Genomic DNA, 55464 nt, shown 5'->3' with positions numbered 1-55464 from the left:
GCGACGGCGGGGGATCGCTGCGCATCCCGGCCTCCGCGTGCGGCCTGGTCGGGCTCAAGCCCTCCCGCGGGCGCGTCTCGCCCGGACCGTACGGCGTCGACGGCGCCGCCCTGGCCACCAACGGCGTGGTCAGCCGCACCGTGCGGGACAACGCGGCGTTCCTCGACGTGCTCTCCGCGCACTGGCCGGGCGACGCGCACCTGCTGCCCGAGCCGCGCACGAGCTTCCTCGACGCCTGCGACCGGGCCCCGGGCCCGCTGCGGGTCGGCGTGCTCACCGCGCCGGTCAACGTCGCCGACGCGCCGGTGCACCCCGGGGCGCGCGCCGCCGTGGACCGGGCCGCCCGGCTGCTCGAGGGCCTGGGCCACCACCTCGACGAGGCGCCGGTGCCCTTCTCCCCCGAGCAGTGGGACGCCTTCATGCCGCTGTGGTCGGTCGCCGCGCTGGGGGCGCCGGTGCCGCCCGAGCGCGAGGAGCTGCTCGTCCCGCTGACGCGGTGGATGCGCGAGGTGGGCCGGGGCTTCAGCGCCGCCGACTACGCCCGGGCCGTCGGCGACGTCCAGCGCCTCACCCGGCAGACCGCGCTGGCGTGGTCGGCGTTCGACGTCATCCTCTCCCCGACGCTGGCCCAGCCGCCGGTGAAGATCGGCGCCATGCGCGACGACGCCGACCCTGCCGGGGACTTCCAGGCCCAGAAGGCGTTCACCCCGTGGACGTCGGCGTGGAACATCATCGGCGCGCCGGCGATCTCCCTGCCGCTGCACCGGGAGGTGGTCGACGACGGCGACGGGCCGCGCGAGCTGCCCTTCGGGGTGATGCTCGGCGCCCGGCTCGGCCAGGAGGAGGCGCTGCTGGGCCTGGCCGCGCAGCTCGAGGCCGCCGATCCGTGGCCCGCGCTCGCGCCGGACTACCGCTGAGCGCTGCTCGCTGGGCTCAGGGGCGGGGAGGCCGCCCGGCGGCGTCGGTGCCGATGCGCTCGTCCGCCGCGTGGCGGCCCCGCTCCACCTGCTCGGTGTAGCGCCCTCCGGTGAGGCGGTCGGCGAGCCCGGCTGCCCGGTCGAGGACGGCGTCGCTCACCTCCTCCGCCTGCTCGGTGCGCAGGGCCGCCTTCACCTTCTCGTTCTGGAACGCCTCCTTGGCCTTGCGGGCCAGGTCCTCGGTTGCCATGTCGGTCCTTCCGGTCGGGACCCTCACGCTAGGGCGGCCCCCGACCGCCCGCACCCGGGATGACGGACGCCCACGTCCGATGTGGGTGGCGTCGTCGACGATGGTCGACGACGCCGACCGCAGGGGGAACCACCATGATGAGCCACGCCCACGCCACCACCGGAGCCGCGGCCTGGCTCGCGGTGACCGCCACGGTGCCGTGGGCGTTGGGTCTGATGCCGCTGCCGCCGAGCGAGGTCCTCGCCGGGGCGGTGGTGACGGCGGGCGCCGCGCTGCTGCTGGACGCCGACCACCACGCCGGCACCATCGCCAGGTCGCTGCCGCCCGTGTCGCGGTGGGTCACCCGGGGCCTGGGCAAGCTCTCCGGCGGGCACCGCCACGCCACCCACTCCCTCGTCGGGGTGCTCGGCGCGGGAGTGCTGGCGCGGCTGCTGGCCGAGGTGCGCGTGCCGGTCGCGGGCGAGGAGTTCCAGCTGGGCGCCTGGTTCATCATCGTCCTGCTCGTCGCCTACGCGGCCAAGGCGCTGCGGCTGACGCGCGGCTGGCTCTCCTCGTGGGCCGTGTCCCTCACCGCGGGCTTCACCGCCACGTGGTTCGCCCCGGAGACGACGTGGTGGCTGCCCAGCGCGGTCGTCCTCGGGTGCCTGTGCCACCTGGCCGGCGACGCGCTGACCTCCGAGGGCGTGCCGCTGCTGTGGCCGCTGCGCCCGGACCCCCTGGTCGAGACGCCGCTGTGGCGCAAGAACGGCCACTTCGCGCTGCCCCTGCTCGGCAGCGCGGGCTCGAAGCGGGAGTGGGCGTTCGCCGCCGTCGTGGACCTCTACATCGTCTACGTCGTCGGCATGACGTCGATGCAGGGCGCGCACACCGTCATGGCGGCGCTCTAGCTTCTCCCGTCAACGGCGCGAGGAGGGGGCGGCGCAGGGGCAAGGGCGTGGTGCCCGATCGCGCCGCCGGTGCGGCTCCTCGGACGTCTCGCGCAGGCGTCGACCCCAGGGGTGCTCACATCGGTGCCGGCCCTGGGGTCAGGCCTGCCAGCAGCGGCAGCAGCGGCGGGTACAGCGCCACCACCACCCCGAGTGCGATCAGCGCCGTCCCGATGATCCGAGGAAGCGCCCAGCCGTGCCGCCAGACCTTCTCGGCGAGGAAGACCAGGCTCAGCGCGACCATCCAGACGAGGTTCATCAGTCCGACGACGAGCAGCACCGACATCAGCGCCCAGCAGCACCCGAGGCAGTAGGTGCCCTGAGCCAGTCCCGCGCGCCACGCGGCGCGGCTGCCACCACCGAAGTCGTGCTGGGCCAGGAAGGCGAAGGGGCTCCGGCACGTGCCCAGGCAGATGCTCTTCCACGAGGTGAACTGATAGGCCCCGGCGAGCACGAGCGTCGCGCCCGCCGTCACGGTCAGCCAGGGAGCGCCGCCCGCGGGGGCGGCGAGCTGCCGGAAGAGGGTGAGCGCGGCCAGAGGGAGGAGCCCGGCGGCCGTCCACACGAGCAGGTATCCGCCGACCAGCGCCAGGGTGGGCGCGGCGCCCTCACCGCGGCGGCGGACGACCAGGCGGTGGGCTGCGACCAGCGGGACCGCCGTCGGGAACATCATCGCGACCATCATCCCGACCCACATGCCCAGGAAGACCGGCCCCGAGAACGGCATCGCCATCGGGGCGGCGACCTGGGCCAGCCCGGCGGCCATGCCGGTCATCCCCGGCTGCTGGCGGACGACCAGGACCCAGGCGACGGCCGCGGCCCCGGCGAGCCAGACCGTGACGCCCAGCGTGATGCGCCGGGACAGGTCGGCGAGGGGATCGGCCCGGACCGCGGCCCGGGGAGCATCTTCGGCTCCCCGCCCCGTCACTGGTCCGGCCCGCTCCAGTCGAAGGGGATGTGCTTGCTCGAGCGGCCGCCCCAGCGGAAGGACATGGCAAAGGCAGGGGCGTCGACGGTCGCCGCGGTCGAGACGCCCCACGTCGCCACCTGCCCGGGACCCACCTCGGAGCCGGGCGGGTTGAGGAGCTGGACCCGCGCGCCGGGCGGCGTGGTCGGACCCGACAGCGCCTCGGCCGCGGCCGTCACGTGGCCGGGGACCTCGGCCCGCCAGCCGGCGAGGTCGTCGTCGACCTCGATGTGCACCGCGGCGTACTCCGTGCCGCGCAGGTCGTCCACCAGGGCGGCGAAGCCGGCGGGCCACCCGCCGGCCTGACCGCTGAAGATCGTCCACAGCGCGTCGCGCTGGGCCTGGTCCGCGTGCTCGTCGAGGTAGAAGCCCATGGCCGTCTTGGCCCCGGCCCAGAGGTTTCCGTCGAAGGAGCCCAGTCCGAGGACGTTCAGGCCGTCGAGCCTGACGTCCCCGAAGTGGCCCTCCCGGACGTGCCAGGCGAGCACGCCCTCGCAATGGTTGTTCGTGGGGGGTTGGGCGAACTCGCACGGGCAAGGGATGTCGCAGTTGCACACATCGAACCAGTCGCCCTCGAGAGCCCACTGAGGTGCCGTATTCATGGCAAGTCGCCTCGTCTCAGCGTCGTCGCTTTGGCTCGCATCCAGTACAGGCCCGGACTTCCCGCGGGGCAAGCCCCTCGTCCGGACCGCACATGCCGGCCGGTGGCGCCGCCTCCCTCGGCAGTGGCATGCCGCCCCACGGCCTGCCCCGCCCCGGCGGCCGGCCGATCTGCGCGGTCACTTCTCAGGTTGAGCGGAATAGACTCAAGTTTGGGAGAGTTGATCCAAGCAGTACTGCACCAACCCGACCGGAGGTCCCTTTGGACACCAAGCTCACCACCAAGTCGCAGGAGGCGATCGCGGAGGCCATCCGCACCGCCTCCGCCGCCGGCAACCCGCAGCTGGAGCCGGTCCACGTCCTCGCCGCGCTGCTCGAGCAGGAGGGCGGCGTCGCCGTCGCGCTCCTCGACGCCGTCGGCGCCGACCGTGGCGCCATCGCCCAGCGCGCCCGCGCGGCGCTCGCCACCCTGCCCGGCGCCAGCGGCGCCTCGGTCGCCCAGCCGCAGACCTCGCGCGCGACGATGACGATGATCACCGACGCCGGCAACGAGGCCAACGCCCTCGGCGACGAGTACGTCTCCACCGAGCACCTCCTCATCGCGCTGGCCTCCTCGACGAGCCCGGCCGGGGAGATCCTGCGCGCCGCGGGCGCGAACCGCGAAGGCCTGCTCGCCGCGCTCCCGAGCGTGCGCGGGTCCGCCAAGGTCACCTCACCCGACCCCGAGGGCACCTTCAAGGCCCTCGAGAAGTACGGCAACGACCTCACGGCGGCGGCGCGCGAGGGCAAGCTCGACCCGGTCATCGGCCGGGACAGCGAGATCCGCCGCGTCGTCCAGGTGCTCTCGCGCCGCACGAAGAACAACCCCGTCCTCATCGGCGAGCCCGGCGTGGGCAAGACCGCCGTCGTCGAGGGGCTGGCGCAGCGCATCGTCGCCGGCGACGTGCCCGAGTCCCTCCAGGGCAAACGCCTCATCGCCCTCGACCTGGCCGCCATGGTGGCCGGGGCGAAGTACCGCGGCGAGTTCGAGGAGCGCCTCAAGGCCGTCCTGCAGGAGATCAAGGACTCCGACGGCGAGATCGTCACCTTCATCGACGAGCTGCACACCGTCGTCGGGGCCGGCGCCTCCGAGGGGTCGATGGACGCCGGCAACATGCTCAAGCCCATGCTCGCCCGCGGCGAGCTCCGCCTCGTGGGCGCCACCACGCTGGACGAGTACCGCGAGCGTATCGAGAAGGACCCCGCGCTCGAGCGCCGCTTCCAGCAGGTGTACGTCGGCGAGCCGTCCGTGGAGGACACCGTCGCGATCCTGCGTGGCATCGCGCCCCGGTACGAGGCCCACCACAAGGTCACCATCTCCGACGGCGCCCTCGTCGCCGCCGCCACCCTGTCCGACCGGTACATCACCGGCCGCCAGCTGCCCGACAAGGCGATCGACCTCGTGGACGAGGCGGCCTCCCGGCTGCGGATGGAGCTCGACTCCTCCCCGGAGGAGATCGACGTCCTGCGCCGCCAGGTGGACCGGCTGAAGATGGAGGAGGCCTACCTCGAGGAGTCCGAGGACAGCGAGGACGACGCCGCCCGGGAGCGGCTGGAGCGGCTGCGGGCCGAGCTCGCGGACCGCGCCGAGCAGCTCGCCGCGCTGAACGCGCGCTGGGAGCAGGAGAAGGCCGGGCACAACCGGGTCGGCGAGCTCAAGCAGCGCCTGGACAGCCTGCGCACCGAGGCCGAGCGCGCCGAGCGCGAGGGCCGCTACGAGGACGCCGGGCGGCTGCGCTACGGCGAGATCCCCGCCGTCGAGCAGGAGATCGGCGCCGCCGAGGCGGCCGAGGCCGAGCGCGGGACCGAGAGCCAGGAGCCGATGATCGCCGACAAGGTCTCCGCCGACGAGGTGGCCGAGGTCGTGGCGTCCTGGACCGGCATCCCCGTCGGACGCCTGCTCCAGGGCGAGACCGAGAAGCTCCTGCACATGGAGGACCACATCGGCCAGCGCCTCATCGGCCAGCGCAGCGCCGTGCGCGCCGTCTCCGACGCCGTGCGCCGCTCGCGGGCGGGCGTGTCCGACCCCGACCGGCCGACCGGCTCCTTCCTGTTCCTCGGTCCCACCGGCGTCGGGAAGACGGAGCTGGCCAAGTCCCTCGCGGACTTCCTCTTCGACGACGAACGCGCCATGGTCCGCATCGACATGTCGGAGTACTCCGAGAAGCACTCGGTGGCCCGGCTCGTCGGGGCGCCCCCGGGGTACGTCGGCTACGAGGAGGGCGGCCAGCTGACCGAGGCCGTGCGCCGTCGGCCGTACTCCGTGGTGCTCCTGGACGAGGTCGAGAAGGCCCACCCCGAGGTCTTCGACATCCTGCTGCAGGTGCTCGACGACGGCCGCCTCACCGACGGCCAGGGCCGCACGGTGGACTTCCGCAACACGATCCTCGTGCTGACCTCGAACCTCGGCTCGCAGTTCCTCGTGGACCAGAGCCTGGACGACAGCGCCAAGCGCGAGGCCGTCATGGCGGCGGTGCGGGCGAGCTTCAAGCCCGAGTTCCTCAACCGGCTCGACGACGTCGTCGTCTTCGACGCGCTGAGCCTGGAGGAGCTCGGCTCGATCGTCGACCTGCAGGTCGACCGTCTCGCCCGGCGGCTGGCCGACCGGCGGCTGCGGCTGGAGGTCACCGACGGCGCCCGCGAGTGGCTGGCGCTGGAGGGGTACGACCCGGCCTACGGCGCCCGCCCGCTGCGCCGGCTGGTCCAGACCGAGATCGGCGACCAGCTCGCCAAGATGCTGCTCGCCGGCGAGGTCCACGACGGCGACACCGTGGTGGTCGACCGTCCCGAGCTCGACGCCGCGGCGGCCCTCGCCGAGACCGGCACGCTGCGCCCGGGCCAGCCACGGCTGGTCCTCAGCGTGGTGGCGGAGGAGCCCGCGCAGCACGTGGGGTGAGCCGACCCGCCGCTCATCGAGCGCGCCACGACCCGGCGACCGCGCCAGCTGCAGCTGGCGCGGTCGCCGGGTCCTGTAGCGGCCGGTCACGGCTGCAGCGGCCGGCGAGCGTGGCCTTGACGCCTGGCGCGGGGAGCGCGGCGTCGGCCGCGCCCGGCGCTCGTGGCAGGCTGGACCGGTGAGCAGCTTCGAGGCACTGCGTGACCTGGACTTTCCCGTCGGCGTGGTGGTGACGGACGCGGACGGCGTCGTCGCCACCTACGGCGAGCCGACCACCGAGTTCCGGTGGGCGTCGGTGACCAAGCTGGTCTCCGCCTACGCGACCCTCGTCGCGGTGCGCCGTGGCCTGGTCGACCTCGACGCCCCCGCGGGCCCGCCCGGGTCGACGCTGCGGCACCTGCTCGCCCACGCCTCCGGCGTGCCGTTCGACTCCGGGGCCGTCCTCGCCGCCCCCGGCAAGCGCCGCATCTACTCCAACCTCGGCATCGAGCTCGCCTCCGAGCACGTGGCCGAGCACGTCGGCACGGACTTCACCAGCTGGGCCGAGGAGACGGTCATCGACCCGCTCGGCATGTCCACCGTGCTCATCGAGGGCTCGGCCGCGCACGCCGCCACCGGCTCCGCCGAGGACCTCGCCCGCCTCGGCCGCGAGCTGCTCGCCCCCACGCTGCTCGACGGCGAGCTGTTCGCCGAGGCCACGACCGTCGTCTTCCCCGGCCTGTCCGGCGTGCTCCCGGGGTTCGGCCGCCAGGAGCACAACGACTGGGGCCTCGGGTTCGAGATCCGCGACCACAAGACTCCGCACTGGACCGGCGCGACGTCGTCGCCGCGCACCTTCGGCCACTTCGGCCAGTCCGGCAGCTTCCTGTGGGTCGACCCCGACGCCCACCTGGCCACGGCCTTCCTCGGCGCCAACCCCTTCGGGGAGTGGGCGGCGCACGCATGGCCGCGGCTCACCGACGACATCCTCGCCCAACACCGCCGGTAGGGCCGGCGTGGCCCCTCGGGTCCCAGAAGGTGTGGCCCCTCGGGCCGGGTCCCAGAAGGTGGCGCGGATCACCATTCGGCGAACGCCAGGTGTCCGGCGCGACCACCCGTGAGCCGCCCGGTGAAATCTTCAGGAACAGTCGGTAATACCGGTGGCTGAGGCCCTGACCTGCACTGATGCTGCCCCTAGCGTGACTTTCGCACTCCTTCGAGAACGGAAGCCCCGCCCCGATGACCACCCTCCTCACGCCGGCGCGCCGCCCATCGGTGGCGCCGCCGGGAGCCGCCGTCGAGGCGCCCCCGCCGGCGCGCCGACGCCCCCGCGGCCGGCGGCCGCTCGGCCGGCGTCGCTCCACGTGGCTGGCGTTCCTGCTGCTGGCCGGCCCCAACCTCCTCCTGCTCCTCGTCTTCACCTACCGGCCCCTGCTGCTGAGCTTCTACTACTCCACCCTCCAGTGGAACGTCGGCTCCCGGACCGCCCGGTCGGTGGGGCTGGGCAACTACGCCGAGTGGTGGCAGGACCCCGACACCCCGATGGTGCTGACCACCACGGCCGTGTTCACCCTCGCCACCGTGGGCGGCGCCCTGGTCCTCGGGCTGGGCCTGGCCCTGGTGCTCAACCGGCGCCTGGCAGGGCGGGGGTTTGCCCGCTCGGTGGCGTTCGCGCCGTACGTGCTGTCCGGCATCGCCGTCGGCATGCTCTGGCTGTACATCTTCGACCCGCGCTACGGGCTGCTGTCGGTCGTGCTCGGCTGGGTCGGCGTCGCCTCACCCGACTGGTACAACAGCTCGCCCTGGGCGCTGATCATGCTGATCGTCGTCTACCTGTGGAAGAACCTCGGGTACGTCGCCCTCATCTACCTCGCCGGGCTGCAGGCCGTCCCGCGGGACCTGCTCGACGCCGCGGCCCTCGACGGCGCCAGCCGGGCCCGCACGTTCCGCTCGATCGTGCTGCCGCTGCTCGGCCCGACGACGTTCTTCCTCGTCGTGACCCTGCTGCTGAGCTCGCTGCAGTCCTTCGACCTCGTCCAGGCCATGACCCAGGGCGGGCCCCTCGGCACGACGACCACGCTGATGTACCAGATCTACGAGGAGGGCTTCGTCGTCGGCCGGGCCGGTTACGCCTCCGCCGTCGCCACCGTGCTCTTCGTCATCCTCCTGGCCATCACCGCGCTGCAGCTGCGGGTCACGGAGCGGAAGGTGCACTACGCATGAGCCTCACCGCCACCCGCCGCGACGCCCGGCCCGCGCCGGCGCCGCCCGCTCCGGAGCGCCCCCGCCGGCCCCGGCGCGGTGACGCCGGCCCCGGCCGCTACGCCGTCATGGTCCTGTCCGTCCTCGTCCTCGGCGTGCCGCTGCTGTGGATGGTGCTGGCCGGCTTCAAGCAGCCCGACGAGCTGTACACCGTGCCGCTGCAGTGGCTGCCGCACAGCCTCGACCTGTCCAACTACGCCGAGGCGACGTCCCTGGTGCCGATGGGCACGATGTTCCTCAACTCCGTGGGGATCACCCTGGTCGGCGCGGCGGGGGAGATGCTCCTCGGGCTCGGCTGCGCCTACGCCCTGGTGTTCCTCGACATCCCGTTCCGGCGGGCGATCTTCGTGGCGGTGATCTTCACCCTGCTCATCCCGCAGCAGATCACGATCATCCCGAACTACACCCTCACTGCCGAGCTGGGGTGGATCAACACCTACCACGGGATCGTCGTGCCGGGCCTGGCCAGCGCGTTCGGCACCTTCCTCTTCCGCCAGCACTTCCTCACCCTGCCCGCGTCCATCCTCGAGGCCGCCGAGCTCGACGGCGCCGGCCACTGGCGCAAGCTCTTCCAGTTCATCGTGCCGATGTCCGCCCCGACCATCGCCGCGGTGGGCGTCGTCTCCGTCGTCGGCAAGTGGAACGAGTACCTGTGGCCGTTCCTCGTCACCGACGACCCCGACAAGATGACGCTCCCGGTGGGGCTGACCCTCCTGCAGAAGGTCGACGGCATGCAGGACTGGGGCCTGCTCATGGCCGCCACCTCCCTCGTCACCCTGCCGATGGTCGTCGTCTTCCTCGTCCTCCAGCGCCGGCTCGTCTCCGGCCTCACCGCCGGCGCGGTCACCGGCTGACCCGCCCCGCGCCCGGCTCCGTCCCGGCGCGCCCACGCACCCCACCCGTCCCGCACCCGTCCAGTCCCTCCCCACCACCAAGGAGCCATCCGTGCGCACGTCCCTCACCCGCCGTCCCTCCGGCCTCTGGGCCCCCTCGCCGGCCCCCTCCCGCCGGGCCGTCCTCCAGGCGGGCGGCCTCGGCGCCCTCGCCATGACCCTCGCCGCCTGCGCCGGCCCCGCCGTCGGCGACGACGCGGCCGCCGCCGAGGCGGAGGACGTGGACTGGGCCTCGATCACCCCGGCCGACGAGATCACCTGGTGGAGCAACCACCCCGGCGCCTCGAAGCCCATCGAGGAGGAGATCATCAAGCGCTTCAACGCCGAGCACCCCGACATCGCGGTCAAGCTCGTCACCGGCGGCGCGAACTACGACGAGATCGCCCAGCGCTTCCAGGCCGCCTCGAGCACCGACAACCTGCCCGACCTGGTCATCGCCAGCGACGTGTGGTGGTTCCGGTACTTCATCAACGGCCAGATCATGCCGCTGGACGACCTCTTCACCCACCTCGGCGTGGACACCGGCGACTTCGTCCCCACCCTCTACGGCGACTACGAGTTCGAGGGCCAGCACTGGGCCGCCCCCTACGCCCGCTCGACGCCGCTGTTCTACTACAACAAGGACCTGTGGGCGAAGGCCGGCCTGCCCGACCGCGGCCCGAAGGACTGGGCCGAGCTGGAGAGCTGGGGCGAGCCGCTGCGCGCCGTCCTGCCCGACGGCGGCGCGCCGCTGGGGCTGGCCACCGGCACCTCCTGGGCGGCGTGGTGGTTCTCCAACATCCTGTGGGGCCACGGCGGCGCCTACAGCGACGAGTGGGCCGTCACCCTGGACACGCCCGAGGCGGTCGCCGCCGGCAACTACGTGCGCGACATGTACCACGGCCCCAAGGCCTTCGCCGCGGTGGGCACGGACACCAACGCCGACTTCGCCGCGGGGACCTTCGCCGCGCTCATCGGCTCCACCGGCTCCCTCAGCGGCCTGCTCGAGGCGACCAGCTTCGAGCTGGGCACCGCCTTCCTGCCCGACGGCCCTCAGGGCCCCGGCCGCTACACCCCCACGGGCGGCACCGGCCTGGCCATCCCCGCCTCGCGCACCCCCGAGCAGCAGCTCGCCGCCGCGATGTTCCTCGCGTTCCTCACCAACGAGGAGAACACCTCGGAGTTCTCCCAGGGCACCGGGTACATGCCCGTGCGGACATCGGCGATCGACGGGCCCATCATGGGTGAGGTGTACGCGCAGACGCCGCAGTTCCGCACCTCGGTCGACCAGCTGACCGCGAAGACCCGCAGCCAGGACTGGTCGCGGGTGTTCGTCCCCTCCGGGGACAAGATCCTCACCGACGGGCTCGAGAAGATCGTCCTGCGGGGCACCGACGCCGAGACCGTCTGGGCCGAGATCACCCCGCAGCTCGAGCGGGCCTTCACCGACAACGTCGAGCCCTACCTGTGACCGGCGCGACCGCCGCGCCGGTCCCGGGCACGGCCGGGCTGCCGGCCGTGCCCGGCGGCCCCGGCGACGCGGCCCTGCCGCTGGTCGTGGCCCACCGCGGCAACTCCTCGGTGGCCCCCGAGAACACGCTCGTGGCCTTCGAGGCGGCGTGGCGGGCCGGCGCCGACCTCATCGAGGTGGACCTCCAGCTCACCCGGGACGGCGTCGCCGTCGTCATCCACAACGACACCGTCGACGCCACCACCGACGGCGCGGGCCGGGTGGACGACCTCGACGCCGACGAGCTGCGCCGCCTCGACGCCGGCACCTGGTTCTCCCCGCGCTACCGCGGCGCGCGGGTGCCCACAGCGCTCGAGCTGCTCGCCTTCCTCGCCGAGCGGCCCGGCATCGGGCTGCTCGCGGAGTTCAAGGGCGCCTGGCGGCCGGAGGCGGCGCGCCAGGTGACCGAGGCAATCGAACGGGCCGGGCTGCACGACCGCGTCCTGGTCCAGAGCTTCTGGACCGAGACGGTGGCAGCGCTGCGCGACGTCGCCCCCGACCTGCCCCGCGGCCTGCTGCTCGCCGACCTGCCCGAGGACCTCGTGGCGCTGTGCCGGGAGCTGGGCGTGATGACGGTCAACCCCGCGGGCCCCCTCCTCCTGGACGAGCCCGGGCTCGTCGACGCCCTGCACGGGGAGGGGCTGCGGACCATGGTGTGGACCCTCAACGAGCCGGCGCACTGGACCGCCGCCGTCGCCGCCGGGGTGGACGCGATCATCACCGACCGCCCCGACCGGCTGCGCGGCTGGCTCGCGGCCCGCTAGCGCCTCGGGCCCGGGGCGTCGCGCGACGTCCCGGGCCCGGGCTCTGCCACACTCCGCACATGACGCCGCCCGCCGCGCACGTGCCCCGCTTCTTCGTCCGCCAGCACATCACGTTGATGGTCAACCGGTACGAGATCCTCGCCGCCAACCCCGACGGCACCGCCGGCCCGCTGCTGGCCTTCGCCCAGCAGAAGCGGGTGGCCCTGCGCGAGGAGGTCACGTTCTACGCCGACCGGCAGCAGACCCGGCGCCTGTTCTCCTTCAAGGCGCGCAAGGTCGTCGACCTCGGCTCCGGCTACGACGTCCTCGACGACGCCGGCCGGCCCGTGGGGTTCTTCCGCAAGGACTTTCGCGCCAGCCTGACGCGCTCGACCTGGCACGTCTCCGCCCACGGGCTGGAGGCCGCCGGCCGCGAGCGCAGCGCGGGGGTGGCGCTCCTGCGCCGGGTCTGGGACCTCATCCCGTACCTGGGGGAGGTGTGGGTGCCCTTCGTGTTCCACTTCGACTTCGTCGACGCCGTGACCGGCCGGCCGGTGATGACCTCCGAGCGCCAGCTCGCCATCCGGGACCGGTACACCGTCACGGTGCCCGACCCGCGGCTCGACCTGCGCGTCGCGGCGTCCATGGCCGTGGCGCTGGACGCCCTGCAGGGCCGCTGACGGGCGCGCGTCAGCCGAGGTCGACGATCACCGGGACGTGGTCGCTGGGCGCCTTGCCCTTGCGCTCGTCGCGGTCGATCTGCGCCCCGACGACGTGGGCGGCCAGCTCGGGGGAGGCCTGGACGAAGTCGATGCGCATGCCCTCGTTGCGGGGGAAGCGCAGCTGCTGGTAGTCCCAGTAGGTGTACTGCTCGACGTGCTGGCGGGTGACCTCGGTGAACCCGACGTCCTCCAGCGCCCGGAACGCCGCGCGCTCGGGCTCGGAGACGTGGGTGGCCCCGGTGAACAGCGAGATGTCCCACACGTCCTCGTCGCGCGGCGCGATGTTCCAGTCGCCGACCAGGGCGATCTGCGCGTCCGGGTCGTCGGTCAGCCAGGCGCCGGCGGCGTCGCGCAGGGCGGCCATCCACTCCAGCTTGTAGACGTAGTGCGGGTCGCCCACGGCCCGCCCGTTGGGCACGTAAAGGCTCCACACCCGCACGCCGTCGCACGTGACGCCGAGCGCCCGGGCCTCCGCGGCCGCCGGGTCGCCCCAGGTGGGCATGCCGGGGAAGCCGACCTCGACGTCGGAGATGCCCACCCGGGAGGCCACCGCCACCCCGTTCCACTGGTTGAGGCCGTGGTGGACCACCTCGTAGCCGGCCGCCTCGAACGCCAGGGCGGGGAACTGCTCGTCCCGGCACTTCGTCTCCTGCATCGCCAGCACGTCGGTGCCCGAGCGCTCCAGGAATGCCACCACGCGGTCCACGCGGGTGCGGATCGAGTTCACGTTCCACGTCGCCAGCCTCATGGGGCAGACGCTACCTGGCGGCGCCGGCAGCTCCGGACCGTGCCCGTCCGGCCCAGCCCCGGCGGGCGCGCTCCGCCCGCCCCTGGCGGGCCTGCCCCCGACCCGAGCCCATACGCTGCGGAGCATGGGAACCGCACTCGTCACCGGCGCCTCCTCGGGGATCGGGCTGGAGCTGGCCTGGCAGCTGGCCGCCAACCGCCACCGCCTCGTCCTCGTCGCGCGCAGCACGGACCGGCTGGAGAAGCTCGCCCACCAGATCCGCTCGGCCGCCGCCGTCGAGGTCGAGGTGCTGCCCGCGGACCTGGCCACCGCGGCCGGCCGGGACGCCGTCGCCGCCCGGCTGCGCCAGGACGCCCACCCGGTGGGCCTGCTGGTCAACAACGCCGGGTTCGGGCTGGGCCAGCACCTGCTCGGCGGGGACCTGGCGCGCGAGGAGGAGGCCCTGGACGTCATGGTCCGGGCCGTGCTCGTGCTGTCCAAGGCCGCGGCCGAGGCGATGGGCCCGCGCGGGCGCGGCGCGATCCTCAACGTCTCCTCGATGGCGGCGCTGACGGCGATGGGCACCTACGCCGCCCACAAGGCCTGGGTGCTCACCTTCACCGAGGGCCTCGCCGCCGAGCTGCGGGGCACCGGGGTGACCGCCACCGCCCTGTGCCCGGGGCTGGTGCGCACCGAGTTCCACGAGCGCGCCGGGCTGGAGGCGGCCGCCTGGCCGGCGTCGGCGTGGGTCGACGTCGAGAAGGTGGCCGCGGACGCCCTCGCGGCGGTGCGGCGGGGGCAGGTGGTCGTCACGCCGTCGCTGCGCTACGGCGCCGCCGCCGTGGCCCTGCGGCACCTGCCGCGCCGGGTGGTGCGCCGGATCGCCGGACCCCAGACCAGCGGCCGGGCGATGCGCTGATCCGCCCTCCCAGGTGGCGCCACTACGCTGGCCGCCGTGACCATCACCAACGACACGCCCCGGACCCAGCTGGCCGCCCTGGTCCGTGAGCTCGCCGTCGTGCGCGGCGAGGTGACCCTCGCCTCCGGGCTGACCTCGGACTTCTACGTCGACATGCGCCGCGCCACCCTCCACCACGCCGCCGCGCCCCTCATCGGCCACGTCATGCTCGACATGCTCGAGGAGGCCGGGTACGGCCCCGAGGAGGTCGACGCCGTCGGCGGGCTGACCATGGGCGCCGACCCGGTGGCCACCGCCATGCTGCACGCCGCGGCCTCGCGCGGGCTCGACCTCGACGCGTTCGTCGTGCGCAAGGAGGCCAAGTCCCACGGCATGCGCCGGCGCATCGAGGGCCCGGACGTGACGGGCCGGCGCGTCGTCGTCCTCGAGGACACCTCCACCACCGGCGGCAGCCCGCTGCAGGCCATCGAGGCGCTGCGCGAGGCCGGCGCGCAGGTCCAGGCCGTGGCCGTCGTCGTCGACCGTGCCACCGGGGCCCGTGAGGCGATCGAGGGGGCCACCGGGCTGCCCTACCTCGCCGCCCTGGACCTGGCCGACCTCGGCCTCGACTGACACCGGCCGGACGTCCGCGGGCGGATCCGCCGTCCGGCGTCCGGTTCCCCACCCGTATCCCGCGTGACGAGCGGGCCCCTGTGGTTCAATCGCCGCCAGGCGGGGGACGGGAGGCCTGATGGACGGGTCGGTGGTGGCGCTGCTCCTCGTCGCCGTGGTCGTCGCGGCCGTGGGCGGCTGGGCCGTGGCCACCCACAACAGCTTCGCCCGGCAGCGCCGGATCCTGACCGAGGCCTGGGGACAGATCGACGTCGAGCTGCGCCGCCGCCGCGACCTCGTGCCCCCGCTCGCCGCCATGATCGCCGGTGACCTGCCGGCCGCGGCGGACCTGGCCGGGGCGTGCGAGCGGTGCGCGGCGCGCGCGGGCGCGGCGGCGGCGGACCCGGCCGAGCAGGCACGCCGGGAGAACGCCCTGACCGCCGCGCTGGGCCGGCTGCTCGCCGCCGCGGAGACCTCGCCGCGGCTGAGCGGGGCCGAGGCGTTCGCCCGGCTGCACGGCGAGCTCACCGACGTCGAGGACCACATCGCGGCCGGCCGGCGCTTCTACAACGCCCACGCCCGCCACCTCAACGCCCGCCTGGAGACCTTCCCCGCGGGCCTGGTCGCGCGGCTGTCCGGGATCCGCCCGGCGATCTACTTCGCGGCCGAGGACCCGGCGGTGCGGGCGGCGCCGGCCGCGGCCTTCGAGGACCGGGAGCTCAGACGCGGTCGATGAGCTCGGCGATCGACGGGCGCACCTCGGTGGGGCGGAACGGGTACTTCTCCACGTCCGCCTCCGTGGTGGAGCCGGTGAGCACCAGGAAGGTGCGCAGCCCGGCCTCCATCCCGGCGAGGACGTCGGTGTCCATCCGGTCCCCGATCATCGCCGTCGTCTCCGAGTGCGCCTCGATGCGGTTCAGCGCGGCGCGGATCATCACCGGGTTGGGCTTGCCGACGAAGTAGGGCGACCGGCCGGTGGCCTTGGTGATGAGGGCGGCGACCGCGCCGGTGGCGGGCAGCGGGCCCTCGGTGGAGGGGCCGGTGGGGTCGGGGTTGGTGGCGATGAACCGGGCGCCGTCGCGGATGAGCCGGATCGCCCGGGTGATCGAGGAGAAGGAGTACGTGCGGGTCTCGCCGAGGATGACGTAGTCGGGGTCGACGTCGGTCATGATGTAGCCCGCCTGGTACAGCGCGGTGGTCAGGCCCGCCTCGCCGATGACGTACGCCCGCCCGCCGGGCATCTGCTGGGCCACGAACGTGGCGGTGGCGAGCGCGGAGGTCCAGATGCGCTCCTCGGGCACCTTGATGCCGGACGCGGCGAGCCGGGCCGAGAGGTCGCGCGGGGTGAAGATCGAGTTGTTGGTCAGGACCTGGTACGGCCGGTCGAGCTCGGTGAGCCGGGCGATGAACTCCGCCGCGCCGGGCAGGGCGTAGCCCTCGTGGACCAGCACCCCGTCCATGTCCGTCAACCAGCTCTTGATCTCCTCGGTCATGTGCTTGCCTCCAGCTCTGACGGACCCGGGCGGGGCCGCCCGGGCGCGGTCGGGCCCGCGCCTGGCTCGAACGATACCGACGACCCGGCCCCGCGGTCGGGGCGGCCTCCTCCCGCGGGCCGTTACCGTCGGGACCGTGAGCGAGACAGTCAGCGCCGAGCCCGACGGCGGTCGGGAGCTTGGGGAGGGGCCGGTGCCCGACGGCGGTCGGGAGCTTGGGGAGGGTCCGGAGCCCGACGGCGGTCGGGACCTGCGCCGGGAGGTCGGCGTCGGGCCGTGGCCGGGTGGCGAGGCCGCCTGGCCGGACGACCCCCGCTACGACCGCGAGCTGCTCGCGCACGGCGACCGCCGCAACGTCGTCGACCGGTACCGGTACTGGACGGTCGCGGCGATCGTGGCCGACATCGACGCCCGCCGACACCCCCTGCACGTGGCGATCGAGAACTTCGCCCACGACATGAACATCGGCTCCGTGGTGCGCACGGCCAACGCGTTCGCCGTCGCCGAGGTGCACATCGTCGGGCGCCGGCGGTGGAACCGGCGCGGGGCCATGGTGACCGATCGCTACCAGCACCTGCGCCACCACGACGACGTCGCCACCCTGCTCGCGTGGGCGGGCGCGGCGGGGCTGCCCGTGCTGGGCATCGACAACGTGCCCGGCTCGGTGCCGATCGAGGGCCGGACGCTGCCGCGCGAGTGCGTGATGCTCTTCGGTCAGGAGTCCGCCGGCCTGAGCCCCGACGCCCTCGCCGGGTGCGCGGAGATCCTGCACATCACCCAGTACGGCTCGACCCGCTCGATCAATGCCGGCGCGGCCGCGGCCGTGGCGATGCACGCATGGATGGTCCAGCACGCCGGGCCGGCGCCCTCCTGATGCCGTCCGGCGGTAGGGCTACCCCTGCTTCTTCGCCCAGACGGAGGCGCCCTGCCAGTCCACTGCGACCGCCGGTTCGTCGCCCACCACCCAGGCGTCGTGGCCCGGCGGGATGGAGGCGACCTCGCCCGGGGCGCCCTCGAACTCCGTGCCGTCCTCCATCTGCACGTGGATGCGGCCGGAGATGAGGTACTGCTGGTGCGGCGCCATGCACAGGTCGGTGCCGGCGACCGGCTTGACGTGCTCGGACCAGCGCCACCCCGGCTGCAACGTGATTCGCCCCACCTGGGCGTCCCCGGCGAGGTTGACCAGCTCCATCCGCCACTTCTCGCCCTCGCGGACCTCGTCGGGCTGGTCGAACGTGACGTGTTCCAGCGGCTGGCTCATGACGGTGCCCCCTGACGGTGCCTGCGGACCCGACCATGCAGCGCCGGCGCCCCTGGACATGTCAAGCCCCGAGACCCTGGGGCGGGGGTCCCACTGGGGCGGGGGTCCCGGTGCCCGCGCCGAGAAGATGAAAGAATCTCGGCGGAACAGCAAATCACGAGACAGGAGCTGACGTGCCCATCGCAACCCCTGAGGCCTACGCCGAGATGATCGACCGGGCCAAGGCGGGCAAGTTCGCCTACCCGGCCATCAACGTGACCTCCTCGCAGACCGTCACCGCCGCGCTGCGCGGCTTCGCTGAGGCGGAGAGCGACGGCATCCTCCAGGTCTCCGTCGGCGGCGGGGAGTACGCCTCCGGCGCGACGATCAAGGACGCCGTCACCGGCACCGTCGCCCTGGCCCGGTACGCCGCCGAGGTCGCGAAGAACTACGGCGTGACCATCGCGCTGCACACCGACCACTGCGTCAAGGAGAACCTCGACCGCTGGGTCCGCCCGCTGCTCGCGCTCGAGGCGGAGGAGGTCGCCGCCGGCAAGCAGCCGACCTTCCAGTCGCACATGTTCGACGGCTCCACCGTGCCGCTGGACGAGAACCTCGTCATCGCCGAGGAGCTGCTCGAGCTGTCGCAGAAGGCCCGCACCCTCCTCGAGATCGAGATCGGCGTCGTCGGCGGCGAGGAGGACGGCCACGAGGCCGAGATCAACGAGAAGCTCTACACCACCCCCGAGGACGGCCTGGCCACCGTGCGGGCGCTGGGCACGGGCGAGCGGGGCCGCTACCTCACCGCCCTGACCTTCGGCAACGTCCACGGCGTGTACAAGCCGGGCGCGGTCAAGCTGCGCCCGGAGCTGCTCGGCGAGATCCAGCAGGTCGTGGGCCAGGAGGTCGGCAAGGAGAAGCCGTTCGACCTCGTCTTCCACGGCGGCTCCGGCTCCAGCGCCGAGGAGATCGCCCTCGCGGTGGACAACGGTGTCATCAAGATGAACATCGACACCGACACCCAGTACGCCTTCACCCGCCCGGTGGTGGACCACATGTTCACCAACTACGACGGCGTGCTGAAGATCGACGGCGAGGTGGGCAACAAGAAGGCCTACGACCCGCGCGCCTGGGGCAAGCTCGCCGAGGGCGGGATGGCCGCCCGGATCGTGGAGGCCTGCCAGCAGCTGCGCTCGGCCGGCACCAAGATGGCCTGACCCTGAGTGAGCGTGGCCCGGCGCCGTCGGCGCCGGGCCACGCGGCGTTCGGGGACGCGGAGATGCGCCGTCAGGCCGCGTCGCCGCCCGTGGGCGGCTCGTCCTCGGGGAAGCCGGGGTCGACGTCGACGACGTCGACGACCTCGCCGATCCGCGTGACGCCGAGCAGGAACCGCACGACGTCGGGCGGCTCGATCATCGTCAGCCGTCCGGGCGTCCGGTGCGCCAGCCGGGCGAGCATGCTCACGCCCGAGGAGTCCATGAAGGTGACGTGCCGGGCGTCGATCTCGACGGGCAGGCCCGCGCGCTCGGCCTCGCTGACCGCCTCGGTGAGGTCGGCGGACAACGCGACGTCGACCTCGCCGGAGAGCACGAGCCTGGTCCGCGATGATGAGACCATGACGTGCACCGAACCGGTCTCCGCCGCTCCCGCAGCGTCCGGGCCGGGGCGGCCCGCTGGCTCGTCCTGTGTCACGTCGTGCACGTCACTCCCCTTCGCCTCGATCGGCACGTGCGTCCCGCGCGTTCACGGGGCATCGTAAGGAACGCTAACGGATCGGAGGACCTGATGGTGAAATCCCGCGGCCCGGCGCGTGCGCCCGGCGTCCCCGCCGGGGCGGAGGGACCGCGCACCGCCGCGGGCGGCGCGACCACGCCGGAGGCCGCCGCGCCCGTGTGCGCCAGCTCGGTCCTCGAGCAGCTGCCCGACGCCGTGCTGGTGCTGGGCCGCGGGGACCGGGAGTGGGAGGTCGAGTTCGCCAACGACGCCGCCGTGGAGCTGTGCGGGTTCGAGCGCACGCAGCTCCTCAGCGGCGTCGCCGACCCTCGGCACGTCCTCGGCCTCGAGGCCGAGGGGGCGCGGGCCGTGGTCACCGCCCTGGAGCAGGACCACCCGACCACGCTGCGGGTCGCGGCGCACCGGCCGGACGGCACGGGCTACTGGGCGGGTATCGCGCTGGCCCCGCTGGAGGACGGCGAGGGCGGACAGCGCTGGAGCGCCGTCGTGCGGGACGTCTCCGCCCAGGTGGCCAGCGCCCAGCTCGAGCGGGTGCGCCTGGACGCCGAGCGGCGCGCGCGCGTGGCGCTGAGCCTGGTCGCGCGCGTCTCGGACCTCCTCCAGGAGGTCGACTCCGGGGACGTGCTGCGCGCCATCGCCGACATGCTCACCCGCCAGGTCGTCGCCTGGAGCGCCTTCTACGTGCCCGGCCGCACCCTGCGGGAGGTCGACGGTATCGAGGACGACCCGCCGCCCGCCCGCCCGGGAGGCCGGTCCGCCACCGAGCGCCACGCCAAGGACGAGGTCCTCGACCTCGTGCTCGCCGGCGCCATGCGCACGCTGCGCCTCGACCCGGACCAGCCCGCGCCGGAGGGCACCCTCACCGCGGAGCTGCTCGAGCTGGTCGTGCCGCACCTCGCGGAACGACCCGACGCGCTGCGTGAGGTCCTCGTCTTCCCGGTCCTGGGCCGTCAGCGCACGCTCGCGCTGCTCGTCGCGCTGCCGCGCCGGGCCAGCGCGGTGGTGATCGACGACCTGACGGACGGGAACAAGGAGGTGCAGGGCTTCCACGAGGAGGTCCAGACCGTCCTCGAGCTGACCGCCCGCCGCGTGGGCATGGCGATGGACAACGCCCAGCTCTACGCCCGCGAGCACGTGCTCGCCGAGACGCTGCAGCGGGCGATGCTGCCCGAGCAGGACGACGTCACCGGCCTGGACGTGTGGACGTACTACGCCCCCAACGCCGAGCACGCCCAGGTGGGCGGGGACTGGTACGACGTCGTCAACCTCCGGGCCGACACCGTCGCGGTGGTCATCGGCGACGTCGTCGGTCACGACGTGGAGGCCGCGGCGGCGATGGGGCAGCTGCGGTCGGTGGTGCGGGCGCTGGCCGCCGAGCTGATCGACCCCGGCACCGTGCTCGGGCGGGTCGACGGCCTGGTCACCAGCATGCGGATCCCGCGCAGCGCCTCCCTCGTGTACGCCACCCTCACGCCGCTGGAGGAGGGGGCTTGGGAGTTCGCGTACTCCCGCGCCGGGCACCTGCCGCCGCTGCGGGTGCGCGGCGGGGAGGTCAGCGTGCTCGACGGCGCCGGCGGCACCCTGGTGGGCTTCAGCACCGGCGAGCGGGAGACCGCCCACACCCTCGTGCGGCCCGGGGACGTCCTCGTCCTCTACACCGACGGCCTCATCGAGCGCCGCGACCGGCCCATGCGCGCGGGCCTCGACGCCCTCAAGGAGCTCGCCGGCCAGGTGCACGCGCCGGACGCCGCCGGCGTGGGCGAGGAGCTGCTGTGGCTGGCCGACGCCCCCGAGGACGACGTCGCGATGGTCGTCATCCGGGTCCCCGGCGGCCCCGAGGGCGAGGTCGACGGCGCGGCGCCGCGGCAGCGCCGCTGGCAGCTGCCCATGGACGCCAGCTCGATCGGTCGGGCCCGCCACGCCGTGCGGCGCACGTGCCGCGCCTGGGGGATGCAGGAGGTCGCCGCCGCAGAGCTGGTCATCTCCGAGCTCATGGCCAACGCCGTCATGCACGGCTGGGGCCGGATCGGGCTGCGGCTGCAGGACACCGGCGACGGGCTGCGCATCGAGGTCGAGGACGCCAACCCGGCGCCGCCGATCACCCGCGAGCGCTCCGCGAGCCGGGTCGGGGGCTTCGGCATGCACATCGTCGACCGGCTCGCCGACTGGGGCTGGCGTCCGACGCCGACCGGCAAGGTGGTCTGGGCCCGGCTACGCTCCCAGCCCCGCTCCTCGGCCGGCGAGCACCCGTTCGGGTCGGTGCTCGAGCCGGGCGACGACGGAGCGGGCGAGGCCGAGGACTGACGGGGAGGGCGGGCCGGCGCGGGAACGCGTCGGCGCGCCGGCGTCAAAGCCGTGACGGACGGCGCCGGCGAGGGCTCGGCCGTCGGGGGAGGGCGGCGGCGAGGTTCCGGAGGTTCCGGCAGTCGGGAGGCCGCGCCGAGTGGGACGACGTTGCGGTCATCCGCGCTCGGAGACAGCAACATCGTCGATTTCGCGTCGATCGGGAATGCGCGGTGCGGCGCGCCGGTCGTTCAGCGCGCCGGTCGTTCAGCATGCGCCAGGTCGGCGCCGGGAGAACCACGGCTCGCCGATACCGGGAAGCGGGCCGGCGGTCAGTGCGAGTTGTCGAGCTGGCGGGACTCGCGCTCCGCCCGCAGTCGCCCCTGCTCGCCGCTGAGCTCGCAGCGGTGCTCGCGATCGATCCGGAACAGGGGCAGTGCCCCGCAGATCTCCAGGACGAACAGGTCCCGCTCGCTCACGCCGCGCAGCACCGTCGCCCCGCCGCGGCGGGACCCGGCCTCGGCCAGCGCCATGAGGAAGGCGGCACCGGTGGAGTCCATGAAGCTCACCCGGCACATGTCGATGACGAGCAGCTGGCGTCGCAGCCCGCTCACCCGGGCGGTGACCTCGGGGAATCGTTCGCGCTCGGCGAGATCGAGGTCGCCGGTGATCGTGACGGTCGCCGTTGCCGACGACGCCGAGATCTCGATCATCCGCACTTCCTCCTCCGGGACCCCGTCCGGGTCACGGACCTTCCGCGACTCTGGGCGCGTCCATGTCACGTGTGGGACGTCTCCAGTCCCACGAACCTAACGCGCGTTTTCCGGAGATGCACGTCGGGGTGGCGTTCCGGCGTGTGGACGCAGTCACGTCGGCCGCCGCTGACGGCCGCGCTTGCCCGGCGCGGAGGCCGCCTGCGCTCCCTGTGCTGATCACCTGGCTCCGCGGCGGTCCCGTGCCCGCGGAGCCGTGCCGTCGGCCGTTTCATGCCCGCGGAGCCGTGCCGGCGAGGGCGCTCCGGTAGCCTCGTCGGGGCGCCGACCGGCGTTCGTGGCGTGGAAGGGACCGAAATGCCAGCCGTGGTGGTCGTCGGAGCACAGTGGGGCGACGAGGGCAAGGGGAAGGCGACCGACCAGCTCGGCTCGCGCGTGGACTACGTCGTGAAGTTCAACGGCGGCAACAACGCCGGGCACACCGTCGTCGTAGGGGACGAGAAGTACGCCCTGCACCTGCTGCCCTCGGGCATCCTCACGCCCGGCTGCACCCCGGTGATCGGCAACGGCGTCGTCGTCGACCTCGAGGTGCTCTTCGAGGAGCTCGACGCCCTCAGCGCCCGCGGCGTGGACGTCTCCAAGTTGCTCGTCTCGGCCTCGGCGCACATCATCCCGCCGTACAACCGCACGCTGGACAAGGTCACCGAGCGGTTCCTCGGCAAGCGGCAGATCGGCACCACCGGCCGGGGCATCGGCCCGACCTACGCCGACAAGATGAGCCGGGTGGGCCTGCGCATCCAGGACATCTTCGACGCGAGCATCCTGCGCCAGAAGGTCGAGGGCGCGCTGGCCCAGAAGAACCAGATGCTCGTCAAGGTGTACAACCGCCGCGCCGTCGACGTCGACGAGATCACCGACGGCCTGCTGGCCTACGCCGAGCGGCTGCGCCCGATGGTCGCCGACACCTCCCTCGTGCTCAACCAGGCCCTCGACGCCGGCCAGACGGTGCTGTTCGAGGCCGGCCAGGCCGCCATGCTCGACGTCGACCACGGCACCTACCCGTTCGTCACCTCCTCCTCGGCGACCGCGGGCGGGGCGTGCACCGGGTCGGGCGTGGGGCCCACCCGCATCGACCGCGTCGTCGGCGTCAGCAAGGCCTACGTCACCCGCGTCGGCGAGGGACCGTTCCCCACCGAGCTGCACGACGAGTCGGGCGAGTACCTGCGCCGCACCGGCGGGGAGTACGGCACCACGACCGGCCGGCCCCGCCGCACCGGCTGGTACGACGCCGTCGTCGCCCGGTATGCCACGCGCATCAACGGGCTGACGGACCTGGTCCTGACCAAGCTCGACGTGCTCACCGGCCTGGAGAAGATCCCGGTGTGCGTCGCCTACGACGTCGACGGCGTCCGTTACGACGAGATGCCCGCCGACCAGTCCTCCTACCACCACGCCCGGCCCATCTACGAGGAGCTCGACGGCTGGTCGGAGGACATCAGCGCCGCCCGCGCCTTCGAGGACCTGCCCGCCAACGCCCAGCGCTACGTGCTGGCGCTTGAGGAGATGAGCGGCACGCGGATCTCCGCCGTCGGCGTCGGGCCGGACCGCGAGGCGACGATCGCGCGGCACGACCTGCTCGACTGAGCGCTCGCCCGGGCGGCTGCGGCCGCCCGGGCCGTCGGCGCGCTCGCTCGCCCGGTTCACCCGGCGCTCCAGTTCTCGGCCGCCGCTCCAGTTCTCGTCGACCGCTGCAGCTAGGACTGGCGCGCTCGCCGGGAACTGCCGCCCTCGCCGGGAACCGCCGCCCCCGCCGGGAACTGCCGCCTTCGCCGAGGGCTGCCGCCCCCGCCGCGGCCCGGCGCGCCCGCCCGGCGCGCCGGCTCCGCCCTCAGGACTCCGGGGCGTGCGCCTCGAGGAACTCGTACACCTCGGTGTCGTCGACCCCCGGGAACGTCCCCGACGGCAGCGGCCGCAGCACGTGGGCGTGCATCTTCGCGCTCGGCCAGGACTTCTCCCGCCAGCGCGAGGCCAGCTCGGGGCTGGGCCGGCGGCAGCAGCCCTCGTCGGGGCAGGTGGACTGCGCCCGCAGGGTCGTCTCCCGGCCGCGGAACCACTTCGCGTGGGCGAAGGGCACCCCGAGGGTGATGGAGAACTCCTGCTCCGTCGTCGTGCCGGTCTGCGTGCTGCACCAGTACGTGCCCGCGGGGGTGTCGGTGTACTGGAAGAACTCGGTGGTGCGGTTGCGCCGGCCGAACGCCGCCCGCGCCGCCCACTTGCGGCACAGCAGCTGCCCCTCGATCGCCCCGGTGGCGTCGGTGGGCAGCGGCACGCCGTCGTTCTCGTAGCCGCGGTAGAGGTCACCGTCGCTGTTGGCGCGGATGAAGTGGACCGGGATGCCCAGGTGCGCCGTGGCCAGGTTGGTGAAGCGCTGGGCGGCGGAGTGGTGGGTCACGCCGAAGGCGTCGCGGAAGTCCTCCATCGCCAGGTCCTTGGCGGCCTTCTTCTTCTCGAGGAACGCCAGGGCGGCGAAGCGCGGCACCAGGCAGCACGCGGTGAAGTAGGCCAGCTCCTGGCGCTGGCGCAGGAAGTCGCCGTAGTTGCGCGGGTTCTCGTGCCCGAAGATGCGGTGCGCCATCGCCTGCAGGGCGAGCGAGCGCAGCCCGTAGCCGCCGGGGATGGACGCCGGGGGCAGGTAGATCCGCCCGTTCTCCAGGTCGGTGATGGTGCGGGTGGAGTGGGGCAGGTCGTCGACGTGGATGATCGTGAAACCCAGCCGGTCGGCCATCTGGGAGACCATGTGGTGAGTCAGCGCCCCGCCGGTGTAGCCCACCGAACGGACGAAGTCCTCGGCCATCTCCTCGATCTCGGGCACGTAGTTGTTGCGGGCCTGCATCTCCAGGCGCAGCTCGGTGTTGATGCGCCGGGCCTCCTCCGGGGTGGCGATCGCGGCGCGGGCGCGCCGGTCCAGCTCGGCGTGCAGGGCCACCAGCGACTCCAGCGCGTCCATGGGCAGCCGGCGCCCGGGCCGCACCGGCGGCACCCCGAGCGAGGCGAACACCGGGCTGCGCTGGGCCCGCTCGAGGGCGATCTCGAGCATCGCCCGCCGGTCCGGCGGCGGCTCGGGGCTGAGCAGCGCCGCCGGGCTGGTCCCCAGCGCCTCGGCGAGCGCGGTGAGCAGCGAGAGCCGCGGCTCACGGCGCCCGTTCTCCACCAGAGACAGCTGGCTCGTCGTTGAGCCGACGGCGGAGGCCAGCTCTCGCAGGGTGAGCCCCGCCGCGGTGCGGGCGTGGCGGATCCGCCGGCCAAGGACGAGCGGATCCGTGCCCTGTCTGGAATTCTGGGTGGCAGAGGTCTCAGCGGCCATGGTTTGACAGTAGTGAAACTTTGGCTGTTTTTACTAGCAGGTCCGCGTTGAAGGGGGCCGAGAATGCACCGAGAGTGGATACAGGACGCGGAAGAGCGTGCCGCAGGACCCTCGGAGGAAAGCATGACGACGACCGACGCCCGCCCGAGCACCGTGCCGGTGACGGGCCTGCCGATCACCAACCCGGACCTGGAGGCCTGGGTCCAGCAGATCGCGGCCCTGACCGAGCCGGACGAGATCTACGTGTGCGACGGCTCCCAGGAGGAGTACGACCGCTTCGCCGCGCGGCTCGTCGAGGCGGGCACGTTCATCAAGCTCGACGAGGCCAAGCGGCCGAACAGCTACCTGGCGCGCTCCGAGCCGTCGGACGTCGCCCGGGTCGAGTCGCGCACGTTCATCGCCTCGGAGAAGGAGATCGACGCCGGCCCGACCAACAACTGGGCCGAGCCGACCGCCATGCGCGAGGAGCTGCGCGGGGTCTTCGCCGGCTCGATGCGGGGCCGCACGATGTACGTCGTGCCCTTCTCCATGGGTCCGGTCGGCGGCCCGATCTCCCGCGTGGGCGTCGAGGTCACCGACTCGCCCTACGTCGTCGTCTCGATGCGGATCATGACCCGGATGGGTGCCGCCGCGCTCGAGCAGATCGAGAAGGGCGCGGACTGGGTCCCCGCGGTCCACTCGGTGGGCTACCCGCTGCGCGACGCCGAGGGTGCCGAGCGCCCGGACGTGGCCTGGCCGTGCAACGACACCAAGTACATCGTCCACTTCCCCGAGACCCGCGAGATCTGGTCCTACGGCTCCGGCTACGGCGGCAACGCCCTGCTCGGCAAGAAGTGCTACGCGCTGCGCATCGCCTCGGTCCTGGGCCGGGACGAGGGCTGGATGGCCGAGCACATGCTCGTCCTGAAGATCACCGGCCCCGACGGGCGCGTCTACCACCTCGCCGCCGCCTTCCCCTCCGCCTGCGGCAAGACCAACCTCGCCATGCTGCGCCCGACCATCCCCGGCTGGAAGGTCGAGACCATCGGCGACGACATCGCCTGGATGCGGCCCGGCCCGGACGGCCGGCTCTACGCGATCAACCCCGAGGCCGGGTTCTTCGGCGTCGCCCCGGGCACCGGCGAGACGACCAACCCGACGGCGATCGCGGCGCTGGACCGCGACGTCGTCTTCACCAACGTCGCCCTGACCGACGACGGCGACGTGTGGTGGGAGGGCCTGACCGACGAGGTGCCCGAGCACCTCATCGACTGGCAGGGCAACGACTGGACGCCGGACGCCGACCGCCCGGCCGCCCACCCGAACTCCCGGTTCACCGTGCGCGCCGACCAGGCCCCGTCCATCGCCCCGGAGTGGGAGGACCTCGGCGGGGTGCCGATCGACGTCATCCTCTTCGGCGGGCGCCGCGCCACCAACGTCCCGCTCGTCGCCGAGGCGTACGACTGGGAGCACGGGGTGTTCATCGGTGCCACCGTCTCCTCCGAGCAGACCGCGGCCGCCGAGGGCGCCGTCGGCGCCCTGCGCCGCGACCCGTTCGCCATGCTGCCCTTCTGCGGCTACAACATGGCCGACTACTGGGGCCACTGGCTGGAGATGGGCGAGAAGCTCGGCGACAAGGCCCCGCGCATCTTCCAGGTCAACTGGTTCCGCAAGGGCCACGACGGCACGTTCCTGTGGCCCGGGTTCGGTGAGAACTCCCGGGTGCTCGAGTGGGCCCTGCGCCGGGTCAACGGCGAGGTGGGCGCGCGCGACGCCGCCACCGGCCGGCTGCCCCGGGCCGAGGACCTCAACCTCGAGGGCCTGGACCTGTCCGAGGAGGACCTCGCCGAGCTCTTCGCGATCGACCCGGCCAGCTGGGCCGCGGAGGCCGACCTCACCGAGGAGTACTTCGCCCAGTTCGGCGCGCGCCTGCCCGACGCGATGACCGACCAGCTCGCCGCGCTGCGCGAGCGGCTCGGCGGCTGACGCACCGACGAGACGCCGCGGCCCCGCCCCCGTGAGGGAGGCGGGGCCGCGGCGTCCGTGACGTGCTCCCCGGGACGGGCCCGTCGAACTCACGGCTCGTGCCCGCCACCCGCCCGTCCTACCGTGACGGCATGGGCGAGCCGCGTGCCGAGCGTCCCTACATGCCCGACTACGGGGTCGGCGCCTCGCGCTGGCGCGAGCTGCCGTGGTCCTGGGCGGCGGCGAAGCTGGCGGCGAGCCGCAACTACTGGCTCTCCACCGCCTCCGGCTCGGGCCGCCCGCACGCGCTGCCCGTCCGGGGCGTGTGGGACGACGGCGAGCACCGGTTCGCGTTCTCGTGCGGTCCGCACTCGCGCAAGGCCGCGGACCTGGAGGCCAACCCCTACGTGGCGCTCGCGGTGGACGACAGCGCCGAGTGCCTCTCCCTCGAGGGACGGGCCGCCGTGCTGCGCGACCGCGACCGGCGCGCGACGTGGATCGCCCGCTACCTCGACAAGTACGAGCACGTCGCCCCGGCGCTGGGGGACGACTTCCTGCGCCAGGGCCTGGTCGTCGAGATCGTCCCCGCCCGGGCCTTCGCGGTGCTCGACCGCGCGCCGGACCTCGCCGAGCGCTCCACCCGCTGGTCCTTCGACGGCTGAGCCGCGCACCGTGCCCGGTGCGAGGGGTGGCCCCGGTGCCGGCGCCGTCGACGACGCCGGGGCCGGTCGGGGGTCAGCGGCGCGTGAGGCGCAGCTTCCAGGCCTCCGGGCCGCGCTGGAGGTAGCCGACCTCGAAGGCGCCCGGCTCGCGCTGCTCGATCTGGGCCAGCAGGGGGAGCGGGTCGTGCGGGGCGACGAGGTCCAGCGCGAACCCGGGGGCGATGGCGTCCAGCGCGCCGAACACCGTGGCGTGCCGGATGGCGTGGGGGATCATCCGCACGTCCAGCTCGGGGACGTCCTGGTCGTGCTCGCCGCAGGCGCACCCGCCCGCCCGGCCGGCTTCCCTGCTGCTGCGGATCTCGACGTCGTTGATGGCCATGTGGCTCGTCCTTCCCGGAAGGTGCTGACCCCGCGACAATAACGAAGGGGAAATCCGTGAAAAAGGAGGAGGGTGCGATGACCTGGACCCGGCACGAGCTCGACGCCATCGGCGGCGCGGACGAGCTGCAGGTCGCCTCCCTGCGCGCGGACGGGACGCTGCGCCGGTACGTCACCATCTGGGTGGTCCGCTCCGGCGAGGACGTCTACATCCGCTCGGCCTACGGCAAGGACAACCCCTGGTTCGTCCGGGCGCTGCGCAGCGGCGCCGGGCGCGTCCGCGCCGGCGGCGTCGAACGCGACGTGACCTTCGTGCGGCCCGCGGCGGACGTCCGCGCCGCCGTCGACGCCGCCTACCACGCGAAGTACGACCGCTACGGGCAGGCCCTGGTCCGCACCGTCACCGGCCCCGACGCCGGGGAGACCACCCTGCGGGTCGTCCCGCGTACCTAGCTCGGCCCGCTCCGCGAGACGCGACCCGGGCGCCGCGGCGGGCCCCCAGTAGGCTCACCGGGTGAGGATCCTGCTTATCGGGTCGGGCGCGCGCGAGCACGCCCTGGCCCGGTCCCTGGCCCGTGACGAGCGCGTCGAACGGCTGGTGGTGGCCCCGGGCAACCCGGGCACCGCCGCGATCGCCACCAACGTCCCCCTCGACATCCTCGACGGCGCCGCCGTGGTGGCCGCCGCCCGTGACCTGGACGCCGACCTCGTCGTCATCGGGCCCGAGGCCCCGCTCGTCGCCGGCGTCGCCGACGCAGTGCGCGAAGCCGGCTTCGCCTGCTTCGGCCCCGACCGGGAGGCGGCCCGCCTGGAGGGCTCCAAGGCGTTCGCCAAGGAGATCATGGCCGCCGCCGGGGTGCCCACCGCGCTGGCCCGGGTGTGCACGACCGAGGCGCAGGTCGTCGACGCGATGGAGGCCTTCGGCGCCCCCTACGTCATCAAGGACGACGGCCTGGCCGCGGGCAAGGGCGTCGTCGTCACCGCCGACCGTGAGGAGGCGCTCGCCCACGCCCGCGCCTGCCTCGCGAAGGAGGGCGGGGACCCGGCCACCCACGGCGAGCCCGCCGTCGTCGTCGAGGAGTTCCTCGACGGCCCCGAGGTCTCCCTGTTCTGCCTGTGCGACGGCTCAGAGGTCGTGCCGCTCGCCCCGGCGCAGGACTACAAGCGGCTGGGCGACGGCGACGCCGGCCCGAACACCGGCGGCATGGGCGCCTACTCCCCGCTCACCTGGGCGCCGGAGACCCTCACCGCCGAGGTCGTCGAGCGGGTCGCCCAGCCGGTGGTGCGCGAGATGGCCCACCGCGGCACGCCCTTCGTCGGCCTGCTCTACTGCGGCCTCGCCCTGACCTCCCGCGGCCTGCGGGTCGTGGAGTTCAACGTCCGCTTCGGCGACCCCGAGACCCAGGTGGTCCTCGCCCGCCTGGAGTCCTCCCTCGGGGAGGCCCTCCTGGCCGCGGCCACCGGCCGCCTGGACCAGGCCGGCGAGCTGCGCTGGAGCCCCGGCGCCGCCGTGACCGTCGTCGTCGCCGCCCAGGGCTACCCCGGCCAGGTCCGCACGGGCGACCCCCTCACCGGCCTGAGCGAGGCCGAGGCGGTCGAGGGCGTCCACGTGCTGCACGCCGGCACCGCCCTGGACGGGGACGACCGGGTGGTCAGCGCCGGCGGACGCGTGCTCAGCGTCGTCGGCACCGGGGAGGACGTGGCCGCCGCCCGGGCCGCGGCCTACGCCGGGGTGGACCGGGTCCGGCTGGACGGCTCCCAGCACCGCACCGACATCGCCGCGGGGCGCTGACCGGGGCCTTCCGCGCGAGGCCCGCAGGAACGACGGCGGCCGAGGCCCACGCGGGACGGCGGACAAGGCGCGAACGACGACGGCGGCCGGTCACCGAGGAGGTGACCGGCCGCCGTCGTGCGCGGGCGCCCGTCAGGTCAGGACTGCTTCTCCTCCGACCGGTCGCCCGACCACAGGGTGTGGAACACGCCCTCCTGGTCGACCCGGCGGTAGGTGTGGGCCCCGAAGAAGTCGCGCTGGGCCTGGATGAGCGCGGCGGGCAGCCGCTCGGCGCGGATGCCGTCGTAGTAGCTCAGCGACGAGGCGAACGCCGGGGTGGGCACGCCGTTGAGGGCGGCCTGGGAGACGACCCGGCGCCACGCGGCGACGCCGTTGCCGACCGCCCCGGTGAAGTACGGGTCGGCGAGCAGCAGCGGCAGGTCCGCCTGGCGCTCGTAGGCCTCGGTGATGCGGTTGAGGAACCGGGCGCGGATGATGCAGCCGCCGCGCCAGATGCGGGCCATCGCCCCGCGGTCGATGTCCCAGCCGAACTCGTCCGAGGCGGCCGCGATCTGGTCGAAGCCCTGGGAGTAGGCCACCACCTTGGAGGCGTACAGGGCCAGGCGCACGTCCTCGATGAAGGCGTCGCGGTCGGTGACGTCCCAGGTGCCGGCCTCGGCGGGCAGCGCCGCGCGGGCGGCCTCGCGCTGGGGCACCGAGCCCGACAGGGCGCGGGCGAAGGTCGCCTCGGCGATGCCGGTGATCGGCACGCCCAGGTCGAGGGCGTTCTGCACGGTCCAGCGCCCGGTGCCCTTCTGCTCGGCCTGGTCCAGGACGATGTCCACGAACGCCTTGCCGGTCTGGGGGTCGGTGTGCTGGAGCACGTCCGCGGAGATCTCGATGAGGAAGGACTCCAGGTCCCCGGCGTTCCACTCCTCGAAGATCTTGCCGATCTCGGCCGCCGAGGCGCCCAGGCCCTGGCGGAGCAGGTCGTAGGCCTCGGCGATGAGCTGCATGTCGGCGTACTCGATGCCGTTGTGCACCATCTTGACGAAGTGGCCGGCGCCGTCGGGGCCGACGTGCGTGCAGCACGGGACGCCGTCGACGTGCGCGGAGATGGACTCCAGCATCGGGCCGAGGCGGTCGTAGGACTCCTTGGTGCCGCCGGGCATGATGGACGGGCCGTTGAGCGCGCCCTCCTCGCCGCCGGAGACGCCGGAGCCGACGAAGTGCAGTCCCTTCTCCTTCAGCGCCTGCTCGCGGCGGATGGTGTCCGGGAAGTGCGCGTTGCCGGCGTCGACGATGATGTCGCCGGGCTCCATGTACTGGGCCAGCTCGTCGATGACGGCGTCGGTCGGGGCGCCCGCCTTGACCATGATGAGGGCCACGCGGGGCTTGGCGAGCGAGGCGACGAAGTCCTCCATGGACTCCGACGGGACGAAGGTGCCCTCGTCGTCGTGCTCGGAGACCAGCTTCTCCGTCCGGGCGTAGGTGCGGTTGTGCACGGCGACCTTGTGGCCGTGACGGGCGAAGTTCCGGGCCAGGTTCGAGCCCATGACCGCCAGTCCGGTCACGCCGATGTCTGCCACACCGACGGGCTTCTCGCTTGCCATGTCCACTTCCTCCTGGGGTTGGGCTGCACAGGCTTCCCGGAAACCGTACGCGGTCGGCCAACCCGGTGGCTCACCCGTGCCATGAGTTGCCGGTCCGGCGCCGGCCGCCGGTCGCATGCCGGACCGCGGCAGACGGCGCCGGGGGGCGGCTGCCAGGATGGCGCCATGACGACCACGCCCGGGACCGCACCCGACCTCGAGGGCTGGACGCACGCCCACTCCGGCAAGGTCCGCGACCTGTACGTGCCCGCCGGCGCCACCTCGGGCGCGGGCGGCGACGTCGTCCTCGTCGTCGCCTCGGACCGCATCAGCGCCTTCGACTACGTGCTGCCGACGACGATCCCGGACAAGGGCAAGATCCTCACCGCGATGAGCCTGTGGTGGTTCGAGCAGCTCGAGGACGTCGTCCCCCACCACGTCGTCTCCCTCGACGTGCCCGGGCAGGTCGCCGGGCGGGCGATGATCTGCCGCCAGCTGCGCATGTACCCCATCGAGTGCGTGGCCCGCGGGTACATCACCGGCTCGGCGCTGAGCGAGTACCGCGCCACCGCCTCGGTGTGCGGGGTGCCGCTGCCGCCCGGCCTGGTCGAGAGCGACAAGCTGCCCGAGCCGATCTTCACCCCGGCCGCCAAGGCCCAGATGGGCGAGCACGACGAGAACATCACCTTCGAGGACATGGCCGAGCGGGTGGGGGACACGGCCGCGCGCCGGCTGCGCGAGACGACGCTGGAGGTCTACGAGCGCGCCGCCGACCTCGCCGCCCGCCGCGGCATGATCCTGGCCGACACCAAGCTCGAGTTCGGGGCGTCCCCGCACCCCGGCGAGCCGGAGATCGTCCTGGCCGACGAGGTGCTCACCCCCGACTCCTCGCGCTTCTGGGCGGCGGCGGACTACGAGCCCGGCCGGCCCCAGCTGAGCTACGACAAGCAGTTCGTGCGCGACTGGCTGCTCTCCCCGGACGCCGGCTGGGACCGGCGCGACGACACCCCGCCGCCGGCGCTGCCCGACGACGTCGTCGAGCGCACCCGCGAGCGCTACGTCGAGGCCTACGAGCTGCTGACCGGGCGCACCTTCACCGCCTGAGAGAGGGCAGCGCGGCGGGCGCGCGACCCGTCGGCGGCCCCGGGCGCCGCCCCCAGGGTGTCCGCGGCGCCGCCTCAGGGTGGCCCCTGCGACGCCTCAGGGCGGCCCTCTACGGCGCCGTAACCTACGGCACCGTAGGCAGAGGTATCGGTCGGCGCCGTTCCGTGTCACACTCGCTGCAGGCGGTCGCCCGTGACCGCCAGTGCGGCCCGTGGTCGCGCCCCCTCGAGCACCCAGGTGGCGGCCATGAGCCTGACCCTCAGCCCAACGACATCCCCCCATACTGGGGGTGGGCGCGCGACGCCGCGCACCGCCCGCGAGCGGCAGGTCAGCGACTTCACCGCGCTGACCGCCAAGGTGCAGGAGCGCGGCCTCATGCGCCGGGCCTACGGCTACTACTGGTCGAAGCTCATCGGGCTCACGGTGGCCGGGCTGGTGCTGGCCGCGACGTTCGTCCACATGGGCGACACGTGGTGGCAGCTGAGCACCGCCGTCGTCCTCGCCCTGCTCATGACGCAGATCGCCTTCCTGGGCCACGACGCGGCCCACCGGCAGATCTTCGTCTCCGGCAAGTGGAACGAGTGGGTCTCCCTCATCGTGGTGAACCTCTTCGCCGGGATGGGCCTGGGGTGGTGGCAGCGCAAGCACACCAAGCACCACGCCGCGCCGAACAAGGTCGACACCGACCCCGACATCGACTCGGGCGTGCTCGCCTTCACGCCGCAGGCGGCCGCGGCCCGCAGGTCGCGGCTCGGGCGCTGGCTGGCCACCAAGCAGGGCTGGTTCTTCTTCCCGCTGCTGCTGCTCGAGGGTGTGAACCTGCACGTGCAGGGGCTGCGCCGGGTGCTGAGCCGGGAGAAGGTCAAGCGCCGCTGGGTGGAGCTGGGCTTCATCAGCTTCCGGCTCGTGAGCTACGTCGCGCTGGTGTTCCTCATCCTGCCGCCCGGCAAGGCCGCCGCGTTCATCGGGGTCCAGCTCGCCGTCTTCGGCCTGTACATGGGCCTGTCCTTCGCGCCCAACCACATCGGCATGCCGCTCGTGCCGCCCACCGTCAAGATCGACTTCCTGCGCCGCCAGGTCCTCATGAGCCGCAACATCACCGGCGGGCGCTGGGTCGACACGTTCATGGGCGGGCTGAACTTCCAGGTCGAGCACCACCTCTTCCCCTCCATGGCACGGCCGAACCTGCGCAAGGTGGCCCCGATGGTGCGGGCGTACTGCGAGCAGCTCGGCGTGCGCTACACCGAGACCTCGCTCGGGCAGTCCTACAAGGCCGTGCACGACTACATCAACCGGGTCGGCCGCGGCGGCCTGGACGTGTGGGCCTGCCCGCTGGCCGTGCAGTACCGGGTCTGACGCGCGGGGGCTGCCAGGCCCGACGCCGCAGCCGGCGTTGGGCGGCCTGCCTCTACTGAGCCCGCACCGGCATTGCGCCGCCGGCCGCCGGCGCGGCACGGTGGGCCCGTGACCGATCCCACGCCGGCGCCACGCCGCGTCGTCCTCGACTGCGACCCCGGTCACGACGACGCCCTCGCCCTGCTCCTCGCCGCCGGCCACCCGGGCATCGACATCGCCGCCATCACCACCGTGGGCGGCAACCAGACGCTGGAGAAGGTGACCCGCAACGCCCTCGCGGTGGCGACCGTGGCCGGGCTCGACGACGTCGTCGTCGCCGCCGGGTGCGACCGGCCGCTCGTGCGTGACGCGGTCCTGACCGACCCGCGCACCCACGGCGAGAGCGGGCTGGACGGGCCGGTGCTGCCCGAGCCGGCCGTGGCCCTGGACCCGCGCCACGGCGTCGACGTCATCATCGAGGCCGTCATGGCCGCCGGGCCCGGGACCGTCACGCTCGTGCCCACCGGGCCGCTGACCAACGTCGCCACCGCGCTGCGCCGCGAGCCTTGCATCGCCGCCCGGGTGCGGGAGGTCGTCCTCATGGGCGGCGGGTACTCCAAGGGCAACGTCACCGCCGCCGCGGAGTTCAACATCTACACCGACCCCGAGGCGGCGCACGTCGTCTTCTCCGCGCCCTGGCGGGTCACCATGGTGGGCCTCGACCTCACCCACCAGGCGCTGGCCACCCCCGACGTCGTCGAGCGGTTCCGGGCGCTGGGGACGACGGCGGGCCGCTTCGTCGTCGACATGCTCGACTTCTTCGGCCCGGCCTACCGCGCCAAGCAGGGCTTTCCCGCCCCGCCGGTGCACGACGTGTGCGCCGTCGCGCGGGTCATCGACCCCGACGTGGTGCGGGTGCGGCCCGCGCACGTCGCCGTGGAGCTGCGCGGGGAGCACACCACCGGCATGACGGTGACCGACTTCGCGGGCCGGGAGGGCCAGGAGCTCGACCACCTGGTGGCCACCGAGCTGGACGTGGCCCGGTTCTGGGACCTCGTGCTGGGGGCCGTCGGCCGCCTGCCCTGACCGTGCCGCCCGGCCGGGGAGCCGCATGGCCGCTCTGGCCGCCCGGCGAGAGGAGGGGCGGCGCGCGGCGAGGGGAGGCACGGGCGGCCGCTGTGGCGCGGCTCTCGCCGCCCATGGACGGCCCTTCGGGCGCGCCGGAGCGAGCGGTTACCCTGGCCTCGCCGCCGCCGAGACACCAGGAGCGAAGTATGGGACGCATCGTCGTCGAGGTCATGCCGAAGCCGGAGATCCTCGATCCCCAGGGCAAGGCTGTCGCGGGGGCGCTGCCGCGGCTGGGCCTGGACCAGTTCACCGGCGTGCGCCAGGGCAAGCGCTTCGAGCTCAGCGTCGACGGCGAGGTCACCCCCGAGCTCATCGACGCCGCCCGCAAGGCGGCCGAGACGGCGCTGTCGAACCCGATCATCGAGGACGTCGTGGGCGTCTACGACGCCGAGGAGCAGCGCTGATGTCCGCCGCCAGCGGTGCCCGGATCGGCGTCGTGACCTTCCCCGGCACCCTGGACGACCGCGACGCCCAGCGGGCCGTCCGCCTGGCCGGCGCCGAGCCGGTCGCGCTGTGGCACGCCGACGCGGACCTGCACGGCGTCGACGCCGTCGTCCTGCCCGGGGGCTTCTCCTACGGCGACTACCTGCGCTGCGGCGCCATCGCCCGCTTCGCCCCGGTGATGGGCGAGGTGGTGGCCGCCGCCCAGGGCGGGCTGCCCGTGCTGGGCATCTGCAACGGCTTCCAGATCCTGTGCGAGGCGCACCTGCTGCCCGGCGCCCTCATCCGCAACGACCACCAGCACTTCATCTGCCGCGACCAGCAGCTGCGCGTGGAGAGCACCCGGACCCCGTGGACGGCGGACCTCGCCGCCGACGAGGTCATCACCATCCCGCTGAAGAACGGCGAGGGCGGCTTCGTCGCCGACGAGGACACGCTGAACCGGATCGAGGGGGAGGGCCAGGTCGTCTTCCGCTACGCGGGGATGAACCCCAACGGCTCCCTGCGCGACATCGCCGGCGTGAGCAACGCCCGCGGCAACGTCGTCGGGCTCATGCCCCACCCCGAGCACGCCGTCGAGCCCGGTTTCGGGCCCGACGTCCCCGGCGCGCCGCGCGGCGGCACCGACGGGCTGCGGCTGTTCACCTCGGTGATCGGCTCGCTCGTCTCCGCCTGATCGGAAGACGTCGTTCCGAAAAACCGTCGGCGTGGTCCCGGCAAGGGTAGGGTCTCCGACAGCCGTCTAAGATACCCGGCGACGGTCTTCGAAGGAGGAAGACGATGGCGGAACTCGACGCCAGCACGCTGAGCGGGGAATGGATCTTCGACCCCGACCACACCCGAATCGGGTTCTCCGCCCGGCACGCCATGGTGACGAAGGTGCGGGGCGCCTTCAACGACGTCGACGGGCACATCCACGTCGACGCCGCCAACCCGGCCAACTCCACGGTGGAGGTCCGGGTCAAGGCCGCCAGCGTCGACACCCGCAACGCCCAGCGCGACGAGCACCTGCGCAGCGCGGACTTCTTCGACGTCGAGACCTACCCGGAGATCGTGTTCACCAGCTCCACGGTGGACGAGGTCGAGGACAACACCTTCATGGTGGTCGGCGACCTGACCATCCGCGGCATCTCCAAGCAGGTGGCCATCCCGCTCGACCTCGTCGGGGTCCACCGCGACGCCAACGGCCAGCTGCGCGCCGGCTTCGAGGGCACCCGCCGGGTCAACCGGCGCGACTGGGGCCTGGAGTGGCAGGTCGCCCTGGACACCGGCGGCGTGCTGGTGTCGGAGAAGATCACGCTCGAGTTCGAGATCTCCGCGGTCAAGGTCGAGGACCAGGCCTCCGGCGCCGCCTGACGGCTCACGCTGCCTGACGGCTCACGCCGCCGGCAGCTCGCGCAGCCTGCCCGCCTCGAGCTCCCACCGGCGGGTCGCGCGCACCTCGGCGAGCATCCGCCGGTCGTGCGTGACCAGCAGCACGGTGCCGGGGAAGGACTCCACCGCCTGCTCCAGCTGGACGATGGCGGGCAGGTCCAGGTGGTTGGTCGGCTCGTCGAGGACGAGCAGGTTGACCCCGCGGGCCTGCAGCAGCGCGAGCGCGGCCCGGGTCCGCTCGCCGGGGGAGAGCGAGGCCGCGGGGCGCACGGCGTGCTCCCCGCCCAGCCCGAACTTCGCCAGCAGCGTGCGCACCTCCGCCGCGGGCCACTGCGGCACCAGCGCGCCGAACGCCGTCGCGAGCGGCTCGGTGCCCGCGAACAGGGCGCGCGCCTGGTCCACCTCGCCGACGGCCACCGAGGCGCCCAGCGCGGCCCGCCCCTCGTCCGGGGCCAGCCGGCCGAGCAGCACCGCGAGGAGGGTGGACTTGCCCGAGCCGTTCGCCCCGGTGATGACGATCCGGTCGCCGTAGTCCACCTGGGCGGTGACCGGGCCGAAGGTGAAGCCGCCGCGGCGCACCACGGCGCCGTCGAGCGTGGCCACGACGCTGCCGCTGCGCGGGGCGGCGGCGATGGACATCCGCAGCTCCCACTCCTTGCGCGGCTCCTCGACCCTCTCGAGCCGGTCGATGGCCCGCTCGGTCTGGCTGACCTTCGCGGCCTGCTTCTCGGTCCGGGCGACCGCGTGCGCCTTGACGTGCTTGTCCGGCTCGCGGCGGGCGGCCTTCTTGCGGGCGTTGCGCACGCCCTTGTCCACCCAGGACTTCTGCATCTGCGCCCGCGCCCGCAGCTCGCCGAGCCGGTCCGCGTAGTCCTCGTAGGCCTCGCGGGCGTGGCGGCGCGCCAGCTCCCGCTCGGCCAGGAAGGCCTCGTAGCCGCCGTCGTAGACGCTGACCTGCTGCTGGGCCAGGTCCAGCTCGACGACGCCGGTCACGGTGCGGGCGAGGAACTCCCGGTCGTGGCTGACGACGACGAGCGGGGCCCGCGAGCCGGCGACGAACCGTTCCAGGCGCTCGAGCCCGGCGAGGTCGAGGTCGTTGGTCGGCTCGTCGAGGAGCAGGACGTCGTGGCGCGAGAGCAGCAGCGCGGCCAGCGACGTGCGGGCGGCCTCCCCGCCCGACAGCGCGGTCATCTCGGCGTCGAGCCCGACGCCGAGGCCGACGTCGGCGGCCACCTCCTCGGCCCGCTCGTCCAGGTCCGCCCCGCCGAGCGCGAGCCAGCGGTCCAGGGCCGTGGCGTACGCGTCGGCGGTGGCGGCGTCGTCGGGGCGGGCGGCCAGCTCGTGCGCCGCGTGCTCCATCGCCGCCGTCGCCGCGGCCACCCCGGTGCGCCGGTGCAGCAGCTCGCGGACCGTCTCGCCGGGGCGGCGCTCGGGCTCCTGGGCGAGGTAGCCCACGGTCGCCTCCGCCGGGGCCAGCGTGGCCCGCCCGGAGATCTCCGCGCCGGTCGGCAGGCCGGCGAGGGCGGCGAGCAGGGTCGACTTCCCGGCGCCGTTCGCGCCCACCAGCCCCCACACGTCCCCGGGGGCGATGGTGAAGGAGAGGTCGGAGAACAGGCGGCGGGCGCCGCGGGCGGCGCCGAAGCCGGCGACGTGGAGGGTGGCGGGCACGCCTCCGAGGGTACGGGGCGGCGTTACCGGTGCCGCTCGGCGTAGACGCGCATGGCGTCGCGCACGTAGCGCGCGCCGTCCTCGCCGCCGTAGTTGGCGGCGAAGCGCGGGTCGGCCACGTACATCTCGCCCAGTCCCAGGAAGTACTCCTGGGAGACGGCACCCGCCATCGGCCGGGCCAGCCACGCGTGGTGCCGGCGGACGACCTCCTGCACCTCGGCGGCGTCCGGGGCGAGGCCGCGGTCGCGGGCCCGGGCGTAGTCCGCCGCGATGTCCACGTGCCGCTGCCCGAAGGAGCGCTTCTCCTCGTCGGAGAGCCCGCGGTACCAACGGTCGCTCCGCGCGTAGGCCTCCCGGCCCCACCGCTGCTCGACCTCCTCGCGGTACTGGGTGTGGTCGAAGCCGTCGAACATCTCCTCGGCCATGAGTGGTCCACCTTCCTTGCGTCGTTCGATCGTTCGGGTCACGGACGTGATCTGCCGCTCCAGGCGGTCCCGCTCCTGCCGCAGCAGGGCCAGGTGCGTCTCGAGGGCGGCGACGACGTCGTGCTGGCCGGCGAGCACGTCGGCGATGGCCGGCAGGCCCAGCCCGAGCTCACGCAGCAGCAGGATCCGCTGCAGCCGGAGCAGGGCCGCCTCGTCGTAGTAGCGGTACCCGTTCGGGCCCGTGCGCGACGGCGCCAGCAGCCCGACGTCGCCGTAGTGCCGCAGCGTCCGGCTCGTCGTCGCGGTCGCCCGGGCGACCTCGCTGATCGACCATTCCATCGTCGTGCCCTCCGTCCGGGCACCAGCATGGCGGTTGACGCAGCGTCAAGGTCAACGCGGTGCGGCGGGCGCGCGCGGCGGCCGCGTCCCCGCCGGGCGGGGACGCGGCCGGCGTGGGGGCTCAGGCGTGGCTGGTCGCCACGGCGTGCTGCGTGCGGGCGGTGCGCAGGTCGAACAGGGCGTAGGCAGCGACGAAGGCCAGGCAGATCGCGGTGACGATGTAGGCGACGTTGGTGCTGGTCGCGTCCATCACCCGGCCCTGGACCAGCGGGAGCAGCGCGCCGCCGAGGATGGCCATGACGAGACCGGCGGCGCCGAACTTGGTGTCGTCGCCCAGGCCCTGCAGCGCGACGCCGTAGATGGTCGGGAACATCAGGGACAGCGAGACGGAGATCGCCACGACGGCGAAGAGGCCGACGAGGTTGGGCGAGAAGACCCCGATGAGGGCCAGAACCACGCCGAGTGTGCCCATCGCGAAGAGCAGCTTGGTCGGCCGGAAGATGCCGAGCAGGTACGTCATGACGAACCGGGCGATGAGGAAGAGGATGAGGCTGGCCTGGAGGAACCACCCGGAGCGGGCCACCGGGATCCCGACGACGTCCTGGGCGTACTGGATCGTGAACGTCCAGGTGCACACCTGGGCGGCGACGTTGAAGAACTGCGCCGCCACGCCGTACCGGTAGTGGGCGTTGTGCCACAGGCGCCCCAGGGCGCCCTTGCGCACCTCGGTCGCCTCGCTGCGCTCGGCCGGCGTCGTCATCTTCCGGAAGGCGATGAGCAGCCAGATGATCAGCAGCACCGCGGCGATGCCGGTGTAGGGCTTGAGCACGAGGCCCAGGTCGTGCTGCTGGGCCGCGTGCAGCTGGGCCGCGGCCATGTTCGCCTTCTGCGCCTCGGGGGTGATGCGCGGGAGGATGAGCAGGGCCCCCATGAGCACGCCGATGTTCGCCCCGACGGGGTTGAACGCCTGGGCGAGGTTGAGGCGCTGGGTGGCGTTCTGCTCGGGCCCCATGGCGATGACGAACGGGTTCGCCGAGGTCTCGAGGATGGACAGGCCGGAGGCGAGCACGAACAGCGCCAGGAGGAAGAAGCCGTACTGGAGCAGCTGGCTCGCGGGGATGAACAGGAACCCGCCGAGCGCGGCCAGCCCCAGGCCGGTGAGGACGCCGGTCTTGTAGCCGAAGCGCCGGTTGATGAAGGCGGCGGGGATGGCGAGGGAGAAGTAGGCGCCGTAGTAGGCGAACTGCACCAGCGCCGACTGGAAGTTCGACATCGTGAAGATGTGCCGGAAGACGCCGACGAGGACGTCGGTGAGGTTGGCCGCCGACCCCCACGCGGCGAAGCAGGTGATGAGGAGGGCGAAGGGGACGGCGAGACCCGGATAGACCAGCGACACCTTGCCGCTGGTGGTGCGCGCGATCGGTTGTTCCTGGGGAACGGCCATGTCCGCCATGTCGATCACCTGCCGTGTCGGGACACACGTCTACATGTGTCGCTCAAGCCGTGCGGCACCAGGTAAGCACCCCGGACCGGGTCCCGCCATCGGGGGACGGCGACGGGGGCGGCCCGACTTCTGGGTGACGGGGCGGCGCTACTTCTCGGTGAAGAAGCGCAGGTCGGACGGCTCGCGCAGCAGGTCCTCGAGGATCTTGTTGCCCTCGGTGTTGTACGGCTGGCGCATGTGCTCGTTCCAGTCCTCCCGGGAGCGGAACATCTCGAGCATCACCCAGTTGTCCGGGTCGTCCTCGGGCTGGACCAGGTGCATGAACACGCACCCGGGCTCCTCGAGCGTGTGGCGGCGCATGGACTGCAGCTGTGCCTCGGCCTCGGCCTTGCGGTCCGGGCGCGGCTTGATCGTCACCACGAGGAAGAGGGGACCGCCCTGCTCGCTCATGGCTCTTTCATACTCCTCGCCGGGCGTGCGCTCGCGTCGAGGCCCGTCCCCACTTGTGGCCACGCCGCGGCGACGCTCCCCGAGCGACGCGACCGAGCGGTCCTTATGCTGGGTACGCACGCTGCGCCCGGCGCGTCAAAGACGCGCGTCATCGTCCTCGCGAGGTGAAGCGATGTTCGTCGTGGTCGGGGAAGCACTGGTGGATCTCGTCGGGCAGCGCGGCGGACGCACCTGGGTCGCGCACCCCGGGGGCAGCCCCGCCAACGTCGCCCTCGGCCTCGCCCGCCTGGGCAACCCGGTCACCCTGGTCACGCGCCTCGGCCGCGACGCCTTCGGGGAGATGGTGCGCTCCCACCTCGAGGACAGCGGCGTGCAGGTCGACTCCGGGCCCGACGGCGAGGTCGCCACCAGCCTGGCCATCGCGACGCTCGCGGCCGGGGTCGCGACCTACGACTTCCGCATCGAGTGGGACCTCGGCGAGCTCGCGCCGCTGCCCGTGGAGGCCCGGTGCCTGCACACCGGCTCGCTCGCGACGGCGCTGACGCCCGGCAACGGGCCGGTGATCGACCTCATCGAGCGCGAGCGCGAACGCGGCCGGGCGACGATCTCCTACGACCCGAACGTGCGGCCGGCGCTGCTGGGGGCGCCCGCGGCGGCGCTGCCGGACATCGAGCGGCTCGTCGCCCTGGCCGACGTGGTCAAGGTGAGCGACGAGGACCTGCGCTGGCTCTACCCGGACCAGCCCGACGAGGAGGTCGCGCGCGCCTGGCTGGCCTCCGGCCCGGCGCTCGTGGTGATCACCCGCGGCGGCGAGGGCGTCTACGCCGTCACCCGGTCGCTGGAGGTCCGGCGCCCCGCCGTCCCCATCGACCTCGTCGACACCGTCGGCGCCGGGGACTCGTTCAGCTCCGGGCTGCTCGACGGGCTGCGCCGCGCCGACCTGCTCGGCGGCCCGCGCCGGGAGGCGCTGGCACAGGTCGACCGCGCGACCCTGCTGAGCATCGTCGACGCCGCGGCCATGGTCGCGGCGATCACCTGCTCGCGGCCCGGGGCGAACCCGCCCACCCGGGAGGAGCTCGACGCCGCGTTCGAGCGGCGCGTCTGACGCCTACGCCGCCGAGGTCACGTGCGTCACGGGCATGTGGAAGTGGTGCTCGAGACGGTGCGGGAGGTCCTGCCGCAGCCACTTCGACAGGTGCTCGGGCAGCGTGGCGACGATGATCTCGTCGAACTGGCGGCCCCGCAGCGCGTGCTTCACGGCCCGGACCGGGTCGGCGTCCCCCACCTCGCCGCCGACCTTGATGGAGTGGGCCGCGAACTGCTGCACCGCGGTGTCGAGCCGGGCCTGCGCCACCGCGCGGTCGTGCTCGGGGTCCGGGATGGAGGCCACGCCGCCCATCGTCGGCATGGGCGGGGGCACCGGCGCGAGCTCGACCAGGTGCGTGGCGGGGACGACGAACCAGAAGTCCGCGGGCCCCGCGGCCGTCCGCTCCTGGATCGCCTCGGTCAGCTCGCGCCGCCCGAGCGTCTGGTAGGCGACGACCAGGTAGTGCCGTGCCGGCGCGGTCCCCGCCGGTGTGCTGCTCTCACTCATGGCGTCCTCGCTCCCGTGAGACAGGCTCGCCGGGCCGGCCGCCCGGTCGACACCTGCAGAATATCGCCGGACGGCGCGCCCCGCCCGCGCGCTGTCCACCGCTCGTCCACAGGCGCGGGCGCACGCCTGTGCAGATGTGCACAACCCTGTGGACGAAGACGGTGGACAACCGCTCCTCAGGCGGTGGTGACGGTCCCCGTCAGGTGTGCCTTGCGGCTGCGCGGGGACCATGCCGCGTACCGCAGCTCGGCCCCGTCGTGCACGACGGCGAAGGCCACGGTGGCGGGCAGCAGCACCGGCTTGGCGAACTCCACGGTCCACGTCAGCGCCCCGGCGCGCACGGCGGTCCCGGCCAGTGCCCGCGCCGCGGTGTACATCCCGTGCGCGATGGGGCGCGGGAAGCCGAACAGCCGCGCCCCGAGCCGGCTGACGTGGATGGGGTTGCGGTCCCCGGAGACGGTGGCGTAGCGCCTGCCGGTGTCCGCCGGCAGCCGCCACACGGCGGTCGCCGCGGTGGGCAGCGCCGGCCGCGGCCGGGCGTCGGCCGGCGCGGCGGGCAGGTCGGGCAGCCGGCGGCGGGCGAGGTAGGTCGAGACGCCGCGCCACACCTGCTCCCCGCCGGCGTCGACCGTGACGGCGAGATCCACCAAGGTGCCCTTGGCGTGCGAGCGGACGCCCTCGGCCCAGGCCCGCACGGTCACCGCCTCGCCCAGCCGCAGCGCGCGGCGCTGCTCGACCCGGTTGGCGGTGTGCACCATCCCGATCGCCGGCAGCGGGAAGTCCGGCCGGACCATGACGGCCATCGCGAGGGGGAAGGCGAGCACGTGCACGTAGCCGGGCGGCAGGTCGTCGGTGCCGGGCACGCCCAGCAGGTGCTGGTAGTCGGCCAGCTGGGTCGGGTCGGCGCGCACGTCGTCGACCCGCAGGACGACCTTGGGCAGGCCGCGCCGGGCCAGCGGCCGGGAGGTGAGCACGAGCGCCCGGCTGCGCCCCACGGCCTGGGCGTACAGCCGCCCCAGCGCGGGCATCCGCGCCAGGACCTCCTCGCGGTAGCCGGCCGGCGGGTGCCGGTCCGGCCCCACGCCGGCCGCGCCCGCGCCCGCGTCGTCCAGGTCCGCGCCGGTCCCGGCCCTGCCCGTGCCCGCGCCGGCCGCCGGCACCGCCGTGTCCGCGGCGCCGGCCCCCGTCGAGGCCGGGGCCCCGCCCCGCCGCGGGCTCACTGGCCCACCATGAGCTGGCCGCACACCCGCAGTACCTGCCCGTTGATCCCGCCCGCCTGCGGCGACGCGAGGAACGCGATGGCCTCGGCGACGTCCACCGGCTGCCCGCCCTGCTGCAGGGAGCTGCCGCGGCGGGAGATCTCCCGCGGCACGGGCGGGATGGAGGCGGTCATGTCGGTCTCGATGAAGCCCGGCGCCACCGCGTTCGCGGTGCCGCCGGCCGCCGCCAGCGGGGCCGCCAGCGCCCTGGTCATCCCGATGATGCCCGCCTTGGCCGCGCCGTAGTTGGTCTGGCCGCGGTTGCCGGCGATGCCCGAGGTCGACGCGAGGGAGATGATCCGCGGCGCGGCCCCCTGCCCGCCCAGCGTGCCGGGCGCGGCGAAGGTCTCGTTCATCCGCAGCGGGGCGGTGATGTTCACCGCCAGCAGGCCCTCGAACCGGTCCGCCGTCATGTTCGCGAGCAGCTTGTCGCGCAGGATCCCGGCGTTGTGGACGACGACGTCGAGGTGGCCGTAGCGCTCGCGGGCCGCGGCGAGGATCCGCGCGGCGGCGTCGGGCGCGGTGATGTCCAGCTGCAGCGCCGTGCCGCGCACCTCGTTCATCACCGCCGCCAGCGACTCCCCGGCCGCGGGCACGTCCACCCCGAGCACGTGGGCGCCGTCGCGGGCGAGCACCCGGGCGGTGGCCGCCCCGATGCCGCGGGCCGCGCCGGTGACCACCGCGACGACGCCGTCCAGCGGGCGCGCCCAGTCGGCCGGCTCGGCGCCGCCGGCGCCGACGGGCAGCAGCTGGCCGTCGACGAAGGCCGAGCGCGCCGACAGCAGGAAGCGCAGCCCGCCGCGCACCGACGGCGCGCCGACCTCCACGTCCTCGGCGAGGACCAGCCCGTTGGCGGTGGCCCCCGCCCGCATCTCCTTGGCGAGGGAACGCAGGAAGCCGTCCACGCCCTGCCGGGCGGCGGCCACGGCGGGGTCGCTAGCGCCGGCCCCGCCGGCCGGCGGGGCGGGGCGCGAGAGCGTGACCACCCGGGCGCCGGCGGCCATCTGCTTGAGCGCCGGGGTGAGCGCGAGCGCGGGGGCGGCCAGCTGGGCCGGGTGGGTCAGCCCGGTGAGGACGACGACGACCGCGCCCCAGCGGGCGTGGTCGCCCAGCCGCAGGGCGCGGTGGACGTCGAGGTCCCAGCCCAGCAGCCCCTCGGCGACCGCGTCGGCGTCGGCGGTGGAGGCCTCGTCGGACAGGACCAGCACGGGCCCGGGCGTCAGCGGCCGGTCCACCGCGGCGGGGTCGGTCCGGCGCAGCCGCACCGGGCGGGGCAGGCCGAGCTTCTTGGCGATGGTGGCGGGCACCCCGCCGCTGACGAGCTGGAGGTAGGTGTCGCTCACGCCGCCTCCAGGATCATGGTCACGGCCTGCCCGCCGGCCGCGCACACCGAGATGAGGCCGCGGGCCGGCTCGCCCGGCCGGACCTGGGACTCGCCGCGCTCGTGCAGCAGCTTGGCCAGGGTGCCGACGATCCGCCCCCCGGTGGCGGCGAAGGGGTGCCCGGCGGCCAGGGAGGAGCCGGTGACGTTGAGGCGCTCGCGGTCCACGGGGCCCAGCGGGGCGCCCAGGCCGTTGCGGGCGGCGAAGTCCTCGTCCTCGAACGCGGCGAGGGTGGCGAGCACGGTGGCGGCGAAGGCCTCGTGGATCTCGACGAAGTCGAAGTCCGCCAGGCTCATCCGCTGCCGGCTCAGCAGCCGCGGGACGGCGTACGCCCCGCCCATGAGCAGCCCCTCGGTGCCGGTGACGAAGTCCACCGCGCCGGCCTGGGCGTCGACGACGTGGGCGAGCACGGGCAGGCCCCGGGCCTCGGCCCACGCGTCGGAGGCGAGCAGCACGGTGGAGGCGCCGTCGGACAGCGGCGTGGAGTTGCCCGCGGTCATGGTCGCCTCCGTGCCGTCGGCGCTGTGCTTGCCGAAGACCGGCTTGAGCTTGGCGAGCTTCTCCAGCGAGGTGTCCGGGCGCAGGGACTCGTCCCGGTTCAGGCCCCGGTAGGGGGTGAGCAGGTCGTCGAAGAAGCCGCGCTCGTAGGCGGCGGCGAGGCGCTGGTGGGAGGCCAGGGCGAGGGCGTCCTGGTCCTGGCGGGAGATGCCCCACCGCGCCGTCGTCAGCGCCTGGTGCTCGCCCATGCTCAGCCCCGTGCGCGGCTCGGCGACGTCGGGCGCGACCGGCAGCAGGTCCTTGGGCCGCACCGCGGCCAGCGCCCGGAGGCGGTCGGGCACGGTCCTGGCGCGGGAGGCCTTGAGGATGGCCCGGCGCAGCGGCTCGGAGACCACGATCGGGGCGTCCGAGGCGGAGTCGACCCCGCCACCCACGCCGACCTCGGCCTGGCCCAGGGCGATCTTGTTGGCCACGCCGATGATCGCCTCGAGCCCGGTGCCGCAGGCGCGCTGGACGTCGTAGGCCGGGGTGCGCGGGTCGAGGGAGGAGCCCAGCAGCGACTCCCGGGCGAGGTTGAAGTTCTTGGGGTGCTTGAGCACGGCGCCGGCGGCGATCTCGTCGAGCCGCTCCCCGGCCAGCCCGAACCGGGCCACCAGGCCCTCGAGCGCGGCGGTGAGCATGTCCTGGTTCGAGGCGCTGGCGTACCTGCTCCCGGCCTTGGCGAACGGGATCCGGTTGGACCCGACGATCGCCGCGCGGGCCGGCGCACCGTCGGTCTGGGGGGATGGAGTCACGTCGTCGTCCTCTTCCTGCAGCGGGTGCGGTGCGGACGGGCCGAAGGTCCTGCGCGGTCCGGGCACCATTGCGGTACCGACAGTACCTGATACTGTCGGTATCGTGATACCCGTCACAGACGACGACCTCGCCCCCGCCTCACCCCGCGCCGGCGACGAGCCCGCCACCCGTGCCGACGAGATGACGGCGGACGGGCGTGCCACCCGCTGGGCCGGGCACCGCACCTCCCGCCGCACCGAGCTGGTGCGGGCGGCCCGGCGGGCCGTGCACCGGCTGGGCCCGGACCTGTCGATGGAGGAGATCGCCTCCGAGATCGGCACCTCGAAGTCCATCCTGTACCGCTACTTCACCGACAAGACCGGCCTGCAGACCGCCGTCGGGCACGCGGTCCTCGAGCGCATGCGCGCCGCGCTGGAGGAGGCGGCCGAGCGGGCGGGCGGCCCGCGCGAGCAGATCACCGCGATGGTGACCGTCTACCTCGAGATGGTGGCGTCCTCGCCGCACGTGTACACCTTCGTCACCCGCCCCGAGGGCACCTCCCAGGCGGGGGAGCTGCGCGGCTTCGTCGCCGAGGTCAACGACCTCGTGGCCGGCTCGCTGCTGCCCGCGCTGCGCGGCGGCGAGGGCGCCGACCTGGACGACGAGACCCTCGCCGTGGCCCAGCTGTGGGCCTCCGGCGTGGTCGGCCTCGTGCGCGGGGCCGCCGAGCGGTGGGTCGGCGAGCAGGTCGACGACGCCGCGGCGGGCGTCGACGCCGCCCTCGCCCGCATGACCCAGCAGGAGCTCGCCGCCCACCTGGCGGCCTGGCTGTGGGACGGCGCCGTCGGCGTCACCCGCCGGGCCCGCCGCCGTACCTGACACCCACGAGGGGAACCGCAGCATGAGCACCACGACCACACCCGAGGGCACGGCCACCCAGGCCCGCACCGCCGTCGTGCCGTCCGCGCCCACCCCGCCCGGCCCCGGCCCGGCCGGCGACGGGCGGCTCGACGTCGAGACGCTCGGCCGCCTGCTCGACGGCCGGTGGGCGGACCTGCGGCGCGCCTCCCGGGACCTGGCCCTCGAGCCCGCCTTCAAGAAGGTCGAGGGCCTGCCGCTGGCCGAGCACCGCGAGCGCACGCTCGGCCAGCTGCGCACCCTCGCGACGCGGGGCGTGGTCCACCGGGCCTACCCCGTGGCGCTCGGCGGGTCGGACGACCCCGGCGGCAACCTCGCCTCCTTCGAGGAGCTCGCGGTGGTCGACCCGTCGCTGCAGATCAAGGCCGGCGTGCAGTGGGGGCTGTTCGGCGCCGCGGTTCTGCACCTGGGCACCGCCGAGCACCACGCCCGGCTGCTGCCGGGCATCCTGGACCTGAGCGTGCCGGGCTGCTTCGCCATGACCGAGGTCGGGCACGGCTCGGACGTCGCCTCGCTGGCGACCACCGCCGTCTACGACCCGGACACCGAGGAGTTCGTCCTCCACACGCCCATCGCCGCGGCCCGCAAGGAGTACCTCGGCAACGCCGGGCAGCACGGCACGGCCGCCGTCGTCTTCGCCCAGCTCATCAGCGGCGGCGTCAACCACGGGGTGCACGCCTTCTACGTGCCCATCCGCGAGGTCGGCCCCGACGGGACGCTGACGTACCTGCCCGGCGTGGACGGGCGCGACGACGGCCTCAAGGGCGGCCTCAACGGCGTCGACAACGGCCAGCTGTGGTTCGACCACGTGCGCGTGCCGCGGGTGAACCTGCTCAACCGCTACGGCGACGTCGCCGCCGACGGCAGCTACACCTCGCCCATCGCCAGCCCCGGCCGCCGCTTCTTCACCATGCTCGGCACCCTCGTCCAGGGGCGGGTCTCCCTCTCCGGCGCCGGGGTGAGCGTGGCGAAGGCGGCGCTGGCCATCGCGGTGACCTACGGGCTGGAGCGGCGCCAGTTCACCGGCGCCGACGAGCACGAGGAGGTCGTCCTGCTGGACTACCAGCAGCACCAGCGCCGCCTGCTGCCGCTGCTGGCGCGGACCTACGCCGCCGCCTTCGCCCACCACGAGCTGCTCGAGCGGTTCGACGACGTCTTCTCCGGCGCCCACGACACCGACGCCGACCGCCAGGACCTCGAGACCCTCGCCGCGGCCGCCAAGCCGCTGACCACGTGGCTGGCCCTCGAGGCGCTGCAGGAGGCCCGGGAGGCCTGCGGCGGCGCGGGCTTCCTCGCGGAGAACCGCCTGGTGGGCCTGCGCCAGGACATGGACGTCTACGTCACCTTCGAGGGCGACAACAACGTCCTGCTCCAGCTCGTCGGCAAGCGGCTGCTCACCGACTACGGCAAGGGCCTGGCCAAGGTCGACATCGCCGGCGCCGCCCGGTTCGTGGCCGCCCGCGCCGCCGACATGACGCTGCACCGCACCCCGCTGCGCCGCGCCGCCCAGTCGATCCGTGACTCCGGCTCCCGGGCCCGCTCGGCCGGGCACCTGCGCGAGGCCGACGCCCAGCGCGAGCTCCTCGAGGACCGGGTGGAGGCCATGGTCGCGGAGATCGCCCAGGCGCTGCGCCCGGCCCGCAAGGCCGGCCCCGCCCAGGCCGCCGCCCTGTTCAACGCCCACCAGCACGAGCTCATCGAGGCCGCCCGCGCCCACGGCGAGCTGTTGCAGTGGGAGGCGTTCACCGCGGCCCTGCCGCGGGTGCGTGACCCGCGCACCCGCGAGGTCCTCACCACCCTGCGCGACCTGTTCGGGCTGACCCTCATCGAGAAGAACCTCGCCTGGTACCTCATGAACGGGCGGCTGACGGCGCAGCGGGCCAAGACGGTGACCAGCTACGTCGACCGGCTGCTGGTGCGGCTGCGCCCGCACGCCCGCGAGCTGGTCGAGGCGTTCGGGTACACCCCGGCCCACCTGGGCGCCACGATCGCCGCCGGGGTGGAGGGCGAGCGCCAGCGCGAGGCACGAGAGTACTTCCGCCGGCTGCGCGCCGCCGGGCTCGAACCGGTCAACGAGAAGGAGCTGCACGCCAGCCAGCAGAAGTCCGGCCTCGCCGCGCCGCCCGACTGACCCCCGCGCGAGACGTCAAGTAGTGCATGAGGCGTCAAGTAGTGCGCGAGGCGTCAAGAAGTGCGCGAGACGTCACGAAGCGCGGGCGTCACGAGCAGAGCGGCCGCACCCTCTTCAGCGCCCGCTTCCACCCCCGGCCCAGGCACGCCACCTGCGCCTCGGCGACGCCGGTCTCCTGCTGGTAGGCCACGCCCAGGGTGAGCCCGGTCGCGCCGGCGGTGGTGCCCTGGCCGGCCGCCCGGGCCAGGTGCTCTCGGGCGACCACGGCGTCCTGGAACTCGCCGAGGAGGTCCTGCAGGTCGTCGAGGCGGTTCAGCGCGCGCCCGGCCTTCTTCGGCGCCAGCGGCTCGGCCACCTCCACGGCGTAGCGCAGCCGCTTCGCGGCCTTGCGAACCCGGTGCACGGCCGCGTCCCGTTCCGCCGGGGCGGGCGCGGCCTCGACGTCGCGGAGCCGGCCGGTGACCTTCTTCGTCAGCCGCCGCAGCGGACGGGCCACGTCGCCCCGGCGGAGGTCGCGGCCGTCAGGCCCGGCGAGGTCGCCGACGAGCGCCTCGAGGTCGCCGAGGAGGCCGAGGTACCGCTCGGAGTCGAGGGCGGCGACGACGTGCTCGCGCGCCGCGGCGCCCCGCTCGTCGAAGTAGGCCTCCAGGCACGCCGGCGCGGTCTCGTGGCCCGGCGCGGCGATCGCGGCGACGCGCGCGGCGAGGCGGGCGCGCTGGACCTCGACGTCGCGGGCCTCGCTCAGCCGGTGCCCGAGCCACCGCAGCTCGTCCTCCAGGGCGTCGGCCCGCTCCGCCAGGCCCACCACCGGGGCGTAGGCGCGCAAGGCGCTGCGCAGGCGCCGGCTCGCCTTGCGCATCGCGTGGACGGACTCGGGGACGTCGCGCCGGACCCCGACGTCAGCGAGCACCAGGTGCTCCAGCTCGCGCCGCAGGTACCCGCGCAGCACGCCCTCCTGGGCGGGCGGGGCCGGCAGCGCCGAGCCGTCGGCCGCGCTGACCGCGTGGTGCAGCTTGGAGGGGGAGGCGGACCGTTCGATGCCGGCGGCGGCGAGCCGGGCGCTCAGCACGTCGGCCACGGCCCCGTCGCCCACGACGTCCTCGACCTCGATCTCCCGCCACCGCTGGGCGCCGGCATGCCCGCCGACGACGGCGCGCACGCGGTCCTCGACCACCTCGGCCTGCGGGCGGCCGCCGGCGTCGACGAGCTCGCGGCGCAGACGCTCGGTGGTGATGTGCGCGACCGGGACCAGCGGCTCGCGACGCGTCACCCCCGTGAGGAGTTCCACCAGCGGCTCCGGCGGGCCGGTCCCGGCGGCCAGGCCCAGCCGCACCTCCGTGCGCGCCGGGGCGCCGCCGGCGCCGGTGCCGGCGGGGATCTTCAGGTGCCAGCCCGCGTCGGGCCCGCCCTCACGCCGGCGCAGGGTCACCCCGAGGCGCAGCAGCCGCAGGTCACGCGTGTCGAAGTACTGGGCCGTGAGGGTGTCCACGGACGGCGGGCGGGCGGTGGCGGGCAGCCCGTCGGGCGGGGGGAGTGACTGCCCAGGTCGGAGCACGTACTTGCGTTCGACCTCCGGCACCGACACCGGTTCCGTCCCGCTCACGATGTGCCTCCCGGGGCCCGGCGACCGGGCACCGCCGCCAGGCCGCCGATGACGGCATCGTCCCAGAGGACGCCGCGTCCCGAAAGCGGGCGGCCGCGTCGGCGGGGGCAGGTGGGCAGGCGGGCGCTCCCGGCGCTCGCGGCCGGTCACGGGCGGCACCCGAAGCCGCGCAGGAGCGGCCGCGCGGTGGAAGCATGGCGCCGTGGACGTCGTCGAGACGCTCTTGCCCGGGGTCGGCATCCGCTACGAGCTGACCACCCGCTCGGGGGTGCTCCTGGGGTTCGTCGTGCGCCGCGACGGCCCCGTCGAGGTCGCGGTGTACGACCCGGAGGACCCGGACCGTGCCCGGGAGGTCCTGCACCTGGACGCCGACGAGGCGGACGCCGTCGCCGAGGTCCTCGGTGCGCCCCGGGTGGCCCAGCGCTTCGCCGACATCTCCAAGGAGATCCCCGGGCTGCACTCCGCCCGGCTGGCGGTGCCGGCCGGCTCGCGGTTCGCCGACCGCCCCCTCGGCGCCACCCGGGCGCGCACGGTCACCGGGTGCTCCGTGGTGGCGATCGTGCGCGACGCCGACGTGGTCGCCGCCCCCGGCCCCGAGGAGGTGCTGCGGGCGGGCGACATCCTCGTGGTGCTCGGCTCCGAGGAGGGCCTCGAGCGGCTCGGCGCCCTGCTGACCGAGCATTAGACCGATGTCCGGCGTCAGCGCGCTGCTCCTCGAGCTCGGCGCGCTGTTCCTCGGGCTCGCCCTCCTGGGCCTGCTGGCCCGCCGGCTCGGGCTGTCCCCGATCCCGCTCGTCCTGCTCGCCGCGCTCGCGCTGGGGGACGGCGGCCTCGTCACCCTGCGGCAGGCGCGCCCGTTCGTCGAGACGGCCGCCGAGATCGGCCTGGTCATGCTCCTGCTCACCCTGGGCCTGGAGTTCTCCTCCGCCGAGCTGGTCTCCTCCATCCGGCGCCACTCGCCCTCGGGGCTGGTGGACCTGCTCCTCAACGCCCCGCCGGGGTTCCTCGCCGGGCTCGTCCTCGGGCTGCCCTGGCCCGGCGCCCTCGCGCTGGCCGGGATCACCTGGGTGTCCTCCTCCGGGATCATCGCCCGGCTGCTCGGCGACCTCGACCGCCTCGCCAACCGGGAGACCCCGGCGGTGCTCTCCGTGCTCGTGCTCGAGGACGTCGCCATGGCCCTGTTCCTGCCGCTGCTCGCCGTCGTGCTGGCCAAGGCCGACCTGCTGCACGCGGCCGCCGGCGTCGCCCTCGCGCTCGGCGCGGTGCTCCTCGTGCTGCGCGCCGCCCACCGCCACGGGCACCGCCTCTCCCGGCTGCTGGCCCACCCCGACGACGAGCAGGTGCTGCTGCGCCTGCTCGCCCTGACCCTGCTCGTGGCGGGCCTGACCCAGGCCCTCGGCGCGTCCGCCGCGGTGGGGGCCTTCCTCGTCGGCCTCGCCGTCCCGGCCTCCTTCGCCGACCGGGCCCGCACGATCCTCGGCCCCCTGCGGGACCTGTTTGCCGCGACCTTCTTCGTCGCGTTCGGCATGACCATCGACGCCGGCGCCGTGTGGCCGGTGCTGCCCGCGGTGCTGGTGCTCGCCGCCGTCACGGCCGCGACGAAGGTCGCCACCGGCTGGTACGCCGCGCGGCGCGACCGGGTGGGCCGCGCCGGGCGGATGCGCGCCGGGACCGCGCTGATCGCGCGGGGGGAGTTCTCGGTGGTCATCGCCGGGCTCGCGACGGCGGCCGGGCTCGGGCAGGTGGGACCGGTGGCCGCGGGGTACGTGCTCGTGCTGGCGGTGGTCGGCCCGATCCTCGCGCGGGTGGCGGACCCGATCTCGGCCCGCCTCCTGCCCCGGCGCTGACGGCCCCCGCGCCCCTGTTGCGCCCCCGCCCCGCGGGCAAGAGGCTCAGGGGCATGAGCGAGGCAGCGTCAGACCAGACCGTCGACGTCGTCGTCATCGGTGCGGGTGCCGTCGGCGAGGTCGCCGCTGGCTACGTCCGCCAGGGGGGCCTGTCGGTGGCGCTGGTCGAGCAGGCCCTGGTGGGCGGGGAGTGCTCGTACTACGCCTGCATGCCCTCCAAGGCCCTGCTGCGCCCCGGGCAGGCGGTCGCCGCCGCCCGGGCCGTGGGGGGCACCGACACCGCCGTCACCGGGCCGCTGGACGCCTCCGCGGTGCTCGCGCGGCGCACCACCTTCACCCACGACTGGGACGACAGCAGCCAGGTGCGCTGGGCGGTCGGCGAGGGCGTGGACGTCGTGCGGGGCACCGCCCGGCTGGCGGGGGAGCGGGAGGTCGTCGTGGCCGACGCCGACGGCGAGGAACGCCGCCTGCGCGCCCGCCACGCCGTCGTCCTCGCCACCGGCTCGACGCCGTCGACCCCGCCCATCCCCGGCCTGGAGCGCACCCGGCACTGGACCACCCGGGACGCCACCTCCGCCGACCACGTGCCGCCGCGGCTCGTGGTCATCGGCGCCGGCGTCGCCGGGTGCGAGCTCGCGCTGGCCTACGTCCGGCTCGGCGCGGCGGTCACGGTCGTGGCTCGTTCTCAGGTCCTGCCGATGTACCCGTTCCGGGCGGGCGGGATGGTCGCGCGCGGGCTGTCCCTGGCCGGGGCGGACGTGCGCACGGAGGTCGAGACGACCTCGATCGAGCGGCCGGACGGGCCCGACGAGCCCGCCATCATCCGCCTCTCCGACGGCCACACCATGGTCGCCGAGGAGGTGCTCGTGGCCACCGGACGCCGGCCCCGCACCCGCGGGCTCGGCCTCGAGACGATCGGGCTCGACGTCCCCGACGGGCGCCCTCTCGAGGTGGACGACTCCGGGCGGGTCACGGCGCTCGCGGACGGGTGGCTCTACGCCGTCGGCGACGTCACCGGCCGGGCGCCGCTGACCCACCAGGGCAAGTACGCCGCCCGCATGACCGGCGACGCCATCGTCGCCCGGGCCCGCGGGGAGGCGGCCGACCCCCGCCCCTGGTCGCCCTACGCCGCCACCGCCGACCACGCCGCGGTCCCGCAGGTGGTCTTCACCGACCCCGAGCTGGCGCAGGTGGGGCTCACCGAGCGGGAGGCGCGCGAGCGCGGCCACCGGGTGCGGACGGCGGAGGTGGACCTCTACGACGTCGCCGGCGCCTCGATCCTCGCCGACCACTACTCAGGCTGGGCCCAGCTCGTCATCGACGACGAGCGCGACGTCGTCCTCGGCGCGATCTTCGTGGGCCAGGACGTCGCCGAGCTCCTCCACGCCGCCACCATCGCCGTCGTGGGGGAGGTGCCGCTGGACCGGCTCTGGCACGCGGTGCCGGCCTACCCGACGCTGAGCGAGGCGTGGCTGAAGCTGCTCGAGGTGGACCGGGCGCGCACCGCGTAGCGCCGGGCGTCCCCTAGCTGTACTGCCCCGCCAGGTTGGGTACGCGATCGGCGGGTGAGGCGCCCTTCAGGGCGGTGTGGCCGCGGTGGTGATTGTAGTGATGCAGGAAGCGCTCGTAAGCGGCCACGCGTTCGGCCTCTGAGGT

At 74.2% G+C, this 55464-nt stretch carries 52 protein-coding genes and 1 pseudogene (1 of these 53 only partly in view); 32 read left to right on the top strand and 21 right to left on the bottom strand.

The genetic code is table 11. The features are described from left to right. Nucleotides 1-917, top strand: partial view of an amidase gene (locus GD970_RS11055; RefSeq protein ID WP_152202947.1) — the 3' portion only. Its footprint begins 529 nt before the window's first position; the window shows 917 of its 1446 coding nt (coding positions 530-1446); its start codon lies off the left edge, out of view; the stop codon is at nucleotides 915-917. 16 nt (nucleotides 918-933) lie between these two features. On the opposite strand, the gene GD970_RS11050 is transcribed toward GD970_RS11055, so the two are convergent. Next, nucleotides 934-1167: an Rv0909 family putative TA system antitoxin gene (locus GD970_RS11050; protein WP_152202946.1), complete on the bottom strand. Its 234-nt coding sequence runs from the start codon at nucleotides 1165-1167 to the stop codon at nucleotides 934-936. A 134-nt stretch (nucleotides 1168-1301) separates the two neighbouring features. Here GD970_RS11050 and GD970_RS11045 point away from each other — a divergent pair, with 134 nt between their 5' ends. Beyond that, complete coding sequence (locus GD970_RS11045; RefSeq protein WP_170297215.1) at nucleotides 1302-2054, top strand: metal-dependent hydrolase; 753 nt, start codon at nucleotides 1302-1304, stop codon at nucleotides 2052-2054. A gap of 115 nt (nucleotides 2055-2169) precedes the next feature. On the opposite strand, the gene GD970_RS11040 is transcribed toward GD970_RS11045, so the two are convergent. Both GD970_RS11040 and GD970_RS11035 read right to left on the bottom strand, forming a co-directional pair. Beyond that, the gene (locus GD970_RS11040) at nucleotides 2170-3021 is read right to left on the bottom strand and encodes a DUF2182 domain-containing protein (protein ID WP_152202944.1); all 852 of its coding nucleotides are present in this window, start codon (nucleotides 3019-3021) and stop codon (nucleotides 2170-2172) included. Then, entirely contained in the window at nucleotides 3018-3662 is a 645-nt protein-coding gene (locus tag GD970_RS11035; RefSeq protein WP_152202943.1) for a DUF1326 domain-containing protein, read from the bottom strand. The genes GD970_RS11040 and GD970_RS11035 overlap by 4 nt, the downstream gene beginning before the upstream one ends. A 260-nt stretch (nucleotides 3663-3922) precedes the next feature. On the opposite strand from GD970_RS11035, the gene clpB reads away from it, so the two are divergent. The 7 genes from clpB to GD970_RS11000 all read left to right on the top strand — a co-directional run bounded on the left by clpB (nucleotide 3923) and on the right by GD970_RS11000 (nucleotide 12641). After that, complete coding sequence (clpB, locus tag GD970_RS11030; RefSeq protein WP_152202942.1) at nucleotides 3923-6595, top strand: ATP-dependent chaperone ClpB; 2673 nt, start codon at nucleotides 3923-3925, stop codon at nucleotides 6593-6595. A 178-nt stretch (nucleotides 6596-6773) separates the two neighbouring features. Continuing rightward, nucleotides 6774-7583, top strand: coding sequence for a serine hydrolase domain-containing protein (locus tag GD970_RS11025; protein ID WP_152202941.1), 810 nt, complete (start codon nucleotides 6774-6776; stop codon nucleotides 7581-7583). Between the two features lie 230 nt (nucleotides 7584-7813). Then, entirely contained in the window at nucleotides 7814-8797 is a 984-nt protein-coding gene (locus tag GD970_RS11020) for a carbohydrate ABC transporter permease (protein WP_152202940.1), read from the top strand. After that, entirely contained in the window at nucleotides 8794-9690 is an 897-nt protein-coding gene (locus tag GD970_RS11015) for a carbohydrate ABC transporter permease (RefSeq protein ID WP_152202939.1), read from the top strand. Before GD970_RS11020 ends, GD970_RS11015 begins: the two co-directional genes overlap by 4 nt. 91 nt (nucleotides 9691-9781) lie before the next feature. Next, nucleotides 9782-11179 carry an ABC transporter substrate-binding protein gene (locus tag GD970_RS11010; RefSeq protein WP_226925288.1) on the top strand — a complete coding sequence of 466 codons (1398 nt, stop codon included), beginning with the start codon at nucleotides 9782-9784 and terminating at the stop codon, nucleotides 11177-11179. Then, nucleotides 11176-11982, top strand: coding sequence for a glycerophosphodiester phosphodiesterase (locus tag GD970_RS11005; protein WP_226925287.1), 807 nt, complete (start codon nucleotides 11176-11178; stop codon nucleotides 11980-11982). Before GD970_RS11010 ends, GD970_RS11005 begins: the two co-directional genes overlap by 4 nt. Nucleotides 11983-12041: 59 nt before the next feature. Beyond that, a complete protein-coding gene (locus GD970_RS11000; protein ID WP_152202938.1) occupies nucleotides 12042-12641 on the top strand; it encodes an LURP-one-related/scramblase family protein in 600 nt (199 codons plus the stop codon). 10 nt (nucleotides 12642-12651) lie between these two features. Here GD970_RS11000 and GD970_RS10995 read toward each other — a convergent pair whose 3' ends face one another. Then, nucleotides 12652-13431, bottom strand: coding sequence for an exodeoxyribonuclease III (locus GD970_RS10995; protein ID WP_152202937.1), 780 nt, complete (start codon nucleotides 13429-13431; stop codon nucleotides 12652-12654). 124 nt (nucleotides 13432-13555) lie between these two features. Between GD970_RS10995 and GD970_RS10990 the strand changes: the two genes are divergently transcribed. The 3 genes from GD970_RS10990 (at nucleotide 13556) to GD970_RS10980 (ending at nucleotide 15656) form a co-directional block, all read left to right on the top strand. Then, the gene (locus GD970_RS10990; RefSeq protein ID WP_152202936.1) at nucleotides 13556-14329 is read left to right on the top strand and encodes an SDR family NAD(P)-dependent oxidoreductase; all 774 of its coding nucleotides are present in this window, start codon (nucleotides 13556-13558) and stop codon (nucleotides 14327-14329) included. A gap of 36 nt (nucleotides 14330-14365) precedes the next feature. Beyond that, the gene (gene pyrE / locus GD970_RS10985) at nucleotides 14366-14941 is read left to right on the top strand and encodes an orotate phosphoribosyltransferase (protein ID WP_152202935.1); all 576 of its coding nucleotides are present in this window, start codon (nucleotides 14366-14368) and stop codon (nucleotides 14939-14941) included. A 118-nt stretch (nucleotides 14942-15059) separates the two neighbouring features. Next, nucleotides 15060-15656: a LemA family protein gene (locus tag GD970_RS10980; protein ID WP_152202934.1), complete on the top strand. Its 597-nt coding sequence runs from the start codon at nucleotides 15060-15062 to the stop codon at nucleotides 15654-15656. Here the strand turns inward: GD970_RS10980 and GD970_RS10975 are convergent. After that, on the bottom strand, nucleotides 15640-16413 hold the full coding sequence (locus GD970_RS10975; protein WP_152202933.1) for an HAD-IIA family hydrolase: 774 nt from the start codon (nucleotides 16411-16413) through the stop codon (nucleotides 15640-15642). The two genes, GD970_RS10980 and GD970_RS10975, sit on opposite strands and share 17 nt — an antisense overlap. A gap of 250 nt (nucleotides 16414-16663) precedes the next feature. On the opposite strand from GD970_RS10975, the gene GD970_RS10970 reads away from it, so the two are divergent. After that, entirely contained in the window at nucleotides 16664-17287 is a 624-nt protein-coding gene (locus tag GD970_RS10970; RefSeq protein WP_226925290.1) for a TrmH family RNA methyltransferase, read from the top strand. Nucleotides 17288-17305: 18 nt separating this feature from the next. Here GD970_RS10970 and GD970_RS10965 read toward each other — a convergent pair whose 3' ends face one another. After that, nucleotides 17306-17674 carry a cupin domain-containing protein gene (locus GD970_RS10965; RefSeq protein WP_152202932.1) on the bottom strand — a complete coding sequence of 123 codons (369 nt, stop codon included), beginning with the start codon at nucleotides 17672-17674 and terminating at the stop codon, nucleotides 17306-17308. Between the two features lie 173 nt (nucleotides 17675-17847). Here GD970_RS10965 and fbaA point away from each other — a divergent pair, with 173 nt between their 5' ends. Next, a complete protein-coding gene (fbaA, locus tag GD970_RS10960; RefSeq protein ID WP_152202931.1) occupies nucleotides 17848-18870 on the top strand; it encodes a class II fructose-bisphosphate aldolase in 1023 nt (340 codons plus the stop codon). A gap of 70 nt (nucleotides 18871-18940) precedes the next feature. Here the strand turns inward: fbaA and GD970_RS10955 are convergent, their stop codons facing one another. Beyond that, entirely contained in the window at nucleotides 18941-19270 is a 330-nt protein-coding gene (locus GD970_RS10955) for an STAS domain-containing protein (RefSeq protein ID WP_152202930.1), read from the bottom strand. Between the two features lie 168 nt (nucleotides 19271-19438). Between GD970_RS10955 and GD970_RS10950 the strand changes: the two genes are divergently transcribed. Beyond that, nucleotides 19439-21691, top strand: a complete 2253-nt coding sequence (locus GD970_RS10950) for an ATP-binding SpoIIE family protein phosphatase (RefSeq protein ID WP_152202929.1) — start codon at nucleotides 19439-19441, stop codon at nucleotides 21689-21691. Between the two features lie 311 nt (nucleotides 21692-22002). On the opposite strand, the gene GD970_RS10945 is transcribed toward GD970_RS10950, so the two are convergent. Continuing rightward, nucleotides 22003-22383 carry an STAS domain-containing protein gene (locus tag GD970_RS10945; RefSeq protein ID WP_152202928.1) on the bottom strand — a complete coding sequence of 127 codons (381 nt, stop codon included), beginning with the start codon at nucleotides 22381-22383 and terminating at the stop codon, nucleotides 22003-22005. Between the two features lie 357 nt (nucleotides 22384-22740). Between GD970_RS10945 and GD970_RS10940 the strand changes: the two genes are divergently transcribed. Next, a complete protein-coding gene (locus GD970_RS10940) occupies nucleotides 22741-24027 on the top strand; it encodes an adenylosuccinate synthase (protein ID WP_152202927.1) in 1287 nt (428 codons plus the stop codon). A gap of 244 nt (nucleotides 24028-24271) precedes the next feature. Here GD970_RS10940 and GD970_RS10935 read toward each other — a convergent pair whose 3' ends face one another. Further along, nucleotides 24272-25747 carry a helix-turn-helix domain-containing protein gene (locus tag GD970_RS10935; RefSeq protein WP_152202926.1) on the bottom strand — a complete coding sequence of 492 codons (1476 nt, stop codon included), beginning with the start codon at nucleotides 25745-25747 and terminating at the stop codon, nucleotides 24272-24274. Between the two features lie 123 nt (nucleotides 25748-25870). Between GD970_RS10935 and GD970_RS10930 the strand changes: the two genes are divergently transcribed. Then, complete coding sequence (locus GD970_RS10930; RefSeq protein WP_152202925.1) at nucleotides 25871-27712, top strand: phosphoenolpyruvate carboxykinase (GTP); 1842 nt, start codon at nucleotides 25871-25873, stop codon at nucleotides 27710-27712. 131 nt (nucleotides 27713-27843) lie between these two features. Continuing rightward, nucleotides 27844-28353, top strand: coding sequence for a pyridoxamine 5'-phosphate oxidase family protein (locus GD970_RS10925; RefSeq protein ID WP_152202924.1), 510 nt, complete (start codon nucleotides 27844-27846; stop codon nucleotides 28351-28353). A gap of 73 nt (nucleotides 28354-28426) precedes the next feature. Here the strand turns inward: GD970_RS10925 and GD970_RS10920 are convergent, their stop codons facing one another. After that, nucleotides 28427-28732 (bottom strand): DUF2249 domain-containing protein, encoded by a 306-nt coding sequence (locus tag GD970_RS10920; RefSeq protein ID WP_152202923.1) that lies wholly within the window; start codon nucleotides 28730-28732, stop codon nucleotides 28427-28429. Nucleotides 28733-28809: 77 nt separating this feature from the next. On the opposite strand from GD970_RS10920, the gene GD970_RS10915 reads away from it, so the two are divergent. After that, nucleotides 28810-29184, top strand: coding sequence for a DUF2255 family protein (locus GD970_RS10915; RefSeq protein WP_152202922.1), 375 nt, complete (start codon nucleotides 28810-28812; stop codon nucleotides 29182-29184). A gap of 61 nt (nucleotides 29185-29245) precedes the next feature. Next, complete coding sequence (gene purD / locus GD970_RS10910; RefSeq protein ID WP_152202921.1) at nucleotides 29246-30523, top strand: phosphoribosylamine--glycine ligase; 1278 nt, start codon at nucleotides 29246-29248, stop codon at nucleotides 30521-30523. 137 nt (nucleotides 30524-30660) lie between these two features. Here purD and gndA read toward each other — a convergent pair whose 3' ends face one another. Then, nucleotides 30661-32115: an NADP-dependent phosphogluconate dehydrogenase gene (gene gndA / locus GD970_RS10905; RefSeq protein ID WP_152202920.1), complete on the bottom strand. Its 1455-nt coding sequence runs from the start codon at nucleotides 32113-32115 to the stop codon at nucleotides 30661-30663. A gap of 165 nt (nucleotides 32116-32280) precedes the next feature. Between gndA and GD970_RS10900 the strand changes: the two genes are divergently transcribed. From GD970_RS10900 to GD970_RS10875, 6 genes are all read left to right on the top strand, one after another. Further along, the gene (locus GD970_RS10900) at nucleotides 32281-33198 is read left to right on the top strand and encodes a phosphoribosylaminoimidazolesuccinocarboxamide synthase (RefSeq protein ID WP_152202919.1); all 918 of its coding nucleotides are present in this window, start codon (nucleotides 32281-32283) and stop codon (nucleotides 33196-33198) included. Between the two features lie 246 nt (nucleotides 33199-33444). Further along, complete coding sequence (locus tag GD970_RS10895; protein WP_152202918.1) at nucleotides 33445-34554, top strand: fatty acid desaturase family protein; 1110 nt, start codon at nucleotides 33445-33447, stop codon at nucleotides 34552-34554. Between the two features lie 108 nt (nucleotides 34555-34662). After that, nucleotides 34663-35619, top strand: coding sequence for a nucleoside hydrolase (locus GD970_RS10890; protein ID WP_152202917.1), 957 nt, complete (start codon nucleotides 34663-34665; stop codon nucleotides 35617-35619). A gap of 188 nt (nucleotides 35620-35807) precedes the next feature. Further along, nucleotides 35808-36065 (top strand): phosphoribosylformylglycinamidine synthase subunit PurS, encoded by a 258-nt coding sequence (locus GD970_RS10885; RefSeq protein ID WP_152202916.1) that lies wholly within the window; start codon nucleotides 35808-35810, stop codon nucleotides 36063-36065. Next, nucleotides 36065-36778, top strand: a complete 714-nt coding sequence (gene purQ / locus GD970_RS10880) for a phosphoribosylformylglycinamidine synthase subunit PurQ (protein WP_152202915.1) — start codon at nucleotides 36065-36067, stop codon at nucleotides 36776-36778. The genes GD970_RS10885 and purQ overlap by 1 nt, the downstream gene beginning before the upstream one ends. A 104-nt stretch (nucleotides 36779-36882) precedes the next feature. Then, nucleotides 36883-37458: a YceI family protein gene (locus tag GD970_RS10875; protein WP_152202914.1), complete on the top strand. Its 576-nt coding sequence runs from the start codon at nucleotides 36883-36885 to the stop codon at nucleotides 37456-37458. Nucleotides 37459-37479: 21 nt separating this feature from the next. Here GD970_RS10875 and GD970_RS10870 read toward each other — a convergent pair whose 3' ends face one another. From GD970_RS10870 to GD970_RS10855, 4 genes are all read right to left on the bottom strand, one after another. Continuing rightward, the gene (locus GD970_RS10870; protein ID WP_152202913.1) at nucleotides 37480-39144 is read right to left on the bottom strand and encodes an ABC-F family ATP-binding cassette domain-containing protein; all 1665 of its coding nucleotides are present in this window, start codon (nucleotides 39142-39144) and stop codon (nucleotides 37480-37482) included. Nucleotides 39145-39167: 23 nt separating this feature from the next. Next, a complete protein-coding gene (locus GD970_RS10865) occupies nucleotides 39168-39908 on the bottom strand; it encodes a MerR family transcriptional regulator (protein WP_152202912.1) in 741 nt (246 codons plus the stop codon). A gap of 121 nt (nucleotides 39909-40029) precedes the next feature. Next, entirely contained in the window at nucleotides 40030-41361 is a 1332-nt protein-coding gene (gene fucP, locus GD970_RS10860) for an L-fucose:H+ symporter permease (RefSeq protein WP_226925286.1), read from the bottom strand. 138 nt (nucleotides 41362-41499) lie between these two features. After that, complete coding sequence (locus GD970_RS10855; protein WP_152202911.1) at nucleotides 41500-41802, bottom strand: putative quinol monooxygenase; 303 nt, start codon at nucleotides 41800-41802, stop codon at nucleotides 41500-41502. 172 nt (nucleotides 41803-41974) lie between these two features. Here GD970_RS10855 and GD970_RS10850 point away from each other — a divergent pair, with 172 nt between their 5' ends. After that, nucleotides 41975-42907, top strand: a complete 933-nt coding sequence (locus GD970_RS10850; RefSeq protein WP_152202910.1) for a carbohydrate kinase family protein — start codon at nucleotides 41975-41977, stop codon at nucleotides 42905-42907. A gap of 3 nt (nucleotides 42908-42910) precedes the next feature. On the opposite strand, the gene GD970_RS10845 is transcribed toward GD970_RS10850, so the two are convergent. The 4 genes from GD970_RS10845 to GD970_RS10830 all read right to left on the bottom strand — a co-directional run bounded on the left by GD970_RS10845 (nucleotide 42911) and on the right by GD970_RS10830 (nucleotide 47398). Then, a complete protein-coding gene (locus GD970_RS10845) occupies nucleotides 42911-43396 on the bottom strand; it encodes a hypothetical protein (protein ID WP_152202909.1) in 486 nt (161 codons plus the stop codon). Nucleotides 43397-43572: 176 nt separating this feature from the next. Beyond that, on the bottom strand, nucleotides 43573-44616 hold the full coding sequence (locus GD970_RS10840; RefSeq protein ID WP_226925285.1) for a MaoC/PaaZ C-terminal domain-containing protein: 1044 nt from the start codon (nucleotides 44614-44616) through the stop codon (nucleotides 43573-43575). After that, nucleotides 44613-45998: a 3-oxoacyl-ACP reductase gene (locus GD970_RS10835; RefSeq protein WP_152202907.1), complete on the bottom strand. Its 1386-nt coding sequence runs from the start codon at nucleotides 45996-45998 to the stop codon at nucleotides 44613-44615. Before GD970_RS10835 ends, GD970_RS10840 begins: the two co-directional genes overlap by 4 nt. Beyond that, nucleotides 45995-47398, bottom strand: a complete 1404-nt coding sequence (locus GD970_RS10830; RefSeq protein WP_152202906.1) for an acetyl-CoA C-acetyltransferase — start codon at nucleotides 47396-47398, stop codon at nucleotides 45995-45997. Before GD970_RS10830 ends, GD970_RS10835 begins: the two co-directional genes overlap by 4 nt. Before the next feature lie 34 nt (nucleotides 47399-47432). Here GD970_RS10830 and GD970_RS10825 point away from each other — a divergent pair, with 34 nt between their 5' ends. Both GD970_RS10825 and GD970_RS10820 read left to right on the top strand, forming a co-directional pair. Beyond that, nucleotides 47433-48188: a TetR/AcrR family transcriptional regulator gene (locus GD970_RS10825; RefSeq protein ID WP_226925283.1), complete on the top strand. Its 756-nt coding sequence runs from the start codon at nucleotides 47433-47435 to the stop codon at nucleotides 48186-48188. Between the two features lie 22 nt (nucleotides 48189-48210). Continuing rightward, the gene (locus tag GD970_RS10820) at nucleotides 48211-50358 is read left to right on the top strand and encodes an acyl-CoA dehydrogenase family protein (protein ID WP_152202905.1); all 2148 of its coding nucleotides are present in this window, start codon (nucleotides 48211-48213) and stop codon (nucleotides 50356-50358) included. 88 nt (nucleotides 50359-50446) lie between these two features. Here the strand turns inward: GD970_RS10820 and GD970_RS10815 are convergent, their stop codons facing one another. Next, nucleotides 50447-51961 carry a CYTH and CHAD domain-containing protein gene (locus GD970_RS10815; protein ID WP_211489914.1) on the bottom strand — a complete coding sequence of 505 codons (1515 nt, stop codon included), beginning with the start codon at nucleotides 51959-51961 and terminating at the stop codon, nucleotides 50447-50449. 202 nt (nucleotides 51962-52163) lie between these two features. Here GD970_RS10815 and GD970_RS10810 point away from each other — a divergent pair, with 202 nt between their 5' ends. Genes GD970_RS10810 through GD970_RS10800 form a run of 3 tightly spaced genes read left to right on the top strand, consistent with a single transcriptional unit; the run spans nucleotide 52164 to nucleotide 55319 of the window. Beyond that, nucleotides 52164-52646, top strand: coding sequence for a cation:proton antiporter regulatory subunit (locus GD970_RS10810; RefSeq protein WP_152202903.1), 483 nt, complete (start codon nucleotides 52164-52166; stop codon nucleotides 52644-52646). 4 nt (nucleotides 52647-52650) lie between these two features. Next, entirely contained in the window at nucleotides 52651-53808 is a 1158-nt protein-coding gene (locus GD970_RS10805; RefSeq protein ID WP_152202902.1) for a cation:proton antiporter, read from the top strand. A 53-nt stretch (nucleotides 53809-53861) separates the two neighbouring features. Beyond that, nucleotides 53862-55319 (top strand): dihydrolipoyl dehydrogenase family protein, encoded by a 1458-nt coding sequence (locus GD970_RS10800; RefSeq protein WP_152202901.1) that lies wholly within the window; start codon nucleotides 53862-53864, stop codon nucleotides 55317-55319. Nucleotides 55320-55332: 13 nt separating this feature from the next. Here GD970_RS10800 and GD970_RS10795 read toward each other — a convergent pair. Further along, a pseudogene (locus tag GD970_RS10795) lies at nucleotides 55333-55464 on the bottom strand (IS481 family transposase); the annotation flags it as partial.

The organism is Georgenia thermotolerans, assembly GCF_009193185.1.
Lineage (GTDB): Bacteria > Actinomycetota > Actinomycetes > Actinomycetales > Actinomycetaceae > Georgenia > Georgenia thermotolerans.
This window is presented reverse-complemented; position numbering and strand designations above follow the sequence as displayed.

Excerpts from the sequence above, each read along its gene's own strand:
- GD970_RS11050 (WP_152202946.1), bottom strand. The coding sequence starts at position 1,167 with ATGGCAACCGAGGACCTGGCCCGCAAGGCCAAGGAGGCGTTCCAGAAC.
- GD970_RS11045 (WP_170297215.1), top strand. The coding sequence starts at position 1,302 with ATGATGAGCCACGCCCACGCCACCACCGGAGCCGCGGCCTGGCTCGCG.
- GD970_RS11035 (WP_152202943.1), bottom strand. The coding sequence starts at position 3,662 with ATGAATACGGCACCTCAGTGGGCTCTCGAGGGCGACTGGTTCGATGTG.
- GD970_RS11020 (WP_152202940.1), top strand. The coding sequence starts at position 7,814 with ATGACCACCCTCCTCACGCCGGCGCGCCGCCCATCGGTGGCGCCGCCG.
- GD970_RS11015 (WP_152202939.1), top strand. The coding sequence starts at position 8,794 with ATGAGCCTCACCGCCACCCGCCGCGACGCCCGGCCCGCGCCGGCGCCG.
- GD970_RS11000 (WP_152202938.1), top strand. The coding sequence starts at position 12,042 with ATGACGCCGCCCGCCGCGCACGTGCCCCGCTTCTTCGTCCGCCAGCAC.
- GD970_RS10995 (WP_152202937.1), bottom strand. The coding sequence starts at position 13,431 with ATGAGGCTGGCGACGTGGAACGTGAACTCGATCCGCACCCGCGTGGAC.
- GD970_RS10990 (WP_152202936.1), top strand. The coding sequence starts at position 13,556 with ATGGGAACCGCACTCGTCACCGGCGCCTCCTCGGGGATCGGGCTGGAG.
- GD970_RS10980 (WP_152202934.1), top strand. The coding sequence starts at position 15,060 with ATGGACGGGTCGGTGGTGGCGCTGCTCCTCGTCGCCGTGGTCGTCGCG.
- GD970_RS10975 (WP_152202933.1), bottom strand. The coding sequence starts at position 16,413 with ATGACCGAGGAGATCAAGAGCTGGTTGACGGACATGGACGGGGTGCTG.
- GD970_RS10965 (WP_152202932.1), bottom strand. The coding sequence starts at position 17,674 with ATGAGCCAGCCGCTGGAACACGTCACGTTCGACCAGCCCGACGAGGTC.
- GD970_RS10955 (WP_152202930.1), bottom strand. The coding sequence starts at position 19,270 with ATGGTCTCATCATCGCGGACCAGGCTCGTGCTCTCCGGCGAGGTCGAC.
- GD970_RS10950 (WP_152202929.1), top strand. The coding sequence starts at position 19,439 with ATGGTGAAATCCCGCGGCCCGGCGCGTGCGCCCGGCGTCCCCGCCGGG.
- GD970_RS10945 (WP_152202928.1), bottom strand. The coding sequence starts at position 22,383 with ATGATCGAGATCTCGGCGTCGTCGGCAACGGCGACCGTCACGATCACC.
- GD970_RS10940 (WP_152202927.1), top strand. The coding sequence starts at position 22,741 with ATGCCAGCCGTGGTGGTCGTCGGAGCACAGTGGGGCGACGAGGGCAAG.
- GD970_RS10935 (WP_152202926.1), bottom strand. The coding sequence starts at position 25,747 with ATGGCCGCTGAGACCTCTGCCACCCAGAATTCCAGACAGGGCACGGAT.
- GD970_RS10930 (WP_152202925.1), top strand. The coding sequence starts at position 25,871 with ATGACGACGACCGACGCCCGCCCGAGCACCGTGCCGGTGACGGGCCTG.
- GD970_RS10925 (WP_152202924.1), top strand. The coding sequence starts at position 27,844 with ATGGGCGAGCCGCGTGCCGAGCGTCCCTACATGCCCGACTACGGGGTC.
- GD970_RS10920 (WP_152202923.1), bottom strand. The coding sequence starts at position 28,732 with ATGGCCATCAACGACGTCGAGATCCGCAGCAGCAGGGAAGCCGGCCGG.
- GD970_RS10915 (WP_152202922.1), top strand. The coding sequence starts at position 28,810 with ATGACCTGGACCCGGCACGAGCTCGACGCCATCGGCGGCGCGGACGAG.
- gndA (WP_152202920.1), bottom strand. The coding sequence starts at position 32,115 with ATGGCAAGCGAGAAGCCCGTCGGTGTGGCAGACATCGGCGTGACCGGA.
- GD970_RS10900 (WP_152202919.1), top strand. The coding sequence starts at position 32,281 with ATGACGACCACGCCCGGGACCGCACCCGACCTCGAGGGCTGGACGCAC.
- GD970_RS10895 (WP_152202918.1), top strand. The coding sequence starts at position 33,445 with ATGAGCCTGACCCTCAGCCCAACGACATCCCCCCATACTGGGGGTGGG.
- GD970_RS10885 (WP_152202916.1), top strand. The coding sequence starts at position 35,808 with ATGGGACGCATCGTCGTCGAGGTCATGCCGAAGCCGGAGATCCTCGAT.
- purQ (WP_152202915.1), top strand. The coding sequence starts at position 36,065 with ATGTCCGCCGCCAGCGGTGCCCGGATCGGCGTCGTGACCTTCCCCGGC.
- GD970_RS10875 (WP_152202914.1), top strand. The coding sequence starts at position 36,883 with ATGGCGGAACTCGACGCCAGCACGCTGAGCGGGGAATGGATCTTCGAC.
- GD970_RS10865 (WP_152202912.1), bottom strand. The coding sequence starts at position 39,908 with ATGGAATGGTCGATCAGCGAGGTCGCCCGGGCGACCGCGACGACGAGC.
- fucP (WP_226925286.1), bottom strand. The coding sequence starts at position 41,361 with ATGGCGGACATGGCCGTTCCCCAGGAACAACCGATCGCGCGCACCACC.
- GD970_RS10855 (WP_152202911.1), bottom strand. The coding sequence starts at position 41,802 with ATGAGCGAGCAGGGCGGTCCCCTCTTCCTCGTGGTGACGATCAAGCCG.
- GD970_RS10850 (WP_152202910.1), top strand. The coding sequence starts at position 41,975 with ATGTTCGTCGTGGTCGGGGAAGCACTGGTGGATCTCGTCGGGCAGCGC.
- GD970_RS10845 (WP_152202909.1), bottom strand. The coding sequence starts at position 43,396 with ATGAGTGAGAGCAGCACACCGGCGGGGACCGCGCCGGCACGGCACTAC.
- GD970_RS10830 (WP_152202906.1), bottom strand. The coding sequence starts at position 47,398 with ATGGTGCCCGGACCGCGCAGGACCTTCGGCCCGTCCGCACCGCACCCG.
- GD970_RS10820 (WP_152202905.1), top strand. The coding sequence starts at position 48,211 with ATGAGCACCACGACCACACCCGAGGGCACGGCCACCCAGGCCCGCACC.
- GD970_RS10805 (WP_152202902.1), top strand. The coding sequence starts at position 52,651 with ATGTCCGGCGTCAGCGCGCTGCTCCTCGAGCTCGGCGCGCTGTTCCTC.
- GD970_RS10800 (WP_152202901.1), top strand. The coding sequence starts at position 53,862 with ATGAGCGAGGCAGCGTCAGACCAGACCGTCGACGTCGTCGTCATCGGT.